The sequence below is a fragment of the Caulobacter sp. BP25 genome (genome assembly GCF_002737755.1).
Lineage (GTDB): Bacteria > Pseudomonadota > Alphaproteobacteria > Caulobacterales > Caulobacteraceae > Caulobacter.
In genome coordinates, this window is record NZ_PEGH01000018.1 from 665,637 (window position 1) to 722,874 (window position 57,238).

Below are 57,238 nucleotides of genomic sequence, written 5' to 3' on the forward strand. Positions count from 1 at the left end.
GCTCTCGGCCGTCTTCTCCGGGGCGTTGTGGTAGTTCACCGCCGGGCCGTTGGCGAAGTAGACGGTTCCCTCGATGCGCGGCGGCAGCGGGTCGCCGGTCTCGTCGCAGATGCGCAGCTCGCCCAGCACCGCCTGGCCGACGCTGCCCTTGTGGCTTAGCCAGTTCTGCGAGTTGATCCAGCAGAAGCCGTTGCCCTCGGTGCCGGCGTAGTACTCGTAGATCACCGGGCCCCACCAGGCGATCATCTGCTCCTTGACCGGCACGGGGCAGGGGGCGGCGGCGTGGATCGCCGACTTGATCGACGAGACGTCGTACTTGGCCCGGATCTCCTCGGGCAGCTTCAGCATCCGCACGAAGTGGGTCGGCACGAACTGGCCGCAGGTGACCTTGTACTGTTCGATCAGGGCCAGGGCCGCCTCGGGCTCGTACTTCTCCATGACGATCACCGTGCCGCCCAGCTTGTGGACGACCATGCACCAGCGCAGCGGGGCGGCGTGGTACAGCGGCGCGGGCGAGAGATAGACGCTGTCGCCGGTAAAGCCGAACAGGCCTTGGGCCATCATCTGCAACGGGTTGGGCGCGTCGATCGGGTGCTCGCTCAGCGCCGGCTTCACGCCCTTGGGGCGGCCCGTCGTGCCCGACGAATAGAGCATGTCCGAGCCCGCGCTCTGGTCGGTGATCGGCGTCGTCGGCATTGCCGCGCGGGCGGCCTCGAAGTCGGCGTAAGGGCCGTGCGCCCCGCCGACGGCGTAGAGCGTCAGGCCCGGCAGCGCCTTGGCGATCTCGTCGATCACGGAGCCCATGGCCGGCGAGGTGATGAAGACCTTGGCCCCGCAATCCTCGAGGATGTACTGGGCCTCGGCGGCCGTCAGCTTGGTCGAGACGCAGACGAAGTAGAGCCCCGCGCGCTGGGCCGCCCAGGCGATCTCGAAGTAGCGGGCGTTGTTCTCCATCATGATCGCGATCACGTCGCCGCGCTTCAGGCCCAGCGACCGGAAGAGGTGCGCGCCCTGGTTCGAGCGGGCGTCCAGCTGGCCGTAGGTCACGGTCTCGCCGGAGCCGGCCATGATGTAGGCGGCCTTGTCGGCCTGGTTCTGGGCGTGGTGGAAGGGGTGCATCGTCGTCTCCCGATCAGGCGGCGGCGGAAAGGGCGGCGCGGCCCAGGATCATGTCCGAGGCCTTCTCCGCGATCATGATGGTGGGGGCGTTGGTGTTGCCGGAGACCAGGCGCGGCATGACCGAGGCGTCGACCACGCGCAGGCCTTCCAGGCCCCGAACCCGAAGCTGGTCGTCGACGACCGCCATCGGCCCGTGGCCCATCTGGCAGGTCCCCACCGGGTGATAGATGGTCGAGCCCGCGAGGCGCGCGAACTCCAGAAGCTGGGCGTCGCTGGCGACCACCGCGCCGGGGTCCATTTCGTGGTCGATGTAGGGTGAAAGCGCCGGCGCCTGGCCGATCCTGCGCGCCCATTTCAGACCCGCGACGGCGACCTCCTGGTCCAGCGGATCGGCCAGGTAGTTGGCGAAGATGGCGGGATAGACGCTGGGATCGGGCGACTTGATCCGGATGTGGCCACGGCTTTCGGGCCGCAGCTGGCACGGCGCGATGGTCAGGCCCGGCGCGGCCTCCAGCTCCATCTTCTGCTCGTTGACCAGCTTATCCAGGTCCATGGTCGCGGGCAGGATGTGGAACTGGATGTCCGGTCCCGAGAGGTCGGGACGCGACTTACAAAAGGCGGCGATGTGGGCGGCCGACAGGGTCAGCAGGCCCTTGCGCTGGAAGAGGTACTTCAAGGCCTCGCCCGCCAGGCGGCCGCCCTTGCTCTGCTCGTTGACCGAGACCACGCCCGCTTTGAGGCGGTAGCGCACGCTCATCACGTAGTGGTCCTGCAGGTTCTCGCCGACGCCGGGCAGGTCGGCGACGACCTCGATGCCGTGACGGTTCAGAAGCTCGCCGGGACCCACGCCCGACAGCTGCAAGAGCTGGGGCGAGTTGATCGCGCCGCCGGCCAGGATCACCTCGGCGTTGGCCATGGCCACGCGCTTCTGACCGTTCTGGCGGAACTCGACGCCGACCGCGCGCTTGCCTTCGAACAGGATGCGGCCGGCCAGGGCGTTGGTCTCGACCTGGAGGTTGGGGCGGTTCATCGCCGGGTGCAGATAGGCCACCGCCGCCGAGCAGCGCTGGCCGTTCTTGACCGTCAGCTGGTAGTAGGTCGCGCCTTCCTGGGCGCCGGCGTTGACGTCGTTGTTGCGCGGGATGCCGGCCTGCTCGCAGGCGTCGATCACGGCGTCGGAGACCGGGTGCTTGGTGGTCACGTCCGAGACGTTCAGCGGCCCGCCCGTGGCGTGCCAGTCGCAGGCGCCCCGCTCCTGGTGCTCGGCCCGGCGGAAGTAGGGCGCCACGTCGTCCCAGCCCCAGCCGGCGCAGCCCAACTGCCGCCAGCCGTCATAGTCGGCGTGCTGGCCTCGGATGTAGAGCAGGCCGTTGATCGAGGATGAGCCGCCCAGCACCTTGCCGCGTGGCCAGACATGGCTGCGACCGCCGGTGCCGGGGTCCGGCTCGGTGGCGTACAGCCAGTTGACCTTGGGATCCTTCAGTGTCGACGAGTAGCCGACCGGGATGTGGATCATCAGGTTCGAGGCGAACTGGGAGAGGTTTTTGGTGGGACGGTCGTCGCCGCCGGCCTCCAGCAGCAGGACCTTGAACTTGCCGCCCTCGGACAGCCGGGCGGCCAGCACGCAGCCCGCCGATCCCGCGCCCACGATCACGTAGTCGGCCTCGATGATCCCGGTCATCGTCTCTCTCCCAAGAGCGCGCTTGGGCGCGCTCGTTTTTTGTCTGCGTCCGGGTTCTTTCGAACCTGATGGACTGTCCGCGTGTAGCCCGCGTGATCAGTGTTCAGTTTGGAGCATGCGCCCAGGTTCGCTGATCGCGCAAGTTGCCGTCGCGGCGCCGTTCCCGTGTCGCCTTTCCGCGCTATCGTCAGCGCATAACAATGTTCCAGGGAGACGCGTGATGGACCTGATCAGCCAGACGGTGGTGGACGGCATAGCCGGACCGGGGACGCCCCCGACCTATCCGACGCTGGAGGGCGTCGATCTGGCCGACATCTTCCGCTTCACCAAGGGCCAGCCCTTCGCCGACTTCGCCCGGATGCGGCGCGAGGCCCCGGTCATGTGGCACCCCGAGCCGATGGGCGGGCCGGGCTTCTGGGCCCTGACGCGCTACGAGGACGTCCATCGGGTCAACGGCGATCCGGAGACCTTCTCATCGCAACGCGGCGGCATCCTGATGTCGATGGGCGCGCCGGAGAAGCGCCACGCGCTGCTGTTCCGCGCCTCGATGGACACCATGATCAACATGGACGCGCCGCATCACCTGCAGCTGCGTCGCGAGCACATGCCGTACTTCACGCCGGCCTATCTGCGCGGTCTGACCGAGCGGGTGAAGGGCGAGGTCACCCGGCTGTTGGACGAGATGGAGCCCAAGCTGGCGGGCGGCGCGGCGATCGACATGGTCGAGCACTTCTCGTCGGTGCTGCCGCTGTTCACCCTGTGCGAGATCCTGGGCGTGCCGCCCGAAGACCGGCCCAAGTTCCTGACCTGGATGCACTATCTGGAGCGCGCCCAGGACCTGGCGGCCCAGCAGGCCAGCGCCCCGCTGCAGCCGACGCTGGAGCTGATGCAGTTCGTCATGGACTTCAACAACAACGTCGAGGAGATGTTCGAGTACGGCCGGACCATGCTGCACAAGCGGCGGCTGGATCCGAAAGAAGACCTGATGACCGCCATCGCGCGGGCCCAGGTCGATGGCGCCGTGCTGTCGGACGAATATCTGGACGGCTCGTGGCTGCTGATCGTGTTCGCCGGCAACGACACCACCCGCAACACCCTGTCGGGCGCGATGCGGCTGCTGACCGAGTTCCCGCAGCAGAAGCAGCGCCTGATCGCCGATCCCTCGTTGCTGCCCGGCGCGGTCGACGAGTTCATCCGCATGGTCAGCCCGGTGATCTACATGCGCCGCACCGCCACGCGCGACGTCGAGGTCAACGGTCAACGCATCCGCGAGGGCGAGAAGGTCATCATGTACTACGGCGCGGCCAACCGCGATCCGGCGATGTTCGAAAACCCCGACCAGTTGGACGTGACCCGCGCCAACGCCGGCAAGCACATCGCCTTCGGCTACGGACCGCACACCTGCGTGGGCAAGCGCGTGGCCCAGATCCAGCTTGAGGAGGCCTACCGCCAGATCCTGGCGCGCTTCCCGGACCTCTCCTGGACCGGGGACATCGAGATCGCGCCGAATAACTTCGTGCACGCGATCAGCAAGCTGGGCGTGAAGCGCGGCTGAAAAGGCGCGCCGGCCGCGAAGGGGGGGTTGCGGCCGGCGCTGGGACAAGCGCCCAGCGGGGGGCGCCGGGCCAGAGGACCATGACTCAGCTTGGCGCGCTCGGCGTCGCGACCGGCTGCCGCAGCAAACCCAAAACCGGGAGCGGTCGCGCGGGGGCCAGGGTCTTGTGTTTAGCTGTCGCTAGGCCATACGATCGTTTGAAAAAAGCCCGGGGAGGCCAGCGCCATGTCGAAACCGACCTTCGAGACCCTGCTGTACGACGTCGAGGACGGGATCGCGACGATCACCCTGAATCGTCCGGACCGGATGAACGCCTTCACCGCCCGGATGATGAAGGACCTGATCGAGGTGTTCGACGTCACCGACGCCGACGACGCGGTCAAGGCCGTGATCGTGACCGGCGCGGGGCGGGCCTTCTGCGCGGGCGCGGACCTGGGCGGCGGCGGCGCCACCTTCGACCGCAGCGCGCCCCAGGCCCTGGAGCGCGAAGAGGGCAAGGTCGGCGACATCTATCGCGACGGCGGCGGTCGCGTGACCCTGCGCATGTACGATAGCCTCAAGCCCATCATCGGCGCGATCAATGGCGCGGCGGTGGGCGTGGGCGTGACCATGCAGCTTCCGATGGACATCCGCATGGCCTCGACCGAGGCCAAGTTCGGCTTTGTCTTCGCCCGGCGCGGGATCAATCCGGAAGCCGCCTCGTCGTGGTTCCTGCCGCGCCTGGTGGGCCTGCAGACGGCGCTGGAGTGGTGCTACACCGGCCGGGTGTTTCTGGCGCAGGAGGCGCTTGAGCGCGGTCTCGTCCGCTCGCTGCACGCGCCGCAAGACCTGCTGCCGGCGGCCCGCGCCTTGGCCCGCGAGATCGTCGAGAACACCGCGCCCGTCTCGGTGGCGATCACCCGCCAGCTGCTCTGGCGCATGGCGGGGGCTTCGCATCCGATGGAGGCGCACAAGGCCGACAGCCGGGCCATCCAGTCGCGGGGCGCCTCGGGCGACGCCAAGGAGGGGGTGACCTCGTTCCTGGAAAAGCGCGCGCCGGTCTATCCGAACCGGGTCTCGTCGGACCTGCCCGACATCTGGCCTGAGTGGGTCGAGCCGGCGTTCAAGTAGGCGTCGTCATTAGAGGCTCCGGCGGCGGCGCGAGGTCGCTGGTTCCGGGGCTTTGGCAAAGAGCTTGAAATGGCCAAGGCGGCCTGGATCGGGCTTGAACCCTACGGGGGGGCGAGCCCTCGCCGTCGGGTGGCCGCGAGGCTGTTCAAGGGGCGATCAATCCGCCCGCTCAAGCGCGTGGGTGCATCGGATCGTGAGACGCTCTGGCGTGGTGGCCCGCCAAAAAGGCGGGGTCGCCAAGCATGACTTTTGTCCAGGGAATGGTGGCGCCCGCGTAGAGCCAGTGTCCGCTCGGCTCCCGGCGTATCAATGCGCCCATCTTCTGCGTTGAGATGATCTCGGGCCCCAACCTCAGGTCTACCTTGGTGTGCAAAATCGCCAGGTCTTTATGCGCCATGCACAGCGTGTCTTCTGCCTGAATCGAGTCGCAAATCCTAAGTATTGAGCTAAATAAATTTCGTATATTATCCTTTCCGGATAGTGAATGTCGATCGCTGTCAATTACTATGACGGCGTCGGAGGCGTAGAGCGATAAAATTATATCGACTCTCTTACTGTTAAATGCTGTAACGAATTTCTGGGTCATTGCCTCCGGTGCATGGGCCTGGCGCACGATTTCCCTCGTATTTCTTCGATAGTGATCCTCTAACCATGGCCTTGCGCTACTATCCAAATGGGAAGAATAGGCATGGCGGCGGGAGTTGACCGCCTCCGGCCCGATGCGCCGACCGTGCTCCACCCTTCGGACTATCCGGTCGAGGAGTGGCTCCACTTTCTCGGGCATCGCTGGAGCGCGGTTCTGCTCTGGCGCCTGGCGGGCGAGACGTTGCGCTACACCGAATTGGCCGAGCGCCTGCCGGGGATTTCGCCCAAGGTGCTGACCGAACGGCTCAGCGGCATGGTGAAGTACGGTCTGGTGATCCGAACCGCCGGGACGGGTTTCCCGAGGCAGGCGGACTACCGGCTCAGCGACCGAGGCTTGGCCGTGATGCTTATCCTGGATGGGTTTCGCCCGCTGGGCCGCCTGCGTGAGCCCGTGGCCAGTGGTCCGACCGATCCGAGCTGGGGCGTGTCGGACGCGAGCTCGCCTTAAGGGGCTCTCTCCGCTCATCGCGCGTTAAGCCTGAAATGGTCTGCTGGGGCCGATGAGCGAGCCGTCGCCGATTGCCATGTCGGATGAGCCGCGGACGGGGGTGTCCGCGTCGCGGACGCGCGCGACCCTGCTCAAGCGCCTGGCCGACGTGGTCTGCCTGCCCGCCAGCCGCATCAACGCCTTCGAACGGGCCATGACCAGTGATCTGCTGGTCGAGCTGCTGCGCGACGCCAGCTTGGTCGAGCGCGAGCGGGTGTCGCGGCGCCTGGCCTTGGCGGGCGACCCGCCGGGGCCGCTGGTGCGCGTGCTGCTGCGCGATGCGCTGTCGGTGGCGCGCCCTCTGCTGGAGGAGGCGACGCAGCTTGGCGACGCGGACCTGATCGCCTGCCTCTATCAGGCCGGTCCCGAGCACCGCCGCCTGATCGCCCAGCGGCGAGGCGTCAGCGAGATCGTCACCGACGCCCTGATCGACATGGACGAGGAGGCCGTCGCCGAGGCGCTGCTGCGCAACGACCTGGCCCGGCTCAGCCACCACGGGGTGGAGCACCTGGTCGCGACCAGCCGCGACGCGCCGCACCTGGCGCCGCTGCTGCTGCGGCGGGCTGAGCTGCGGCCTAGCCACGCCTATGTCCTCTTCTGGTGGGCTGACGCCGAGACGCGGCTGAGCATCCTGCAGCGCTTCGCCCTGGCCCGGGACATTCTGGAGGACGCCGTCGCCGACATGCTGGGCGGAGGCGACGAACCGGCGTCGGAAGACATGCTGACGCGCAAGGCGCTCGACTTCATCGGCCGGCGTCAGCGCAATCTCGAGGCGGCGCGCAAGAGCCCGTTCCCCAGCCTGGAGGCGGCGATCGCGGCGGGCGAGGCCGACCTGACGCCGGAGATCGGCGAGGAGATCTCCTATCTGGCGGGATTGAAGCCTGTCACCGGCGCCAAGATCTTCACCGACCCCGGCGGCGAGCCTCTGGCCGTGCTGTGCAAGGCCGCTGGCTTGCCCAGGACCGCGTTGCGCGCCCTGTGGCGAGGGCTCCATCGTCAGGAGGTTGATCGCGGCGGCGCCACGGACCACGCTCTGGAGCGAGCGCTCGCCGCCCATGACGCCATCTCGGTCGATCGCGCCCAGACCGTGCTTCGCTACTGGAACTGGTCGCTGACCTCGGGGCTCTCGTCATCGTTGTTGAAAGCTTTGCGACAAGACGATGAAAGCGCAATCGACGAATACTCGAAAATCCAGCGCGCGGCGATGTTAGCGCTGTCTCGCGATTTCAGCCGTTAACGGCCGGATATCATCGGTTTTTGATACGGCGTGTGTGTTACGTTCACGATGTCAACCTGCCTCGTACATCCTTCAATGGGTCGAGCCGCCTTTTTGAACACTGACTTTTTACAGCTGTTATCTTGAACGGTCCGTATTGCCCGGGGCGTCCATTCTTTGTATGCACGCCTCGACTGATATGTGAATCAGTCCGTATCAGCAAAACGATTGTCGACGGGCGAGGCCATATGGAAGATCAATCCGATCTGATTGAGATGACGGCGGGTATTGTTTCCGCCTATGTCGGCAACAACGTGGTTGCGACCGCTGACCTGCCCGCCTTGATCAAGCAAGTGCACCAAGCTCTGGCCACGGTGGGTTCGCCGGCCGCCGAGCCGCCCGCGCCGCCCAAGGAGCCCGCGGTTCCGATCAAGCGCTCGATCACGCCGGACTACCTGATCTGCCTGGAAGACGGTCGCAAGTTTAAGTCGCTGAAGCGCCACCTGCGCACCAAGTACGACATGACCCCCGAGGACTATCGCGCCAAGTGGGGCCTGCCCAAAGATTACCCGATGGTCGCTCCGAACTACGCCGAGGCGCGTTCGAACCTGGCCAAGCAGATGGGCCTGGGCCAGGGCGGTCGGAAGCCGGCCCGCAAGGGCAAATAACCGAGTCCGAACAGAAGCTTGGCTGGAGCGTGTCTTCCGGCCCGTCAGCGCCCGTCGTCCGAAACCGGATGGCGGGCGTTTGCGTTCCTGTTGACTCTTTAAGGGAATCTTGTCGCGGCGCCCCTTTTTCACTTGCCCGCGATTCGTTCCTTAAGCGATAGTGAATCGAAGTGATTCCAAGGGCTTGTAGGGGACTCTGAAGATGTCCGCGCAATTGAGCGCATCCGCTACTGCGGCGCGCGCTCACCAGGAGATGTTCGCCTATTGGGCGTCCCTCCGCCGGGGGGCTGGGCTCCCGGGGCGCGTGGATTTGCACCCCGCCAGCATGAAGCGCCTACTGCCCACCGTCAGCCTGATCGACGTCGTGCGCGAGCCGCGAGACTACCGCCTGCGTCTGGCCGGCACCGGTCTCTACGGCGTCTACGGCCGGGAGATCACGGGCAAGGGGTTGTCCGAGGTCTACAACACCGCCGCGGCCGAGTACTGGCGCAAGGAGCTGGACAAGGTGGTCGACGAGCGTCGGCCCAGCGTCGGCGTCCACAGCCTGGCCTGGCGCGGCGCGCCGCACATGTCGATCCTGTGGCTGCGCCTGCCGCTGGCCAGCAACGGCAAGGATGTCGACATGATCCTGGGCTACGACGCGGTGGTCGGCGCCCAGGTCGAGAGCAGCTCCGGCATCCGCGCGGCCTGAAAAGGGCTCGTGTCTACAGCCTACCCATTGAGGAAAGCCTCGACCTCGCGGCGGTTCGGCATCGACGGCGCCGCGCCGGACTTCTGCACCGACAGGGCGGCGGCGGCGTTGGCCATCTCGACCGCCTCGCGTAGGTCCATATTGGCGGCCAGAGCGGCGGCCAAGGCGCCGCAGAAGCAGTCGCCCGCGCCCACCGTGTCGATCGCCTTGACCTTGCGGCCCTCGACCAGGAAGGCTTCGTCGCGCCGCACGCCGGCCACGCCCGCCGCGCCCAGGGTGACGATGATCGTCTGGTCGGGGCGGCTCATCAGCTTGCGGGCCGCCTGCGAGACCTCCTCCAGCCGCACCGGCTCGTGGTCCAGCTTGGCGTAGGTCGCCAGCTCGGTCTGGTTCAGGATCAGGATATCGGTCAGCGGGAACAGCGCCGCGCCCTGCGGTAGGGCCGGGGCGGCGTTCAGGATGCGCAGGGCGCCCTTGGTCGCGCCCGCGCGGAACAGCGCCTCGATCGCCGTCGGCGGCGTTTCCAGCTGGCACAGCAGGACGCGCTCGCCATCCAGCGTGGCGCTGGCCGCCTGCTGCGGCGTCACCAGCGCGTTGGCGCCCGCGGTGACCACGATCATGTTCTCGCCGCTGGCGCCGACCCAGACATGGGCCTGGCCGGTCGGAGCGTCCTCAAGCTCCAGCACGTCGCCGACCTGGACGCCATAGCCCGTCAGCTTCGCTTTCAGGCCTATGCCGCTGTCGTCCTGGCCGACCGCGCCCATCAGGCGGGTGGGGGCGCCCATCCGCGCTGCGGCGACGGCCTGGTTGGCGCCCTTGCCGCCCAGGAACAGCTCTAGCGACCGTCCGGCCACGGTCTCGCCCGGACGCGGCAGGTCGTCGACCCGGGCGATCGCGTCAAGATTGATGGAGCCGAGAACAAATACCGTCATGGTCGTCTTCTGGATCGTCTTCTGGTCGTTTGGCTATAGGGGCTAGCCGCCGGCGCCGCGCTGGAAGCTTTCGACCAGGCTGCCGGCGACGAGTCGCCAACCGTCCACTAGCACGAAGAAGATCAGCTTGAACGGAAGACTGATCGCGGCCGGCGGCAACATCATCATACCCATGCTCATCAGCACGCTGGCCACGACCAGGTCGATGACCAGGAAGGGGATGAACAGCAGGAAGCCGATCTCGAAGGCGCGCTTCAGCTCAGAGATCATGAAGGCGGGCGTGACCACTTGGATCGGCGTTTCCTCGGCGGTCCTGGGCTGGGGGATCTTGGACAGGCGCACGAACAGGGCCAGATCGTCGCGATCCACCTGGCTGAGCATGAACTGCTTCACGGGGCCGCTGGCCGCGTCGAAGGCTTCCGGCAGCTCCATCTGCTTGTCCAGCAGCGGCTTGATGCCGGCGTCGTAGGAGCGCTCGAAGGTCGGGCCCATGACGATGGCGGTCAGGAACAGCGCCAGGCTGATGATCACCGGGTTGGGCGGGCTGGATTGCACGCCGATAGCGGTGCGCAAGAGGCCCAGGACCACCACGATCCGCACGAACGAGGTGGTCATGATCACGATCGACGGCGCCAGCGACAGCACCGTCATCAGGGCGACCAGCTGCACCACGCGGTCGGTCAGGCCCGCGCCCGTGCCCAGGTTGATGTTCACCGCCGACTGAGCCATGGCCGCGGCCGGCATGATCGCGCAGGCGATGGCGGCCAGGACCGAGATGATCGCGGCGCGACGCAGGTCTTCCGTTTTGGCGCCCGTCACGGATTTGAGCAGATCGCGCATCAGGCCACAGGCTCCGGAGCGGAAACGGAAGCGGAAACCGAGGGAAGCGGGGCGGGGGCGGGCGCCGGCGTCCAGTCCAGCAGCTTGCCATCGCCCAGCAGCACCAGGCGCTCCTGGCCGTCCAGGCTGACCACCAGCAGGCGGCGCGTGGGGTCCAGCGCCAGGCTTTCGACGACTCTCAGGCGGCGATCCTGGCGCGCGGCGACCATGCGGCCCACCGCGTCGGGCCCGAACTTGCGCAAAGCCCAGGCGGCCAGGCCGATCAGGCCCAGGGTGATCGCCAGCGCCGCCAGGGCGCGGATGAATTCTATGACGGGCATGATGGCCGAGCGAGACAAGATGGCGCAGGGAAAGGCCCCCGACACCCCTGATGTGCCTGAGGGTTCTTAATGTCGAATTAACCCTGTTTCTTCACCATGATCGCCATGGGTCCGGATGACATTCCTCTTTTCGGCATGCTCAAGAGCCGCCTCGGCTATCTGTCCGAGCGCCAGAAGCTTGTCGCCCAGAACGTGGCCAACGGCGACACCGCTGGCTATCGGCCCAAGGACCTCAAGCCTTTCAGCTTCCAGGCTTCGTTGATGAACCAGGCCTCGGGCGCGGTCTATCGCGGCGGGCCGGCCGCGCCGACCAACGGCGTGCGGATGATCGCCACCACGGCCTCGCACCTGGCGCCGTCCAAGGTTCCGGCCCCCTGGCGCTCGGCGGCCGGAACCGATTCGGAAGTCACCCTCGACGGCAACGCCGTGACGCTCGAGGACCAGATGATCAAGATGACCGACGCGCGCATGAACTACGACGCGGCGATCAGCTTCTACCAGAAATCCATGACCATGCTGCGCATGGCGGCGCGCAAGCCGGGCGGTTGAGGAGCTAAGCGATGCCGGAGATCAAGTCCCAGCCGATGGCGGCCATGTCCGTGGCCGCGTCCGCCCTCCGCGCTCAGCAGGGCCGGATGCGGGTCATCGCCGAGAACATCGCCAACGCCAATTCGACGGCGGTCACGCCCGGCGGCGATCCCTATCGCCGGCAGGTGCCGATCTTCCGGCCGACCAAGGTGCAGGGCGCCGAGGGCGTTCAGATGGCCCGCGTCGATCCCGACCAGAGCGCCTTCAAGACCGAGTACGACCCGGGCAACCCGGCCGCCGACGCCAACGGCTACGTCAAGCTGCCGAACGTCAACTCGCTGATCGAGTCCTTGGACATGAAGGAGGCGCAGCGCGCCTACGAAGCCAATCTCAACGTCATCGAGACGGCGCGCGTGATGGAATCGCGCACCCTCGACATCCTCAAGAAGTAGGGGCTAGGCCATGATTACCGCGCTCGCCGCCGCCAAGGCCTACGCCAGCTCCGGCGCGATGTCGGTCGGAACCGTTGGTTCGATCGGCGGCTCGCAGAACAAGGGGATCGACTTCGGCGATCTGTTGAAGTCGGCCATGACCGACGCGGCCCGCACCTCGAAGGTCGCTGAGCACAGGATCGCCGACCAGGTCGCCGGCAAGGCCGAACTGATCGACGTGGTCACCGCCATCAGCTCGGCCGAGGCCAGCCTGGAGACGGTGATGTCCGTCCGCGACCAGGTGATCTCGGCCTACCAGGAAATCATGCGGATGCCGATCTAGAGCTTCCGCATGTCCCGGCATCAGCGGCTCAGGGCCAGCGCCAGCTGGGCGTAGAGCGGGATGCCCAGCAGGATGTTGAACGGGAAGGTCACGCCCAGCGACAGCGTCAGGCAAAGGCCGACGTCCGCCTTGGGCAGGGTCAACCGGATGGCCGCCGGCGCGGCGATGTAGGACGCCGATCCGGCCAGGGCCGCCAAGGCCGCCAGCTCGCCGCCGCGCAGGCCGACCAGGGAGCCCAGCGCCAGCGCCAAGGACGCGCCGACCAGGGGCAGAACAACGCCCATCGCCACGACCGTCGGCCGAACCTCGCGCCAGGCCCGCAGCCGCTCGGCCGCCGTCACGCCCAGCTCCAGCAGGAACAGGCACAGCACGCCCTGGAACATTGGGCCCACAAAGACATCCAGCTTGGCCGCGCTGGGCGCGGGAGCCGCGAGGCCGATCGCGAAGCTGCCCAGCAGGACCACGGCGGCCGGGTTCAACAGCGCCTCGTGCAGCAGCTTGCCGGTCGAGGCCGAGCGCGCCTCGCCTGGCGACATCATCTTGGCCATGATCACGGCGACCAGGATCCCAGGGGTCTCCATCAGCGCCAAGACGGCCGACATGTAACCGGCGGGCGCGTGGCCGATCGAGCTCAGATAGCTTTGCGCCGCCGCGAAGGTCACCACCGACACCGAACCGTAGTGGGCCGCCACCGCGGCGCTGTTCAGCGTCGTCAGCCCCGCGCGGCGCAGCGCGGCATAGGCCAGGACTGGCATCAGCAGGGCCAGGGCCAGACCCGCCAGGCCGGCGCTGATGAAGGTCGGGTCCAGGCCGTGGGCGCGCGCCTCGGCCCCGCCTTTGAAGCCAATGCACAGCATCAGATAGATCGACAGGAGGCTCATGGCCCCCTTGGGCAGCCGAAGCGGCGAACCGGCCAAGGCCGCGCCCGCCCCCAGCACGAAGAACAGCACCGCCGGTTGGGTGAGGTTGCCGGCAGCCTGCGCCAGACTCTGGGTCAAATCCATCTCATAGCGTCCTTGGCGCGCCCCCCGTCGAGGCGCGCCGGTCCTCTAGTCATGCCCGAGCAATTCGATAAGATAATTCATCGCATCGTTATCATGAAGAAATGCAATAGTTGGCCGAATGCCCAGCACCACGAATCTCGATCTCGACCTGATCCGGGCCTTCGTCATGGTCAGCGACAGCCGCAGCTTCACCCGCGCGGGCGAGCGCCTGGGTCGATCTCAGTCGGCCGTCAGCCTGCAGGTCCGCCGGCTGGAGCACTTGATCGGCGAACCTCTGTTCCAGCGTGACGCGCGCCGGGTCAGCCTGACCGACAAGGGCGAGGTGTTCCTGGCCCAGGCGCGGCGGCTTTTGCGGGTCAATGACGACATCGTCGCGGCCCTGGCGGCCGACGAGGTCGAGGGCGAGGTGCGGCTGGGTGCGCCCGAGGACTTCGCCACCGCCCACCTGCCTGAGGTGCTGGGCGCCTTCGCCCGCAGCCACCCCCGCATCGCCCTGTCGGTGACCTGCGACCTGACGCTTCGGCTGCTGGACCGGATGAGCGCCGGAGAGCTGGATCTGGCCCTGGTCAAGCGCGAGCCGCTGGGCGGCGAACTGGGCGTGCGGGTTTGGCGCGAGCCTCTGGTCTGGGTGGGGCGTGACGGCGACGACCTGGCCTCCAGCAAGGTGGTCTCGCTGATCGCGGCGCCGTCGCCCTGCGTCTATCGCCGACGGGCGACCTCGGCGCTGGACGAGGCGGGGCGGGCGTGGCGCATCGCCTATACCAGCCCCTCGGTGGCCGGGCAGCTGGCGGCGCTGCGGGCGGGGCTGGGCGTCTCGGTGTTGCCGCGCGCCATGGCCCCGGATGACCTGGCGATCCTCAGCGTTGGCGCGCCGCCTCTGGCCGACGGCGAGATCGCTCTGATCCGCAACCGCGAGGCCGGCCCCGCCGCCGACCGCCTGGCCGAGCACGTGCTGGCGGCGCTGGATCGCGCGGTCGCTCATCGGGGCTGACTGGACGAAAAAAGAGGCCGCGCCCAGGGGACGCGGCCTTCAAGTCGCTCGGGGGAGAAAAAGCAAAAACGCTACGCTCACAGACCCAGGAAGGCGCGCGTGGCCGACAACAGTCCGCCCCAGACGATCACGTTCAGCACGGCCGCGACGAACACCGCCACGCCCAGCGGCCACTGGCGTGGCTGGCGGGCGCGGGCGTCGAACGGACGGGTCTGAGACGCTAGAGGCATCGGGCGCTCCTTGAACATGCGCCCATGGTCCCGATTGACTCGGCCTTCGCGAACCGGACGACCTGTCGCGCGCCGCCTTGTCGCACCCCGGCTCTGATTTTCAGCCTGGCGCGGCGGCGACTCTCTAAGCGAGGGCGGGCCCTCAGGTCAGGCAGGGCAGGCCGCCCGCCACGGCGACCACCGCGCCCGACCGCACCAGGGCGTTGGCGGCCTCAAGGTCCGGGTGGAAATGGCGGTCGTCAGAGAGATACGGGACCTTGTCCCGCGTCAGGGCGCGGACCGCCTCCAGCACGTCGCTGGACCGCAGCGGCGCGTGGAAGTCGCAGCCCTGCGCGGCGGCCAGGAGCTCGATCCCCAGCACCGCATCGGCGTTCTCGACCATGGCCAAGAGGCGCCGCGCGCCGTGGGCGGCCATCGAGACGTGGTCCTCCTGGTTGGCCGAGGTCGGGATCGAGTCGACGCTGGCAGGATAGGCGCGCTGCTTGTTCTCCGAGACCAGCGCGGCCGCCGTCACCTGCGGGATCATGAAGCCGGAGTTGAGGCCAGGCTTGGGCGTCAGGAACGCGGGCAGGCCCGACAACGCCGGGTCGACCAGCATGGCTATGCGCCGCTCGGCGATCGAGCCGATCTCGCAAACGGCCAGGGCGATCATATCGGCGGCGAAGGCGACCGGCTCGGCGTGGAAGTTGCCGCCCGACAGCGCCTCATCGGCTTCCGGAAAGATCAGCGGGTTGTCCGAGACGCCATTGGCTTCGGTCGCCAGGGTGGCGGCGGCCTGGCGCAGCACGTCCAGCGCCGCGCCCATCACCTGGGGCTGGCAGCGCAGGCAGTAGGGGTCCTGAACCCGCTCGTCCTCCTTCAGGTGCGAGGCGCGGATCGCCGAGCCGGCCATCAGGGCGCGCAGGGCCGCGGCGGTCTCGATCTGGCCGACGTGGCGGCGCAGCTGGTGGATGCGCGGATCGAACGGCGTATCCGAGCCCTTGGCGGCTTCGGTCGACAGGGCGCCGGTGACCAGGGCGGTCTGGAACAGGCGCTCGGCCTCGAACAGGCCGGCCAGGGCGTTGGCGGTCGAGAACTGGGTGCCATTCAGCAGAGCCAGGCCTTCCTTGGGCCCTAGCGTCAGCGGCGACAGGCCCGCCGCGCTCAGCGCCTGCGCCGCCGGAACGCGCGCGCCGCCGACGAAGATCTCGCCGACGCCGATCATGGTCGCAACCATGTGGGCCAGCGGCGCCAGATCGCCCGAGGCGCCGACCGAGCCCTGGCAGGGGACCACCGGCGTCAAACCCTGGACCAGCATGGCCTCCAGGAGGCGCACGGTTTTGGTCCGCACGCCCGAGGCGCCTTGCGCCAGGCTCGCCAGCTTCAAGGCCATCATCAGGCGGATGACCGGCACAGGTGAGGGCTCGCCGACGCCGGCGGCGTGGGACAGCACGATATTGCGCTGCAGGGTCGCCAGATCCGCGTCACCGATACGGACGCTGGCCAGCTTTCCAAAGCCCGTATTGATCCCGTAGATCGGCTCGCCCTTGGCCAGGATGCGCTGGACCGCCTCGGCGCTGGCGGCGATCACCGGCCAGGCGCTGGCGGCCAGGCGCGCGCCGGCGCCGCGATAGATCGCCTTCCAGTCGGTGAGGGAAACGTCGCCAGGGTTCAGAACAAGCTCGGTCACGCGGGGCTCCAGCAGCGGCCCTTGCGGCGCGCTCGAATATGTATAGTCATATTTGCGAATGACGAGACTTGTCCAGTGACCGACGCGCGCGTTCAGGAGATCCCCGGCCTGGGGGGCGCGCCGCTGCACCAGCGCATCCGCGCCGACATCGAGGGCCGCATCCGCTCCGGCGCCTGGCCGCCCGGCCACCGCGTGCCCTTCGAGACCGAGCTGATGGGCCAGTACGGCTGCGCCCGCATGACGGTCAGCAAGGCCATGGCCGCTCTGGTCGAGGCCGGGCTGATCGTGCGCCGCAAGCGGGCGGGCTCGTTCGTGGCGCGGCCACGCGTCCACGCCCCGGTCCTGAACATCCCCGACATCCAGGCCGAGATCGAGGCGCGGGGCGAGGCCTACGCCTTCCGGCTGCTGGCGCGGGCCGTGCGCGAGGCGGATGGTGCGGCGCCCGGCGAGCTCGAACTGGCGGCGGGCGGTGGGCTGCTGGCCCTGGACGGCGTTCACGACGCCGATGGCCGCCCCTTCGCCCTGGAGCGCCGGCTGGTGTCCCTGAAGGCCGCGCCGGACATCGAGGCCGCCGACTTCAGCCAGGAGACGCCCGGCGCCTGGCTGCTGGAGCATGTCGCCTGGACCGAGGCCGAGAGCCGGATCAGCGCCATCAACGCCGACGCCGAGGTCGCCCGCCTGCTGGCCCTGGACGAGGGCGCGGCCTGCCTGGTGGTCGATCGCCGCACCTGGCGGGAAGGGCGGGGCGTTACCCGCGTTCGTCAGGTCTTCCCGGGCGAGGCCTATGACCTGGTGGCGCGGTTCGGGCCGAGGGTTTGAACGCCGCCGGTCCGGCATAGATCGTGTGGTTGTCGGTCAGGCCGTGCTCGCCAGCGCCGAGGCCGGAAAACCCATGAACGGGATGAAGCTCGAGCCCGAAGCCCCGCGGCAGTCGGCGCAACAGCACAACCCCCTGTAGGTGGGGCGCGGTCGGCCGCCCAGCGCAGGGCCCCGCCCAGGCATCCGCCTTTGAGGCTGTTGGTCATCATGAGGCCCGTAGAGCCATGGCGCGAAGCGCGGTCAAACCCTTGCCCGAAAAGCTGTTGCTCCGTGTCCAGCGCTGGGTGTGGACAAGTTGTCGCAGCAGTATCTGTAAATAATGATCCCGAAATTTACTCCGAATCCATCGCGTGTGGCAATTCGTCTCGGATATGAACAATCGTTTTCATTGGGCTCTTTCAGCGACGCGGCGCAATATACTCCTCATGGCCGTTGCGACGAGGAGTGTCGAGATGGATATGCCGGACCAACCTTCGCTGCTGCAGATTCAGACGGGTCTGTTCGCAGCGCTCGTGGGCGTGCTGTCCGCCAAGGGCGCGGCGTCGCGGCAGGAGTTCGCCGAGGCGATGGACGTCCTGGCGCGCCACGAACAGGACACCCGCATAGCGAGCTATTTCCACATGCTGGGCGAAGAGCTACGCGGCACGAACCCCTCGGCGACGCGCCCGATGCTGAAGCTGGTGGTGGGCGGCCTGGAAGACGAGCGTCCCCCGATCTCGGCCTAGAGCCTCGCGCGTCAAAAACGGGATCGTTTTGACGCGATAACGAGGCTCTACTTCAAACATTTAGAGCGTGATTGCCGCCGAAACCGCTCACACTTTCGGCTATGACGCTCTGATGTCCCGCCGGGCTTCTCGGGTCAGCGCCGCGTGAGCCTGGCGCGAGGGTTTAGGGCTTTCAGCCAGCGAAGCGCGCCGGACTGATAAACCACGCCTCCCGGCGCCTTTAGGGTGATCCGCGCGCCAGCGCCCGCCTTGCTGTCGATGCGAACGCGGCCCTCGACGCGCCTGGCCCGCTCATGCATGCCCTTCAGCCCGAAATGCCCGTCACGGCCCTCGCGCAGGATCTGGGGCGACATGCCAATTCCGTCATCAGCGATCGAAACCTCCAGGGAAAAGGGGCGGTAGACGGTGACGATCCGGATGCTCGAGGCTTGGGCGTGACGTCGCGCGTTGGAGACCGCTTCCTGGACGATCCGCACGATCTCGTCGCAGGCCGTCGGCTCCAGGGGGCGGGGCTTGCCCTCGGTGTGGCGATGAATGACGCTAGGGCTCACCGTGGAGGCGGTCGCCACCAGGGTGTCGAGCGCGGCCTCCAGGTCGCCTTGGGCGGGCGATATGCGCAGGTCCCAGACCCGGTCGCGCGCCTCGGCGACGAAGATGTCCGCCTCGTCCAGGATCCGTTCCAGCGCCACGCCGTCGCCTTGCCGCGCCTTCTCGTTGGCGATGCGCTGCAGGCGGAGGATCAGGACCTGCACGCCCTGCAGCAGCGTGTCGTGCAGTTCTCGGGCGATGCGCTCGCGCTCGGCCATCCGCTCACCCATGCGCAGGCGAATACGCTCCGAGACGGCTCTCAGGCGGAGGCTGAACGCCAAGCAGGCCAGGGCCGCCAGGGCCAGGACGCACAGCGCCAGGAACAGGCGGGTCTGGACGAAGGTCTTGGGGATGGTGAACTCCAGCGTCGCGCCGGTGTTGTTCCAGACGCCGTCCTCGTTCGCGGCGATGACCTGGAAGCGATGCTGTCCGGGCGGAAGGTTAGTGTAGATCGCTTCGCGACGGGCGCCGGGGTCGACCCAGTTGGCGTCCACGCCGTCCAGCTTGTAGCGGAACTGGGTCTGGCTGGGCGCTCTGAGCGAGAGCGCGGAATAGGCGATCGACAGGTTCTTGGCGCCCTTTGGCAGGACGATCGGCGCGCTGGCGTCATAGACGCGTCCGCCGTGGGAGATCGAGCGAATGAGCACCGGCGGGGGCGTCCGGTTCGGGGTCAGTCCGCCGGGCTGGACCATCATCGGGCCGGGTCCGGCGAGGAACCAGTAGCGACCATCGCCGCCAAACGCGGCCTGGGGTCCCCCATACCGGCGGTAGCCGGGGCTCAAGCCATCCAGGTCGGACCGCGCGGAATGAGGGATCGGGGCGTCGGGGTTATCGAACGCGCGGTCGAGGTCCTGGGCCTTGAGCCGCACAAGCCCCGCGCGCGACAGCATCAGCACATAGCCGTCCGGGGACCAGGTGATCGCCCGCGCGCCGCGCAGCCACGGATGGCGGCGCACCTGCAGGCGCTGGATCTTGTCGCCGCGAATGCGCGCAAGGCCCGCGTTGCCGGCGATGAACAGGCCCGAGGGACCGTCTTCCACCGCGTCGATGATGGCGCCCACGCCCAGCCGCTGGTTGGTCCAGATGTCGCTACGCTCGCCGTCCACGCGCGCGATAGCTCGGTTCTCAAGGAGGAAGATCGGCCGCCCCTGGCGGTCGCTGAAGGTCTCCCAGGGCTGGTCGCCGCCCTCGGGCAGAAGGCGGCTCATGTCGCGCGTCACCGCCCCGTCCTGAACCCGGATCACGCCGCCTTCGTCGACCCACCACAGCCGACCCTGCGGGTCCTCGGCGCAGTTGCCGATGGCGGTTGTCGATGACCTGACGACCTTCACGACCTTGCCGTCGACCACGCGCCGGAAGAGGTTGGGGCCCGTCAGCCAGACCGATCCGTTCTGGCCCCGGCAAACGCCCAGGAACTCGTCCTTGATGATCCGCTCTGGCGACGCGCCCGGACGGATGACGAAGGCTTCCTCGCCGGTGACCACGTAGACGCGGCCCTGGCCGTCGTCGGCCATCTGGTAGCCCTCGGGGGAGAAGGGGAAGATCGGCTCCTTGAAGAGGCCCGTGGCGACGAAGCTGTCCAGGCCGCCGGCGCCGCCGAACCAAGCCGTGCCGTCCCGGTCCACGAAGACGGCGCCGAAGTCGTCGGAGGCCCGTCCCCCCGGTATCCGATAGCGGGAGACCTCGCCGCCCTGGCCGGGCGTTTGAATCCGAAACAGCCAGTTGGTCCTGGTGGCGCCCCAGAGGCTGCCGTCGGGCGAGAACCTGATCGCGCCGCGCCGCACGCCCGTGAACGGGTAATTGGGTTGCGGCGTCTTCGCGGTCTCGCCGCCCACGATGTCGGGAACGCGCCGGACGCCCTGGCTGTCGGCCATCCATAGACGCCCCCGCGCGTCGACGGCGTAGCCCACGCCGCCCGTGGCCGGCACGCCGGTCCGCACGAAGCGTTTCGCGCCGCGCGGCAGCACGTACAGGCTGTTGTCGAGCGCCACCCACAGGGACCCGGCCTTGTCGACGATCAGGTCGCCCGGGACCGTCGTGGAGGGCGTGTTCCAGCGCTCGTCGATCGTCTCCCAGCGGCCCTGGCGGTAGCGTCGCAGAGCGCTGCCCGTGCGCGTCGTCGACGCCCAGACGTCGCCGTCGAGATCCTCGACCAGACTGGTGACCTGATAGGCCGGATTGGGCAGGCCCATGTCGACCAGGCGGCCCTGGCGCAGCGCCGCCACCCCCGCGAACCCGCCGCGTCCGACCCAGACCTCGCCCGATCGCCGCGTGAGGACGGCGGTCAAGCTGGGCGCGCTGGCCGGGTCGTCGCCCGGCGGCGCGAAGGTCTCGAAGGCCACGCCGTCAAACCGCGTCAGGCCGGTCGGCGTCGCCAGCCAGATGAAGCCGTCCGGCGACTGGGCGATGGCGTTGATCCCCCAAGGCCCGCCCTCCCGCGCCGTCCATCGCGAATGCTGGAACTGGTCGACGCTCTTCGGAGACAGCTGCGCCAGCGCCGGCGCGGCGAGCGCCCAGCACAGAACCACGGCCGACAACAGACGCTTACGCATTACCCCAAACCCCCACGCGCGTTTAGCCGGTCTTGGACCATCGGATAGCCGCCAAGGCGCGCGCCCCAGGGGATTAGCCTATTCGTCGAGTCTTGGATCGCGGCCGATCACGCCCGCGGGTTCGGCGCTTGCCGGCCGATGCGCCCCGCGAGCCTGACGCTCACGCTCTACCGTAGCTTGAGACGCAAACACCGCAAGCCGGCCAGCTGCGGCGACGATGGGGGCGAAGGGAAGGTCCTGGTGGCGGGGGGCGGGATCGAACCGCCGACCTGTGGGTTATGAATCCACCGCTCTAACCATCTGAGCTACCCAGCCAGACCAGGAGGCGCGGCTTATAGGCGAGAACCGCGCGGGATTTCAAGCCCACCGGCGCTGTGTCTCAGTCCGCCACGATCCCCGCCGCCGTCGCGCCTAGCGCCTTGACCGCGTCGGCGGGCGCCAGCTTGACCTGCAGGCCTCGCTGGCCGCCGTTGATGAAGACGTAGGGCTCCGACAGCGCGGCGGCTTCCATCACCGTCGGCAGGCGCTTCTTCTGGCCGAAGGGGCTGACGCCGCCGACCTTGTAGCCGGTGATCCGTTCGGCGTCGGGCACGGGCGCCATGGCGGCCGACTTGCCTTTCAGGGCGGCGGCCAGCTTCTTCATGCTGACCTCCTTGTCCGAGGGCAGGATGGCGCAGGCGGGCTTGCCGTCCAGCATCACCACCAGGGTCTTGAGCACCCGGCGCGGGTCCTCGCCCAGCGCCTCGGCGGCCTGAAGGCCGACACGTTCCGATCCAGGATCGTAATCGTACGTATAAAGGTCGAAGGCGACGCCGGCCTTGGTCAGTGCGATCGTGGCGGGGGTGCTCTTGGACATGGCCTTGGTGATACCCAAGTGCTCCGGACCTTGGAATACGGAACGGTGATGACGGGCTTTGATCGACGGACTCTGTTGCGCGGCGCCCTGGGTCTGGGCGCCCTGGGCCTTCTGCCGGCCTGGGCGCGGGCGGGAGAGGCTGGGCGCTCGCCCGCGGCGCTGAGCGGCGAGGACATCAAGCTGACCATCGGTCACGCCATGCCGCGCATCGACGGCCGCGCCGGCCACGGCGTGGCGATCAATGGCGCGATCCCGGGACCGCTGATCCGACTGAAGGAAGGCCAGAACGTCCGCATCGCGGTGAGCAACAATCTCGACGAGGACACCTCGATCCACTGGCACGGCCTGCTCGTTCCGTTCCAGATGGACGGCGTGCCGGGCGTCAGCTTCCCGGGGATCAGGCCCGGCGAGACCTTCACCTACGACTTCCCCATCCGGCAGTCGGGGACCTATTGGTGGCACAGCCATTCGGGGCTGCAGGAGCAGCTTGGCCACTACGCGCCGATGATCATCGACCCGGCCGGCGAGGACCCGATCGCTTTCGACCGCGAGCACGTGATCGTGCTGTCGGATTGGAGCTTCCTGCATCCGCACGAGCTGTTCCGGAAGCTGAAGGCCCAGGCCGGCTATTTCAACATGCAGAAACAGACGGTCGCGGGCCTGCTACGCGGCGAGGACCAGTCGCTGAAGGACCGGATCGAGTGGTCCAAGATGCGGATGGACCCGGCCGACGTGCTGGACGTCACCGGTTCGACCTACACCTATCTCGTCAACGGCCACGGCCCCGCCGACAACTGGACGGGCCTGTTCTCGCCCGGCGAGCGGGTGCGCCTGCGGATCATCAACGCCGCCGCCATGACGACCTTCAACCTGCGCATTCCGGGCCTGGCGATGGAGGTCGTGGAGGTCGACGGCCAGCCAGTCGTCCCGGTCCGGGTAGACGAGTTCCAGACCGCCCCGGCCGAGACCTATGACGTCATTGTCCGCCCGGTCGAGGATAAGGCCTTCACCCTGGTCGCCGAGGCCTCGGACCGTTCGGGGATGGCCCGCGCCACCCTGGCGCCGCGCCTGGGCATGACGGCGCCGGCGCCAGACCTGCGCAAGCGGCCGCTGGCGACGATGAAGGACATGGGCATGGGGAACATGGCCCACGGCATGGACATGCCCGGCATGGACATGTCCATGCGCGCCCAGAGCAACGCGCCCAGCGTGCCGCTGACGCCCGGCGTGCAGAGCATCTCGCCGATGCCGATGGACCGCATGGCCGAGCCGCCGCAAGGGCTGGAGGACGTCGGCCACAAGGTGCTGACCTATGCCGACCTGGCCAACCTCAATGAGCCTAAGGACAAGCGCCCGCCGGGGCGGACGGTCGAGATCCACCTGACTGGCAATATGGAGCGCTTCATGTGGGCGTTCGACGGCCAGCCCTATGGGCCCGATCGCAAGCCCTACGCCTTCGAGCGCGGCGAGCGGGTGCGGGTGGTGCTGATCAACGACACCATGATGTCCCACCCGATCCACCTGCACGGCCACTTCTTCGAGCTGGTCAACGGCCAGGACCGCCAGCCCTTGAAGCACACGGTCAATGTCGCGCCGGGGAGCAAGGCCGCCTTCGACCTGACCGCCGACGAGCCGGGCGACTGGGCTTTCCACTGTCACATGCTGCTGCACATGCACGCGGGCATGTTCGCGGTGGTCACCGTGCGTCCGCTGGATGGGGAGGCGGCGTGATGCTGGTCGATCTTCCGCCCGCCGTTCAGCACGAGCACCATCAGCATGCGCCGGCCGCCGCCGACCCGCACGCCGGCCACGCTATGCCAGCGCCCGCCGCGCCGGCGAGCCAGGCCAAGCCGCCGCCGATCCCGACCGACCACGCCGCCGAGCGCTTCTACAGCCCTGCGGTCATGGCCGCCGCCCGCGCGCAGCTGGCCAAGGAGCATGGCGGCGGGACCGCCTGGACGGTCCGCGCCGACGTGCTGGAGCACCGCGTCCTGAAGGGCGGCGACGGTCAGGCGTTCGAGGGCGAGGCCTGGTGGGGCGGCGACGCCTCGCGCTGGGTGGTCAAGGCGCGTGGCGAGCGCAAGGCCGGCGAGGGCTGGGAGCGCGGCGAGGCCGAGCTGCTGAAGGCCTGGCCGGTCGGCCCGTACTTCGACTTTCAGGCGGGCGTTCGCTACGACCTGGCTCCAAAGGGGCGGAGCTATGCGACCGTTGGCTTCGAGGGGCTCGCGCCCTACTGGTTCGAGGTCCAGGGCGCGGCCTATCTGTCCGACCAGGGCGATGTCTCGGCCCGGGCCGAGGCCTCCTACGACCTGCGCCTGACCCAGAAGCTGATCCTGCAGCCCCGGCTTGAAGGCGACCTCGCCGAGGCCGGCGCCGCGCGGCTCGAGGGCGGCGTGCGCCTGCGCTACGAGATCACCCGCGAGTTCGCCCCCTATGTCGGTCTGGTGCGCGAGCGGGCCTTTGGTCCGGCCGTCGAAACCGGCGAGCGGGCGGGGAGCACAGCGGTGGTGATCGGGGTACGCGCCTGGCGCTGAACGTCTGGCGCTCTACCTATCGTTACGGATAGCTTGCCGCGCGCGGAAGCCTGGCCCAACATCCGTTTGACCGGCCGCAGAGCTGGACAGCTAGGGAGCCAGGACGGATGTCGGACGCCATCGACTTCGAGCGGATGCGGACCCTGGGCGACGTCGCCCGCTATCACGCCGAGGCCCGGCCGGACGCGGTGGCGTTCAGCTTCGAGGGCCGCGATACGACCTTCGCCGACTTCGACCGCCACACCAATCAGGTCGCCAACGCCCTGCTCGCGGCGGGGCTCAAGACCGGCGACCGCGTGGCCTATGTCGGTAAGAACAGCGATGGGTACTTCGAGCTCTTGATCGGCGCGGCCAAGGCAGGCGTGGTGACGACACCGATCGGCTGGCGCCTGGCCGCGCCCGAGATCGCCTATATCGTCGCCGACAGCGACGCCAAGCTGGTGTTCGTCGGGCCCGAGCTGATCGGTCATGTCGGCGAGGTGGCCGCCCAACTCACCCATCGGCCCGTCGTGATCGCGATGGAGCCAGAGGAAGCGGGCGATAACTCGACTTTCGAGGCCTGGCGCGACGCGCAACCCGACACCGATCCGCACAAGCCGATCGCCACGTCCGACATCGCCATCCAGCTCTACACCTCGGGCACGACGGGGCGGCCGAAGGGGGCGATGTTGACCCACGACAACATCCTGGCCATGCGGCGCGAGCCGGCCGCGACCCAGCTGCCCTGGAACCGCTGGGGGCCCAGCGACGTCAGCCTGGTCGCCATGCCGGTGGCCCATATCGGCGGCACCGGCTGGGGGCTGGTCGGCCTGTTCAACGGCGCCAAGGGCGTGGTGGCGCGCGAGTTCGATCCCTTCAAGGTGCTGGACTACATCGAGAAGGACCGCGTCTCGAAGATGTTCATGGTGCCCGCCGCGCTGCAGATCGTGGTGCGGCTGCCCAGAGCGCGCGAGGTCGACTATTCGCGCCTGTACCACATCCTGTACGGCGCCGCGCCGATCCCGCTGGATCTGCTGCGCGAGTGCATGGAGGTGTTCGGCTGTGGCTTTGTCCAGCAGTACGGCATGACCGAGACGACCGGCACGGTGGTCTATCTGCCGCCCGAGGACCACGACCCGGCTGGCAACACGCGCATGCGCGCGGCGGGCCTGCCGATGCCGGGCGTCGAGCTGAAGGTGATCGACGAGGCGGGGAGCAGCCTGCCGCCCAATACGGTGGGCGAGGTCGCCGTGCGCTCGGCCTCGACCATGAAGGGCTACTGGAAGCTGGACGAGGCGACCGCCAAGACCATCGACGCCGAGGGCTGGCTGCGCACCGGCGACGCCGGCTACCTGGACGAGGACGGCTATCTGTTCATCCACGACCGGGTAAAGGACATGATCATCTCGGGCGGCGAGAACATCTATCCAGCCGAGGTCGAAAGCGCCGTCTACGGCCACCCGCACGTGGCCGAGGTGGCGGTGATCGGCGTGCCGGACGACAAATGGGGCGAGGCCGTCAAGGCGGTGGTCGCGCCCAAGCCCGGCGTCACGCCCGACGCCGACGACATCATCGCCTTCGCCCGCACCAGGATCGCCCACTTCAAGGCGCCCAAGAGCGTGGACTTCGTGGCGGCGCTGCCCAGGAACGCGTCCGGCAAGATCCTGCGGCGCGAGCTGCGCGCGCCGTACTGGGAAGGGCGCGAGCGGCAGGTGAACTAGGCGGCTAGCTCTGCGGGCCCCCACCTGACCTCGCCTTGCGAGGTCGTCCGCCCCGGAGGGGGCGGAAGGAACTTCTTCCCCCTCCGGGGGAGGAGGGCCGAAGGCCCGGAGGGGGCGAGTATGGCTACTCCACAAACGCCTCGACCACTTCCCGCGTGCCGATCATGAACGCGTCGGCCACCAGGGCCAGGGGCCGCACGTCGACCTCGGAGCGGCCCTCGGCGATCAGGGTCGCGAAGCGGTCGTAGAGGCCCGGATATTCGCGGTTCTCGCCAAGCTCGACGGCCTGGCCGTCGATGGTCAGTTCGGCGCCGCCCAGCGACAGCTTCAGCTCGCCGGCGTCGCTCCAGGCGGTGATGTCCCAGGTCTGGGGGCCGGTCTGCAGGAAGTCGAGATCGGCGGTGATCGCCGCGCCCTTCAGGGTGGTCATGTCGACATGGCCGGCGATCGGCGACTGGACGTTTTCGGGCACCTGCAGCTTGGCGTCGGTGACGAACACCTCGTCAGGCATGATCTCGGTCAGGATCGACAGGGCGTTGATGGCCGGGTCGAAGACGCCCATGCCGCCGGCCTGCCAGATCCAGGTCTGGCCGGGGTGCCAGCGGCGCACGTCCTCGCGCCACTCGATGGAGAGGGTGCGGACGGGGTTCTTGGCCAGCCAGGCCTTGGCCAGGGGCACGCCGGCGGCGAAGCGCGAGTGCCAGCTGGTGAACAAAACGACGCCCTGCTCGCGGGCGACGGCGGCCAGCTCGGCCACTTCGCTGACCGTGGCGCCAGGCGGCTTTTCCAGGAAGACGTGCTTGCCGGCGCGCAGGGCGGCCAGCGCCGTCTCGCGGCGCGCCTGGGGCGGGGTGCAGAGGGCGACGGCGTCCAGGTCCGGGCCTTCGGCCAGCATCTGCGCGATATCGTGGAAAACCGGCAGGTCGCCGAGGTTGGGCTGGCTGCGGCTGGCGGCGGCGACCAGGTCAAAGCGCGGGTCCGCGGCGATCGCGGGGATATGCTGGTCATGGGCGATCTTGCCCACGCCGACGAGGCCGATGCGGATCACTTTAGTCTCCTCCCGCGCGATGTTCGTCGCTGGCGTTTATATTATAAATGAGGCGACGCAAGGCGGTGGCCGAAAAAAGGAGCGCCGCCCGACAGCATGCCGACGTCGGCATCGCCGCCCCAGCTAGAGCTCATCTCCCCCACGGGGACGTCCGTCGCCGGAATGGGCCGGCTTCAAGGGGTCAGGGAGACCGACAAGGTGTGCTCACCCGCCCCGAGGGACCGCGCCAGCGTCGGCAGGACGACTTCGGCGCGACTGTTCGCCGGTACGCGAACCTTCAGAACCGCCCGATCGCCGGACACCTGCCAGTTGGTCTCAATGCGGCCCCGTGCGCTGTCAACGGTCGCGCCCGCGGACTGGAGGCGACGATCTATGAGCGGGGCCACCCGGAACGCGCCAAAGCCTGGGGTGATGGGCTCGATACCGGTCACCCGCCTGTACAGAAAGCCGCAAACGGCCCCCAGGGCGTAATGGTTGAAGGAATTCATCGACACATCGCCCGTGTCGCCGTTCCAACGCTCCCAGGTCGTGGTTGCTCCCCGACGGACCATGTAGCCCCAGGACGGATACTCGGTGCGGAGAAGCAGGTCGAAAGCCAGGCTGGTATGGCCATGATCGACCAAGGTGTCCAAGGCCAGTGGTGTTCCCAGAAAGCCCGTCGACAGCAGTGTCCCACGGCGGCGAATGTCGGCGGCCAGTTTCTCGCCAGCGGCTTTCCGCAGGCCCTGGGGTAGCGGTCCCAGGCGCAGAGCCAGAATGTACCCGGTGTGGCTGCCGTTGCCGACCGTTCCGTCGGCGCGGGCGAAGGCCGAGGCGAAAGTGGCCTTGATCCTGTCGCCTTGGGCGCGCCAGGTCTTTGCCTCGGCGCTTCTGCCGGTCCAGGCCGCCATCTGGGCGAGCTGGTCGACCGACCTGGCCAGCATCGCTGTCGCGATAAGGTCCTTGGGCGTGGTCGCGTCCCCGGGCGATTTGCCGTCCAGCGCCAGCCAGTCCCCGAAGTCCGCGCCGCGACCGCGCCGCCACAAGCCATCAGGGTTCTCGGCCAGCACGCCCGAGGCGTAGGCGCTCATGGCCTCCCAGTTCTCGTCGACGATGGAGCGGTCGCCCGAATGCAGATAGGCCACGTAGGGGAGCATGACGCCCCCGTCCGCCCAGCCGGGCGTAGGGCTCGTGGTCCCCCAGCCCAGGCCCCGAGGCGAGGGCGACCACATCGGATAGGCGCCGTTGGGGGCCTGGTCGTCGCGCAGGGTGCGCGTGAAGCCTCGGGTGAAGCCGCCCACGTCCATGTTGAAGGCGGCGGTCTCCCAAAAGACCTGCGCGTCGCCCGTCCATCCCAGCCGTTCGTCGCGTTGGGGGCAGTCGGTGGGGATTCCCATGAAGTTGGATCTCTGGCTCCACAGCGAATTGAGCCAAAGGTTCTGAACCACGGGTTCGGCGGTGCGGAACACCCCGATCTCGGGCAGGTCGCTGGACAGCACGACGCCGTCGATCATGTTCTGGCCGAGGGTGGCGACGCCCTGAATCTCGGCGTAGCGGAAGCCCTGATAGGTGAAGATCGGCTGCAGGGTTTCGGGGGCGTCGTCGCCGTTCAGGATGTACCGATCCTCAGCCCGGGCCACCCGAAGGTTGCGCCGATCCAGCCCGCCCTGGCCATCCAGGATTTCGGCGTGACGAACAATGACCAGGGCGCCCTTGGCCCCCTTGACCCGCAGACGGACGCGTCCCGCGAAGTTCTGGCCAAAATCGACGATGTGACGGTCAGGCCCCACGGCGCGGATGGAGACGGCCTTCAGGATGCGCGTTTCGCGAATGGGCTCGGACAGCAGCGCGCAAGGTCCGCCTTCCGGCGGCGGCGCCGTCCAGACCTTGCTCCACCCGCTGTCGTCAAACCCCGGCTCGGCCCATCCATGCGGCCAGAGGCGCAGGTCATGGTCTTCGCCTGCATAGATCTCGGACATCAGGACCGGTGAAATCGCATGCCGCCAGGCGGCGTCGGTGGCGATACGCTCGACCCGATCCTCAGCGTCACGACTCTCGATAAACAGCCGGACCCGGCGCGGCGCGGGACCATAGGCGTATCGACCATCGGGGGCTTGGTAGCTGGCGAACGTTCCGTCCCCGACCATCAGACCCACGACGTTCTCGCCGTCGCGCAAGAGGTCGGTCACGTCGTAGGCGCGATAGGGAACGTGGCGGCGATACTGCGCGGGTTCCGATTGCAGCTCATCGTCCCCGACGCGTCGCCCATTGAGCCAGATGCGATAGCCGCCCAGCGCCGACACATAGAGCCTGGCCTGGGTCGGCGGCTTCGAAAGGGTGAAGGCGCGCCTCAGCAACCGCGCGGGCGTGGGCGGCCAGGGGAAATGCGGCTGGGTCGTCCGGACGACAGCGGGTTTCCACGCGTCCGCCGCCTCGCTTTCCCAGCCGTCCACGACACGCCGCGCCGCGCCTTCGGCGTCGAGCATCCGGACTTGGGCGCCCAGCACCGCGCGCCCAGGACCGCCGTCTGGCCCCGTCGCGGTCACTTCGACGATCAGCTCGTGAGCGCCGGCCTCCAGACGGAGCGGGAAGGCGAGGGCGGGGGGATCGCCGTAGCCATTGGGGTTGCGCCAAGGCAGCTCGACGACGCGTCCGTCCAGGACGAGCTTGGACAGCTTGCCCTCGGTCAGGATCACCAGCCGCCCCTCGCCCATCCCAGACCGAAAGGACAGTCGAAAGCGACAGGTCTCGTGAGGCTTGGGCGTCTGGGCCTCGACCCAGCGCACGCCGGCCGCTCGATCATCGCGCTCGTCGGCCGCCTCGACGGCCAGCCAGTCGCCGATCCATTCGGTCTGGTCGATGAGGCCCATCTCCCAGGTCGCTGGAGGGCTCCATTCGGAGGCTCGCCCAGCGGCGTCCCAGGTCTTCACCCGCCAGAAGCAGCGCTGGCGCGCCTTCAGCGGCGCGCCGCCGTAGCGCACGCCGACGGACTCCGAGCTCTTGACCCGGCCGCTGTCCCAGAGATCGGCGACACCAGCCCGAAGCTTCTCGGGGGTCGATGCGACCATGATCTGGTAGGCGGACTGGACGGCGCCCGCTGGTCCCTCAAGCCGCCAGGACAGCATCGGTCGCGGGTCGTCGATCCCCAGGGGCTGAAGCCGCATCGCGGTCTGCAAGCTCACCGCTCGCAACCCAGGGGCCTGACGCGTCCCTTCGGCCAGGGGGGCGCTCGCGACGGGCAAGCCCAGCAGGAGCGCCCGTCTATCGAGTTCGAACATGGTTTTGCTCCCTAAAGACCATTTCGCGCGATCTGCACGTCGCGCTGAAATCTCTCGACCAGCCTTCCTACACCCGCTTCATGCTGATGATCTTCACCGGCGGGTTCAGAATCTGGCCCTTCATTGATGGCACATCGGTCGGGCCATCCGTTCGCCCGGCGAGGATCTTTTTGACGACGTCCATGCCCTGCACGACATAGCCGAACACCGCATAGCCCTGGGCGGCGTCGGACTTGCCCGGCTTGGCGTCCAGATAGGGCTGGGCGCTGGCGCAGATGAAGAAGTCGGCGGTGGCCGAGCCGGGGGCGTTGCGGCCCATCGAGATGGCGCCGGCCTTGTGCTTGAGGCCCGTTTTCAGCGTGCTTTCGTGGGCGATCGGCGGGGCGCGGCGAGCGTAGGGCTTGGGCTGGCCCTGGATCGAGCCGGCGCCCGGCGCGCCCTTGGCCCGGTTGGCGCGGAAGAACTGGCCGCCGTCGAAGCGGCGCTTATCGACATAGTAGAGGAAGTTCTCGGCCGTGATCGGGGCCTTCTGGTCCTCCAGCTCGACGACGATGACGCCCTTGTCGGTCTGGATCGCCACGCGCGGCTTGCCGGCGGCGAGGGCGGGCGAGGCGGCCAGCATGGCCACGGCGCCGATCACGGCGCGGCGGGCGATCTTCGAAACGGTCATGGCGGCTCCTCTTGGCTATCGGGGTGATGCCATATCGCACTTATCGCCGTCATGCCTGCCCTCTTGGCCCGTCCTATGGCCACATTGTGGGAGCGCGTTCCGGAAAAGTGACCGCTACCAGATTTCCTGCATCGCAAGAGTCACGATCGCTGGTTAGGGTCGCGCCTGACCGCGGGGAAACGCGGCGATCAGGGAAGGGAATTCATTCATGGGGGCTGATAGCCAAGCCGCGCCTGCTCAGGGGAAACCAGGGAAGGGGCGCGACGCGCTGGTGATCGGAGCGTCCTCGCTCGGCACCGTGTTCGAGTGGTACGACTTCTACCTCTACGGCGCTCTGGCCGTGATCATCACCGGCCACTTTTTCTCGGGCGTCAACGAGACCACAGGCTTCATCCTGGCCCTGCTGGCCTTCGCGGCCGGCTTCGCCATTCGTCCCCTGGGCGCGGTGATCTTTGGGCGGCTGGGCGACATCTGGGGCCGCAAGAACACCTTCCTGATCACCATGCTGCTGATGGGCGTGTCGACCTTCGTCGTCGGCCTCTTGCCCTCCTACGAGCAGATCGGCGTCGCCGCGCCGATCGCCCTGATCGCCATGCGCCTGGTGCAAGGCCTGGCCCTGGGCGGCGAGTATGGCGGGGCGGCGACCTATGTGGCCGAGCACGCGCCTGACGGCCGTCGCGGCTTCTACACCAGCTGGATCCAGACCACGGCGACCGTGGGCCTGTTCCTGTCGCTGCTGGTCATTCTGGCGACCCGCACCTGGCTGGGCGAGGAAGCGTTCAAGACTTGGGGCTGGCGCATCCCGTTCCTGGTCTCGCTGCTGCTGCTGGGCGTGTCGCTGTGGATCCGCCTGAAGCTGCACGAGAGCCCGACCTTCCAGCGCATGATCGCCGAAGGGAAGGGGACCAAGAAGCCGCTGGCCGAGGCCTTCGGCCAATGGCCCAACCTCAAGGTCGTGCTGCTGGCGCTGTTCGGCCTGACCATGGGCCAGGCGGTGGTCTGGTACACTGGCCAGTTCTACGCCCAGTTCTTCCTGGAGAAGACGCTGAAGGTGGATGGGGCGCTGGCCAACATGTTGATCGCCACCAGCCTGCTGATCGGCACGCCGTTCTTCGTGTTCTTCGGCTGGCTGTCGGACAAGATCGGCCGCAAGTGGATCATCATCGTCGGCTGCGTGCTGGCGGCGGCGACCTATTTCCCGATCTTCAAGGCCATCACGACCTACGCCAATCCTGTGCTGGCGCGCGCCGAGATCTCGGCCCCGGTCGTGGTGGTGGCCGATCCGGCCACCTGCGCCTTCCAGTTCGACCCCGTCGGCAAGGCCAAGTTCAACACCCCCTGCGACGTGGCCAAGGGATATCTGGCCAAGGCTGGCGTGACCTACACGACCCGCGACGCCCCGGCCGGCGCGGCCACGACCGTGCAGGTCGGCGGCGTCACGCTGGACGGCTTTGATCCCCAGGGCGCCACGGGCAAGGCGTTCGCCGACGCGCGCAAGGCCTGGGAGGCCGACCTGGGCGCCCAGCTGAAGGTCGCCGGCTATCCGGCCAAGGCTGATCCGGCCCTGGTCGACAAGCCCAAGGTCGTGGCCCTGCTGGCGATCCTGGTGATCTACGTGACCATGGTCTACGGCCCGATCGCGGCCATGCTGGTCGAGCTGTTCCCGACGCGGATCCGCTACACGGCCATGTCGCTGCCCTATCACCTGGGCAACGGCTGGTTCGGCGGCTTCCTGCCCACCACCGCGTTCGCGATCGTGGCGGCGACCGGGGATATCTATTCGGGCCTGTGGTACCCGGTGATCATCGCCTCGGTGACCGCCGTTATCGGTGGTCTGTTCCTGAAGGATACGCGGCATAATCCGATCGACGATTAGGCATTAGACCCTCCGCGACCCGGTGACGATGGCGTCGCCGGGTTGCCTTCCCTGCGCTAATCCGATTGGTTGCGCGCCGAGAGGGGCGTTGATGGCTCAAGACGACGAAGACAGGCGCGCCTGGTTTCGGCGGGAAATCCTGCCGCTGGAACCGGAGCTGCTGGCCTATGCGCGGCGGTTTTGCCGCGACGGGCAGACTGATCCGGAGGACCTTGTCCACGACGCCTTCGCCCGGGCCATCGCCTGCAAGACCTGGCGCGAGATCGGCAATCCGGCGGCCTTCGCCACGCGGGTGCTGCGCAACTGCGCGCTGGACGCCCTGCGCCGCCGCAAGGTGCTGACGATCACCGCCGTCGCCGACTTCGACCGGATCGAGCCGATCGACGAGGCGCCGGGCGCCCAGGCGATCATGGAATCGCGCGAGGCGCTGCAGGCCCTGGCCGACGCGATCGCCGAACTTCCGACGCAATGCCGACGCGTCTTCACGTTGAGAAAAGTTTATAATCTCTCACCAGACGAGATAGCGGGTCGGATGGGCTTGTCCGTCTCTACTGTTGAGAAGCACCTGGTGAAGGGGCTGCGCTACTGTTCCGACAAGCTGGGACGGCGTAGCGAACGCAAGAGCAAGGTCGACGAAAGGCGCTCATGGAGCGGGACACGGGATCAAGACGCGAAGCGGTGAGGCAGGCCGCCGCCCTCTGGGTGGTTCGGCTTGACGATCCTTCGTGCTCTGAAGCCGACCGCGCCGCCTTCGAGGCCTGGCGCGGCGAGAGCTTCGAGCACGAGGCCGCCTATGAGCGCGAGGCCGTCGCCTGGGCGCGGCTGGACCGCGCGCGCGCCCTGCGGCCCGGGCTGCAGCGGCCCGACGCGGACCTCTTGGCGCCGGCGCCCAAGCCTCGCCTGACCGCCCTGGCGCGATCGCCCTGGGCCCGGGGCTTGGCGGCCTCTGCGGCCATGGCGCTGATCGTGGCGGGCAGCCTGTCGTTCGGAACCTCGACCGCCTACGCCACCGCGATCGGCGAGCGCCGGGTCGTGGTGCTGGACGACAACAGCCGTATCGAGCTGAACACCAACAGCAAGGTCGTGGTCCGCTTCAAGCGCGGCGTGCGCGAGGTCAAGCTGATCAAGGGCGAGGCCCTGTTCGACGCGGCCCCCGACGCCCGGCCCTTCGTGGTCAAGGCGGCGAACGCCGTGATCGCGGCCGACGGCTCGGCGCAGTTGGCGGTCCGCCTGGGCTCGGACGGCGCGGCGGTAACGGTCAGGAAGGGCGCGGTGGATGTTGATCCCGTGCGCGCCGAGGCCAAGGACGACATGCGCCTGACCGCCGGCGTCGCGGCGATCTACGACTCGCGCGGGACCCGGTCGCGCGCGGTCTCCGAGGCCGAGATCGACCGCAGCCTGGCTTGGCGCCAGGGGGCGATCGCCCTGAACGGCCAGTCCCTGGCGCAGGCGGCGGCCGAGTTCAACCGCTACAACCACCGCCAGATCCGCATCGCCGACCCGTCGATCGCGAGCCTGCGCCTGGCCGGCTATTTCCAGACGACCGAGCCCACCAGCTTCGTCTCGGCCGTGACCAGCGCCTTCCCGGTTCGCGCCTCGCAGGGCGAGGACGGCGCGATCCGCCTGTCGCGACGCAGCTAGCGACGGGGCTCGAACGCGGGCGCGAAAGCGACGGTTTTAGGGTTTTGTTGACCAAACCGCCGAAAAAAGTTCCGGCGATCACTAGCGGAAAACCGGCGTAACCCCGTCGATCCTGCGAACGCGCTCTCCGGTCGGGGCTGGAGGCGTCGAGAGGGGTATACAAAAGCAATGTCTAACGACACGCGTCGCCGCACGGTTCGCGGCTTCCTGATGGCGTCCGCCGCCGTGCTGGTTCTGGCCGGTCCGGCCCTGGCCCAAGAGGCCCGCCACACCTTCAACATTCCGGCCGGCGACGCCGTGACCGCGCTGCAGGCCTTCGCTCAGCAGTCGGGCAAGCAGGTGCTGTTCCCGTTCGAGGCCGCCACCGGCAAGCGCACGCCCGCCGTGGCCGGCGACATCGCCGACGCCGAGGCGCTGGCGCGCCTGGCCAAGGCCGCCGGCCTGGTCGTCCAGTCGGACGACGGCAAGACCATTACGCTGCGCCCGGCGCCGGCCGAACGCCCCCAGCCCGTGAGCGCGGGGGCCGGCGCGGCGACTGACGAGGCCCAAATCGTTGAAGCCATCGTGGTCGTCGGCTCGCAGATCGAAGGCGCGCGGACCACGGACGCCCTGCCGGTGACGGTGGTTGGCGAAAAGGAAATCATCGCCACGGGCGCCGTCTCGGGCGATGAGCTGTTCCGCTCGATCCCGCAGGCTGGCGACGTCCAGTTCCAGGAAGCCCGCACCACCGGCAACCTGAACGACGCGCGCGGCGACGTCTCGTCGCTGAACCTGCGCAACCTGGGCACTGGCAACACCCTGGTGCTGCTGAACGGCCGTCGCGCCGTCCTGGCGCCCGGCACCCAGACCGAGAACCTGGTGCCGGTCCAGACCGTCAACACCAACTCGTTCCCCGTCTCGGGCGTGAAGCGGGTGGAAGTGCTGCGCGACGGCGCGGCCGCCATCTACGGCGCCGACGCCGTGGCCGGCGTGGTCAACATGGTGCTGGACACCAAGTTCCAGGGCCTGCGCGCCGAGGCCCAGGTCGGCGGCTCGGAAGGCACCACCTATCGTGAGGGGACCTTCAACCTGAAGGCCGGCACGCGCCTGGAAGACGGCACCCGCCTGACCTTCTTTGGCTCCTACACCGCCCGCAGCCGTCTGATGGCCAGCGAGCGCGACTACTCGGCCAGCGAGGATCACCGCGCCGCCATGGCCGGCACCGCCTGGGCCAGCGACACCGCGTTCGACAACCGCTCGACCTCCAGCCCCTGGGGCGCCTTCACCCTGATCCCGTCCTCGACCGCGCCGCGTCAGAACGGCGTGGCCCTGACGACCTCGGGCGTGTTCCACATCGAGCCGGTGTCCAACACCGCCGCGGGCTGCTCGTCGGCGACCCTGGCCGGGAACCTCTGCATCCGCGCCGGCACGATCACGGGCGCCAACGACCGCGTGCTGCGCTATGACGAAAATTCCCAGCGCAGCCTGAAGGGCGGCCTGGAGCGCACCAACCTGTTCTCGACCGTCGAGCACGATTTTGGCGACATCACCGCCTATGGCGAGGCCGGCTACTACCACGCGCTGTTCACGGGCAACCGCGAGCAGTCCGCGCCGCTCAGCTCGTCGCCGATCAGCATCGCGGCCAACGCCTACTGGAACCCCTTCGGTCCGACGACCCTGGCCAATGGCGCGGTCAATCCCAACCGCCTGTCGGGCCTGACCGGCGTGGGCGCTTCGGGCGTGGCGATGAACATCACCAACTATCGCCCGGTCGACGCCGGCGGCCGCACCTATACGGTGACGGACGACAGCGTCCGCCTGCTGGGCGGCCTGAAGGGCGACTGGAACGGCTGGAAGTGGGACAGCGCGCTGCTCTACTCGGAAGCCCGCACCAAGGACATGACCCACAACGCGATCAGCAACACGCTCTTCCAGGCGGCGCTGAACCGCACCGACTCGTCGGCCTACAACCCGTTCAACGGCGGTTCGCTGACCAACTATTCGGGCGAGGACGCCACGCCCAACAGCCAGGACACGATCAACTCGTTCCTGATCAACGTCTACCGGATCAGCAAGACGTCGCTGGCCATGGGCGACTTCAAGGTGTCGAAGAAGGACCTGTTCCAGCTGCCCGGCGGCGACGTCGGCTTCGCGGCCGGGGTCGAGCTGCGCCGCGAGACCTACAAGGACAACCGCGACGACCGCCTGGACGGCACGATCACCTACACCAACAGCGTCACCGGCGTGACCTATGGCAGCGACGTGATGGGCGCCTCGGGCGCGCCGGACGTCTCGGCCGACCGCACGATCGCCTCGGCCTTCTTCGAGCTGGCCGTGCCGGTGATCTCGCCCGAGATGAACATCCCGTTCGTCGAGGAGATCAGCCTGCAGATCGCCGCCCGCGACGAGCACTATTCGGACTTCGGCAACGTGCTGAAGCCCAAGGGCGCGATCCTGTGGAAGGTCGGTCAGGGCCTGTCGCTGCGCGGCTCGGTCTCGCAAAGCTTCCGCGCGCCGAACCTGCCGCAGTTCTACAGCGAAGGCGCGTCGGTCTCGAACACCCGCACCGACTGGGCGGCCTGCCGGATCAACACCCCGACGGCGACCACCTGCACGAGCGCCAGCACGCTGGAGATCCGCAGCGGCAACGACAACCTCAAGCCCGAAGAGGCCGACAACGCCAGCGTCGGCTTTGTCTATCAGCCGCGCTTCATTCCGTTCGAGTACGGCAAGCTGACCCTGACCACCGACTTCTGGTCGATCCGCGAAAAGGGGGTGATCGGCATCCTGGGCGGCGCCAACCAGATCGCGCTGGACTGGCTGCTGCGCCAGCAGGGCTCGTCCAACCCGAACGTGGTGCGCGAGGCTCCGACGGGGTCGAATACGGTCGGGACCATCATCTCGATCAACGACACCTACATGAACCTGCAGCCGCGCATGGTGCAGGGCGTCGACTTCTCGCTGGACTACGATCTGGACGACACCCCCTGGGGCGACTTCGGTCTGAACGTCAACGTCGCCAAGCTGCTGAAGTTCGACCAGCAGCCTAGCGCGACCGAGGCCCTGCTGCAGCAGGCCGTCGCGGCCGGCCAGCTGCCGGGCGTGACGATCACCACCGCCGGCAACCAGATCGGCATGGGCGGCTTCCCCGAGTTCCGCGGCAGCGCCAGCCTGACCTGGCGCAAGAACGGCTGGGGCGCGGGCGCCTTCGTCAACTATGTGAGCGAGGTGTACGACACCGGCTCGACCCTGACGGGCGGCGAGTACTACCAGATGCCGGCCTGGACCACGGTCAGCCTGTATGGCCAGTACGCGTTCGACGAAGGCCGCTTCGACGGCTCCACGATCCGTGTCGGCGTGCGCAACGTCGGCGACAAGGACCCGCCGGTCTCGTCCAGCAACTTCGGCTACTACGGCTCGCTGTACAACGCGACCGGCCGCTACTGGTACATGAACGTCTCCAAGCGGTTCTAGAGCTCGCTTCGAGGCGGGCTGGGCCCGCCTCGAACGCAAGCCGTCGCGGCTTCGGGGGCCGTCCTACCCCTTTGAAAAGTCCCCGAGGACGTGACGATCGGCGCCGGAGCTGCCCCTCCGGCGCCGAATTCGTTTTCGGATTTGAGGTCGATCAAGGCCGGCGGCGGCGCGGGGGCGCAGCCTGGGGGCAGGCTCTTCTGTTTGCGGTCCAGACAGAGGCCTACCGCCGGTCGGCGTCATCGCCAGTTCGACGCCGGACGGCGGCGCTTCGGGGCCGTACCCCCTAGGGTCTCGAAGCTATATCGGCGCCGGAGTCGCATCCGGCGCCGATCTTGTTTTTGGGGGGGCAGTTGTTCTGAAGGCGGGCTTTCATGCGCGAGCGCCCAAAAGCAGATATGCCGAAGGGCTGATCGGGGTGGATTGCGGGCCTTCAGTTAGGCACGAAGAGGCCGACTTGGCGGACAATCTTCTCCACTTCCGCCCTTGCACCGATGTCGCGGAAGAACGCCCAATCGGTCAGGTCCCAATTCTGGATCAGCCTCACATCGTGCTCTTCGTAGTAAATCTCTAGGAAGCGATGCTTGGGTCGGAATTCTCGGCGGCTGGCCCGCCAAAGATCGAAGAAGCGGCGGCTATCTCCATTAATTCGAACAAGATCACCGCCATGCCGGACCCGCCAAAATCCTCGCTGGCTAAGGCGCAAGTGCAATTCCCAAAAGGCCCGCTCAAACTCCCGATACTGAGCTAATTCGGTGGCGTTTTTGATCTCCCTGAAGTTTAGGGGCCTCGGAAGCTCTTCGTCTTGGCGGAGAAAACGAGGGAAGGCCGATATCGGCAATGACCTGTAACCCAGCCGGATATCCTCATCTTCATGGCCGTACGAATGAATGAGCGGGAACTGGGTCGGCAAAGGGCATCTCGCGGTGCGTTTAGAAGCACAGGGTGGCGGTTAGGCCTTCAGCCGACAAGGTCCGACTTGGGTCGAAGCAAGACCTAAACCCCTACCTCTTGATGGGGGAGGGCAGGGTGGGTGCGCTGCGGTTGAAGCCGTGCGCGGACAAACCTCGGCGGATCACCTCTATCCCGGCCCTTCCCCCATCAAGGGGGCAGGGGGCGCTAACCCATAAACCCGACCTTCCCGGCGAATGCCGGGACCCAGATCGAACCCGCTCACGTCCGATGGTCGGTCGAGGTCGTGGGCGCGCCCACTCAAGCCGTTCCGGATGAATCTGGGCCCCGGCATTCGCCGGGGAGGTCGGGTGTTGAGGGGACACAACTCGGGAACCTCGCGGGCGCTAGCCCAGGAATTCTAGGCCTAGATCTCGCCAGTCGGGATTACTTTCCTCGATCAGCATGAGCTTCCAAGACCGGCGCCATTCCTTCAGCCGCCGCTCTCGGATCAGCGCGCTCTCGCGAGAGGCGTGTTGCTCTAACCACACCAGCATTGTGCAGCCGTACTTCGCAGTGAAGCCGCGTACTCGGCTCTGGTGCTCGAAGACCCGGCGGGCCAGGTCGTCGGTCGAACCGATATAGAGCGTGCCGTTACGCTGGCTGGCCATGATGTAGACGTAGAATGCCATGGCTTAGCGTGCGGCAATGGTCGGAATAATATCAATCTAAAATTGTATTCCGTCCGACCTTCCCGGCCAATGCCGGGACCCAGATCGAACCTGCTCACGTCCGATGGTCGGTCGAGGTCGTGGGCGCGCCCATTGAAGCCGTTCCGGATGAATCTGGGCCCCGGCGTTCGCCGGGGAGGTCGGGTGTGGTGAGGATCCTTCCCCTACTTCCCGCTCACCGCCGGCCCGTACAGCAGCCCGTTGAACAGGAACTTGAACGTGCCCCACGACTGGGCGCGCTGGGTGATCTCGGGGCCGAAGACGAAGAGCTTGCCCTTGCCCAGGTCGATATCGAGCATGGCCGCCCCGCCGTTCAGCTTCTCCTGGCCGACGGCCCAGCCGCTGCGCAGCGGCTTGTCGGTGTCGAACCAGGCCACGCGCGAGACGCCCTTGACGTCGGGCTTCACGGTGAAGGCCGGGCTGCGGTCGAAGAAGACGTCGACCTGCTCGCCCGCGCCGTAGGCCAGCGGCTGCTTGGGATCGACCTTGGCCCGCAGGACCGAGCCGGGGATGTAGAGCTCGCGGTTGGAGAAGGCCTTCAGCTGGCCGTTCTCGGTCTTGGCGGTGGCCACCTCGACCGGCGCGCCTAGGGCCGTGGCCAGGCGGGTCGAGGCGCCGATCGCCACGACCGAGCCGCCGCCCTTCACGAATTCGGCGATCTTGGGCAGGGTCTTGTCGTCGGTGACGCGGCCCAGCCAGGCGCGGTACTCGGCCGGGATCTCTTCCGGCTTGGGCTGGGCGCCGCCGCGGCTGGCCCGGAACGGACCGCCCTGCGGCGCGGGCACGACGCCATCGGGGAAGACCAGGACGTCGAAGTCCTTCTTGATGTTCCCCGCGTCGAGGCGCTGGGGATAGACCACCTGGAACGGGGCCTCGAACTGCTCGAGCATCCAGCGGTTCCAGCCGGACGGCATCGAGCCGCCATAGACGTCCACCAGGCCAATGCGGATCGGCTTCAGGGCGATGGTCGCGCCGGACGGCTTGCCGGCGACCGCGTAGGCGTCGATTCCCAGCTCCTTCACGCCCTTCTCGATCACCGCCTTGGCGGCGGGCGAGGCGGGAACCCAGATCGCGCCGGGGCCAAACGCGGTCTCGCCGGCCTTGGCGCCGTCCTTGACCCACTGGACCTTGGCGCCGGCCTTCAAGAGGCGGTTGGTCAGGGTGAAGCTGGCGTTGGTCTCATGGCTGACCAGCCAACCCGCGCCGCCAGAGCCCTTCACCGAACCCGGCGCGACCTTGATCAGGTCGGGCACGCGCGCGGTCGGGGCCTCGAAGGCGTCGAGGATGCGGTCAAACTTGATCCCCATCTGATAGGCCAGGGTGTAGCCGGTGACGTCATAGGGCGCCTTGGGCGGGCCGCCCGGATACTCCAGGTCGTGTGGGTGGTCCTGCGGCTCGAACATGTCCAGCACGTGCGGGCGATAGGCCTGGGCGGTGCGCACGACGTACGAGCCGGCCGGATAGGTCTTGCCCGCGATCGTGAAGGCCTTGTCGGCCTTGTCGACATCGACGCCGGTCTTGATCAGGGCGTTGAGGAAGGCGACCACGGTGGGCATGTCGGCCTGGTCGGCCGGGATCACATAGCCGCGCGGATCGCGCCCTTGCGGCGTCTGCAGCACGGTCTTGTAGAGGCTGGGGTCGACCGCCGCGCCGAACGGGCCGGGCTTGTCCTTGCCGGCGGCGGCCAGGGCCTCGACGCGGGTCGGGGTGATGGTCCAGCTATCGGTCGAGCCGCGCTTGATGCTGTTGTCGCCCATCTTCCAGATGTTGAAGAGCAGGCGCTCGCGGTTGCGGGCGGCGTAGTCGATGACCGCCAGGTTCATGGTCATCTGGTAGTCCAGCGAGTCCTGCAGGCGCCAGACGCGCGGGGCGATCGGCGCGGGGCGGTCGTTATTGGGCAGCTGCAGGTCGGGAACCAGATTGACCGTGGTCGGGGTCGGGCCGCCGATGATCTCGGTCAGCAGGCCGATCGAATTGTGGAAGTAGGCGACCGACCGCACCATGCCGTTGTGCCAGGTGGAGTAGGGGGCGGCGCTGCGGGTCCCCGAGCCTGGCTTGTCCTCGGCCACCAGCCGGCTGTGCATGGCCATGCCGACTTCTTGCAGCTGGGTCATGACCAGCGGGTCGTAGTTGAAGTTGAACGGGTCGCGGAACGGCGGAACGAACACCACCATGCCGTTGGGGCCGGTCTGGTGCTGGTTGAAGATGATTTGCGGATACCACTCGCGGAACAGCTGGCGATTGATGTTGGTGGTCTCAGCCATGGCCGACATGAAGCTGTCGCGGTTGTTATCGTGGCCGACGTACTTCTGGTACAGGCGCGGCAGCGAGTTGAACTCGCGCTTTTTCGGATCGGCGTTGCGCATGTACCAGTCGCTGACCAGCTCCATGCCGTCGGGATTGTCGTGAGCGAACAGGATCACGCAGTCGTCCAGCAGGCGCAGGGTCTCGGGATCCTTGGCCGTCAGCATCCGGTAGAGCACCTGGATCTGGCCCTGCGAGGTGATGGTCTCGGTGGCGTGCAGGCCCGCGTCGATCCAGACGACCGCCTTGCCCTCGGCCGCCAGCTTTTCGGCCTCTTCCTTGGAGACGCCTTCGGCCTTGGCCAGCTTGCGCGAGATTTCCTTCAGGCGGTCCAGCTTGGCCAGGTTGGCGGGCGAGGAGACCACCGCCATCCACTGGGTGCGGCCTTCCTCGGTCTTGCCGATGTCGACCAGCTTCATGCGGTCGGACTGGGCCGCCAGGGTCTTCAGATAGGCCTCGTAGGCGGTGTAGTCGGCCAGGAAGTAGTCGCTGCCGATCGGCTGGGCGAAGGCCTTCTCCGGCGGGGTGATATCGGCCGCGATCGCGCCGCCGCCATGGGCCAACGCGCCGAAAGCCAAAACCACGCCCAGGGCCGCACCGGCCATCGCTCCGCCACGCGTCATTGCATCACCCCTAACCCGCGGCTCGACAGCAGAGACCGCTCTCCAAGATCAGACGAAGCTGGATCGGATTTCCGCATGCCGGGCAACGGGGCGAGCCGCCCATTTTTTCGCGCTGGACGCCGCGCGGGCGATTTCGAAGCGGGGAGGGGGTCAGATCGCCGAGCGGCGGGCCAGTTCGACGCGGCGGGCGGCGACTTCGCTGCGGGCGCGCTCCAGGGCGTCGATCTCGGTGGCGGTCAGCAGGTTGTCGATGACACGGCCCAGATGCTCGCGCATGGCGTTGCGGGCGGCGGACGGGTCGCGGGCCTGCAGCGCCAACAGGATCTCCTGATGGTCGTCGATCCGAGGCCGGACGCCGACCTGGCGCGCGCGCTCCAGCATGGCCCGGCACAGCGGCGACTTGTAGCGCTGGTCCCACAGGGTCTCGACGACGGTCACCAGGGCGCTGTTGCGGCTGGCGCGGGCGATGGCCACGTGAAAGCGGCGGTCGGCGCCTTCGCCCTTCACGTCCTGGTCGTTCTCCACGACCATGTCGTCCATGATCGCCGCCAGCTCGACCAGCTCCTCCTCGGTGATCGTGGCGGCGGCCAGGGCGGCGACCTCGCCCTCGATCAGCCGGCGGGCTTCGGTCAGCTCGAAGGCGCCGATGTCCAGTTCGGGCGCGGAGCCCTGGGCGCGCGACGCGTCGGTGACATAGACGCCCGAGCCGTGGCGGGCCTCGACCAGGCCCTGGATTTCCAGCGCGATCATCGCTTCGCGCACGGTGGGGCGGCTGACCTTGTAGTCCTCGGCTAGGTCCCGCTCGGAGGGCAGGCGCTGGCCCGGCTTGTGGACGCCGTCGCGGATCGACTCGGCGATCGCGCCGGCCACCTGCTGATAGAGCTTGCGGGGTTCCGCCGTCGAAGTGGTCATGTGTCTTTAAAATCCCGTCCGTTGCGCGCCGGACACCGCAGACTATTGCATGGAGTGGGGGCGCGCTACCCGACCTTGGTCGAAGGCCCTAGAGCGTGACGCCGAAAGTGGGAACCGGTTTCGGCGCGAGCCACGCTCTAAGCGTTTGATTTAGAGCCTTGTTGTCGCGCCAAAACGATTCCGTTTTGACGCGCAAGGCTCTAGCGGTTCGTCAGATAAGTCGCTAAAACTGGTCAGGCCAATTTTGCTCATGCTCAACGACTAAGGTCCATGCTGAAGATTATCGACGCCAAGGTCATCGTCACCTGCCCCGGCCGCAACTTCGTCACCCTCAAGATCACCACCGAGGACGGAATCACCGGCGTCGGCGACGCCACCCTGAACGGCCGCGAACTGTCGGTGGTCAGCTTCCTGCGTGATCACATGATCCCCAGCCTGATCGGCCGCGACGCCCATCAGATCGAGGACATCTGGCAGTTCTTCTATCGCGGCTCGTACTGGCGCGGCGGCCCGGTGGCCATGACCGCCCTGGCGGCCGTCGACATGGCGCTGTGGGACATCAAGGGCAAGGTCGCCGGCCTGCCGGTCTACCAGCTGCTGGGCGGCGCCTGCCGCACGGGCGTGATGGTCTATGGCCACGCCAACGGCGAGACCATCGAGGACACTATCGCCGAGGCCGTCAAGTACAAGGCCATGGGTTACAAGGCCATCCGCCTGCAGACGGGCGTGCCCGGCCTGGCCAGCACCTACGGGGTCTCGGGCGACAAGATGTTCTACGAGCCGGCCGACGGGAACCTGCCGACCGAAAACGTCTGGTCGACGGCGGCCTATCTGAAACATACGCCCAAGCTATTCGAGAAGGCGCGTGAGGTCCTGGGTTGGGACGTCCACCTGCTGCATGACGTCCACCACCGCCTGACCCCGATCGAGGCCGCGCGCCTGGGCAAGGATCTGGAGCCCTATCGCCTGTTCTGGCTGGAGGACTCGGTCCCCGCCGAGAACCAGGCTGGCTTCCGCCTGATCCGTCAGCACACGACGACGCCGCTGGCCGTCGGCGAGATCTTCGCCCACGTCTGGGACGCCAAGCAGCTGATCGAAGAGCAGCTGATCGACTATCTGCGCGCCACCGTGCTGCACGCGGGCGGCATCACCAACCTGAAGAAGATCGCCGCCTTCGCCGACCTGCACCACGTCAAGACCGGCTGTCACGGCGCCACCGACCTGTCGCCGGTGACCATGGCCGCGGCCCTGCACTTCGACATGTCGATCACCAACTTCGGCCTGCAGGAGTACATGCGCCACACCCCGGAGACGGATGCGGTCTTCCCGCACGCCTACACGTTCAATGACGGCATGCTGCATCCGGGCGACAAGCCGGGCCTGGGCGTCGACATCGACGAGGAACTGGCGTCCAAGTACGAGTACAAGCGCGCCTACCTGCCGGTGAACCGCCTGCAGGACGGCACGATGTTCAACTGGTAGGGCCTTAAGCCCTGCAGGAAGACGGCCGCCGGAGGGCTCCTCCGGCGGCCGTTTTTGTTTCGGCTGTCCGCAGCGGGCTCTAGGCGGGTCCGACGCTGAACGCGCACAGCTTGTTGCCGTCCAGGTCGCGGAAATAGGCCGCGTAGAAGGCCTGAGGGCCGTCCTCGCCGCGCACGCCCGGCTTGCCCTCGCACTGGCCGCCCAGGGCCACGGCCTTGTCGTGCAGGGTGTCGACCTTGGCGCGCTCGTCCACGGCCAGGGCGATCATCGTCCCGTTGCCGAAGGTGGCGGCCTGGCCGTCATAGGGCTTGCCGACGCCGAACATGGGCTTGCTCCAGTCTAAGCCCCACGCGCAGCCGCCGGTCGGGAACTCCATCAGGCGCTTGACGCCGATGGTTTCGAACAGCGCGTCATAGAAGGCCTTGGATCTGGCAAGGTCGTTGCTGCCCACCAGGGTGTAACCGATCATCGAAATCCTCCCCTTTGCGATTTGTCCCGAGGTTGACGAACAGCGGCTGGCGGCGCCAACGAAAAATCACGCTTTCAATGAAGATAGCGCTGAAGCTTGAGTGGGAAATAATCTTTTGAATCACGAGCTATCCGTAGCGGCGATGCGCATCGGACGTCATGTATATGTATGATTATATAAGACAAGAATTGGGCTAATGTCGGATTGTCGACTTATAATTCCCGCGTAGGTGGAATTATTTACTCGTGAGTTCGGCTCTTTTCTGCTAGCTTGGGCTCATTGCTAGCACGTCCCGTCGAGCGCTGGTGACTGAGAGACGAGGCTTAAAAGGCCTTCGCTCCCGCTCGAACGGCTGGAGCTATGAATGCCTGCTTATCTGTTCTACCCGCGACGCGCGAACGGCGTGTCGCTGACCTTTATCGCCGAGACCGCCCGGAGCGACGCCCAGGCGATGGAGCTGGCTGCGGAGATCGCGGCCGACCATGATTGCGTCGGCGTCTTCGTCTGGGAGCCGGCGTCCACCCCAGGAGGGCGGGACCGCTTCGTCGGCGAATTCGCCGGCCTGGGAGAAGAGTCGCGCGCCGAGATGTCCGGTGAGCCTGGAGCCTCCGCCACGGCTTAAGCGTTGCCGCGAGACTTTGCCTCGGCCAAGGCTCTGAAGGCGGGCCGCGCCAGCGGAGAGAGGGGGTCCAGATCTACGACCTCGACAGGCTGGACGCCGATAATCTTAGACGGTAGCGCTACCAAAAGGGGTGAGCGCGTCGGCATGAACGCGCGCCCGATGGGGAAACGCCGCCTTGCCCAAGCTGTCCTTTCCGAAACTTCGGGCCCTGCGCTGGTGGATCATCGGCCTGGTCATGCTGGGCGCGATCATCAACTACCTGACGCGCTCGACCATGGGCGTGGCCGCCCCCACGGTGCTGAAGGACCTGGGCATCTCGATCACGGAATATTCCTGGATCACCGGCGCCTTTCAGCTTGGGATCATGATGCAACCGGTGTGCGGCTATGTGCTGGACACCCTGGGGCTGCGCACGGGCTTTGCGGTGTTCGCCGCGTCCTGGTCCTTGTTCGCCATGGCCCACGGCCTGGCCTCCAACTGGCAGAGCTTCGCGGTCCTGCGCGGGCTTCTGGGGTTCGCCGAGGGCTCGGCCCAGCCGGCGGGCATGAAGACGGTCGCCACCTGGTTCCCGGCCAAGGAGCGCGGCTTCGCGGGCGGGGTGTTCAATATCGGCGCCTCGGTCGGCTCGATGCTGGCGCCGCCACTGGTGGTGTGGGCGGTGCTGACCTGGAACTGGCGCGCGGCCTTCGTGCTGACCGGGGCTCTGGGCCTGGTGTGGCTGGTGCTGTGGCTGCTGCTCTACCGCTCGCCCGACCAGCACCCGTCGATGACGCCGGACGAGCGCGCGCGCATCGCCGCTGGCCAGGAAACGCACCTGGCCGAGGCCGGGGCCAAGCCGTCGGTGATCTCCATCCTCAAGCAGCGCAAGTTCTGGGGCATCGCCCTGCCGCGCTTCCTGGCCGATCCCACCTGGGGGACCCTGTCGTTCTGGGCGCCGCTCTATTTGACCCAGACCCGAGGCTTCGATCTCAAGCAGATCGCCATGTTCGCCTGGCTGCCGTTCGTGGCCGCCGACCTTGGCTGCCTGTTTGGGCCCACGGTCGCGAGCTTCCTGCAGGCGCGCGGCGTGTCGCTGATCAACGCCCGCCGCTGGGCCGTCACCCTGGGGGCGGCGATGATGACCGGCATGATCTTTGTCGGTCGGGTCGAGAGCCCCTACGCCGCCATCGCCCTGCTGTGCCTGGGCGGCTTCGCCCACCAGACCCTGTCGGTGACCGTGATCACCATGGCCTCGGACCTCTTCCGCCGCGATGAGGTCGCCACCGTCGCGGGCCTGGCCGGCATGATGGGCAATCTGGGCGTCTTGCTGTTCTCGCTGCTGATCGGCGGCCTGGTGGCCAAGATCGGCTATGATCCGTTCTTCGTCGCCCTGGGCGTGCTCGACATTCTCGGCGCCATCATCCTGTGGACCTTCGTCAAGGATCGTATCGCGCCCAAGGCCGAGCCGGTCAGCCAGACCCCCAATCCGTGAGCTTGCCTGTGATCCGCAATCCTATCCTGCGCGGCTTCAACCCCGATCCCTCGATCGTGCGGGTGGGGGACGACTACTACATCGCCGTCTCGACCTTCGAGTGGTTCCCCGGCGTGCAGATCCACCACTCGCGCGACCTGAAAAACTGGCGGCTACTGAGCCGGCCGCTGCAGCGCGCCAGTCAGCTGAACATGCTGGGCGACCCGGACGGCTGCGGGCTCTGGGCGCCGTGCCTGTCCTATGCCGACGGGCGGTTCTGGCTGATCTACACCGACGTCAAGCGCTATGGCCGCACGACCGTTGGCGGGGCTTCGGGCGCCAGCTTGCGCGACTTCCACAACTACGGGGTCACCTGCGAGACGATCGACGGCGAATGGTCCGAGCCGATCCACCTGAACAGCTCGGGCTTTGACCCCTCGCTGTTTCACGACGACGACGGCCGCAAGTGGCTGCTCAACCAACTATGGGACCACCGGCCGGGCCAGAACCGCTTTGCCGGCATCGTGTTGCAAGAGTTCTCGCCCGCGCAGGGCCGCCTGGTGGGCGAGCGCAAGGTGATCTTCGAGGGCGCCTCGATCGGCCTGACCGAGGCCCCGCACCTCTACAAGCGCGACGGCTGGTACTATCTGATCACGGCCGAGGGCGGCACGGGCTTTGGCCACGCGGTGACCATGGCCCGCTCGCGGACCATCGACGGTCCCTATGAGCTGCACCCCGATACCTACCTACTGACCTCGCGGGATCGCCCGCACGCGCCGCTGCAACGCGCCGGCCACGCCGACCTGGTCGATACCGCCGACGGCGAGACCTACGCGGTCTATCTGGTGGGCCGTCCGATCCCCAACCGGGGCCGCTGCACCCTGGGCCGCGAGACGGCGATCCAGAAGCTGGTCTGGGGCCAGGATGGCTGGCCGCGCACCCTGGACGGCTCAGGCGATCCGACGCTGGAGACGCCCGCCCCGAACCTGCCCGAGCACGCCTGGCCCGCCGCGCCCGTTCGCGAGGACTTCGACGCGCCGACCCTGCCGATCGACTTCCAGTGGCTGCGCACGCCCTATCCCGACGAGATCTTCAGCCTGACCGCCAGGCCGGGGTCCTTGCGCCTGTACGGCCGCGAGACGGTCGGCAGCCTGTTCCGCCAGGCGCTGGTCGCCCGCCGCCAGCAGGCTCATTGCTATTCGGCCGCCACGACGCTGGACTTCGAGCCCGCCCATTTCCAGCAGGCTGCGGGCCTCATCTGCTACTACAACGGCGCCAAGCTGCACTATCTGCACGTCACCCACGACGCGGACATCGGCAAGCACCTGCGGGTCATGACTTGCATACCCGACAGCCCCCAGGCCGACAGCTTCACCGCGCCCATCCCGCTGGCCGCCGGCCCGGTCGAGTTGCGCGTCGAGGTGGACTTCGAGCGTCTGCGCTTTGGCTTCCGCCAGGGCGGTGGCGGCTGGACCTGGCTGACGGAGGTGTTCGACGCCTCGATCCTGTCCGACGAAGCCACCGCGCCTGGCGCGCCGAACTTCACCGGCGCCTTCGTCGGCATGGCCTGCCAGGACATGTCGGGGCAGGGCGCCCCGGCCGACTTCGACTGGTTCGACTACGAGGAACGGGAATATCGGGCTGGGCGTCCGGCCATCTAGCCCCTAGGCTCGGCGATCAGCCGCGCGGGCAAGAAAAAAGCCGGCCGACACATCCAGAGGACGCGCCGGCCGGCCGAAACAAAAAGGTGTCGGCGCGGTGGGGTGCGCCGAGTGCCAGATCAATTAACGAATCTTGGCGGAATGGCAACGCTCCTTGTGGTTGCGTCGCTGCGACAATCCGGCGCGAAACCCCTATTTTGCCTGGGTTTTAGGCAGATCTTGCGGTTGAGTAGCCCCGTGGCCCGTCCTCAATACGCGGAAAGCCACGAAGACGAGGGCGCTGGTCAGGGTCAGGCAGGCCGCCAGGAACAGCATCGGGGCCAGATTGCTGCCGGTTGAGTCGCGGATGATCGGCACGACGTTCTGGGCGATGAAGCCGCCGAGATTGCCCACGGCGTTGATAGCCGCGATGCCGGCGGCGGCGCGCGCTCCCTTCAGGAAGCTGGGCGGCAGGCTCCAGAAGCCCGGCTGGCCGGCGAAGATGGCGGGGGCGGCGACGCAGAGCAGGGCGAACTTGGCCCAGGTTCCGGGAACCACCACGCTGCCCACCAGGGCGACGGCGGCCAGCAGGGGCGGGCCGGCCACGTGCCAGACCGTGAAGCCGCGCTTGGCCGCGTGCTGGGGAACCCACCACAGGGCGGCGGCCACCAGGATCCACGGGATGATGTTGATCAGGCCGTTGACGGTGTTGGAGACGCCGAACGCCTTGACGATAGTCGGCAGCCAGTAGCTGAGGCCATAGGCTCCCAGGGGCATGCCGATATAGAGGCCCGCCAGCAGCAGGACACGCGGGTCCAGGATCGCCTTCCAGGCGCCGGCGTGGCCGGTGTCGTGGCCGACGTCCTCGCTGGCCAGAGTCTTGGCCAGCCAGGCCTTCTGCTCGGGCGCCAGCCAGGGCGCCTGTTCGGGGCCGTTGGGCAGCTTCCACAGCACATAGGGGGCCAGCAGGACGGCGGGAGCCCCGGTGACCAGGAACACCCATTGCCAGCCCTCCAGCCCCAGCAGGCCGTGCAGGTCCAGGAGGGCGCCGCCGATCATCGCCCCCACGGCGTTGGCCAGGGCCGAGGCGATCATGAACAGGCCCACCATCCGGGCGCGGTGCGCGTGCGGGAACCACAGGGTCAGGACGTACAGCACGCCCGGGAAGAACCCGGCCTCGGCCACGCCCAGCAGGAACCGCAGGATGTAGAACATCGTCGCGTTCTGGGTGAAGCCCAGCGCCAAGGTGACAAGGCCCCAGGTGAACATGATCCGCGCGAACCAGACGCGCGCGCCCACCTTGGCCAGGATCAGGTTGGCCGGCGCCTCGAACAGGAAGTAGCCGATGAAGAACAGGCTGGCGCCCAGGCCATAGGCGGCCTCGCTCAGCCCCAGGGCCTGCACCATCTCCAGCTTGGCGTAAGAGACATTCTGCCGGTCGATGTAGGCGATCAGGTACATGACGCAGAACAGCGGCATCAGCCGCGCGGTGATCCGGCGGACGGTCGAGACTTCCAGGCTCATGCGATGGCCGCCGTCAGCTTCGCGCGTGTCGTCATGCCGTCCTCGTCTTTCGTGGGCCCATACGCCTGCCCGGTTAGCGACGTCGGGGAGGCCGCGCCACCCCGACCAAGGTCTAGGGTCGCGGCGGGCCAGCCTCTCAAAAGCCAGTCTCTCAAGAGAAAGGGCGGCCCCGCAATGCGAGGCCGCCCTCCGTCGTCATGGTGACTGAGACTAGAAGCTCTTGCGGACTGTCACGCCGTAGGTGCGCGGGGCGTTCGGATAGCCGCTGTAGCTGCCGTCCTGGGCCACGGTCGGGAAGGTCGAGATCAGGCTGTTGTCCTTGGTCAGGTTACGCGCCCAGAGCATGACCTCGATCTGCTTGGCCGTGTTGGTGACGCCCACGCTGGCGTTGACCACCTTCTGGCCCCAGGTCGACAGGTCCGGCGGAGTCGTCTCGGTCAGCTGGGTCTTGCTGACAAAGTCGTACTCCACCCGGGCGTAGCCCTGGTAGTCGCCGCCGAAGTCGTGGTTGACCGTGGCCGAGGTCGAGAACGACCACTTCGGAATGCCGGCCGGACGGTCGCCCGTCAGGTCGCGGAAGTTCGGACGGCGGCCGGTCGTCGGGTCGACCGGGCAGCGCACGGTGTCGTAGTTCACGCAGGCCGCGCCGGTGAAGCGGTCGAAGACCGGGTCAAGATAGGTGACCGCAGCGGCCAGGTTCAGCCAGCTGACCGGGCGCCAGGCGCTGTCGACCTCGAAGCCCTTGACCGACTGCTCGCCGGCGTTGACCAGGCTGTAGCCCAGGCCCGTGAAGGCGTTGGACTGGAAGCCCTTGATGGTCTGCTTGAACACCGCGACGTTGGCGTAGCCGCCCGGGAAGTTGGCCTTCACGCCCAGTTCGTAGACGTCGACGCTCTCGGGATTGGCGGTGCGGCCCACGCCGTTGGCGTTCGGCGGACGGCTGTCGGACGACAGGTTGTAGGCGCCGGCCTTCCAGCCCGTGGAGTAGCTGACATAGGCGTTGATGGCGCCGAAGTCATAGGCCGCCCGCACCGCGTAGGTGATCTTGTCGGCCTTCAGCTCGCCGGACTCGCTGGCGTTCGGGAAGTTGACCGGAGCGTGGTTGGTGGTGTTGCCGTAGAAGAACTGCAGGGCGCCCAGAGCGCTATACAGGTTGCCCGGCAGGCCGAGCGCCGTGAACTGCGGCACCGCGCCCAGGTTCAGCGCCGAGAACGGGTCGTTCATGACCACGTTCGAGCGGGCCTTCTTCTCGTCGTTCAGATAGGCCAGACCGCCGGTCAGGGTCAGCTTGTCGGTGACGGCGTAGTCGACCTGGCCGAACAGCGAGTACGACGTCTGCTTCATGCTGTAGTAGTCGTCGATGCCCTGGCCGGGCTGGAAGTAGGTCAGGCCAGGCCGCACCAGGGTCGGCGTCGCCAGGCTCTGCAGGAACTCCAGCGCATAGAGGTTCGAGCGACCGGTCAGGGCCGGGCGCAGGGTCGCGGGCAGGGCGCCGAGCAGGGTGGCCGGGACCGCGCCCGAGAGGGCCTCGGCGAAGCCGCGGATGTCCGTGCCGTAGGTGATCGTGCGGCCGGTATCGAGCTTCTCGTGCTGGAAGAAGCCGCCCGCCAGCCAGCTGATCGGACCATCGCCGCTGGAGGCCAGACGGATTTCCTGGGTGAAGGTCTTGATGCTGTTGGAGGTGCGGTTGTTGGAGATATCCGCGCCGGTGAAGTCGATATCCTGGAACGAGGCGTTCTTCTGGTTCCGGTAGGCGGTGATCGCCGTCAGCTTGGCGAAGTTCAGGTCATGGTCGATCTGGGCCGAGACACCCTTGCCCGACAGGTCGTTGCTGGGGTCGGTATTGAAGATGACGTTGCGGTCGAAGACCTTGGTGGTGTCGCTGATCGGCTTTTGCAGCACCGCGCCGATCGCCAGGGTGGCGGGGCCATTCAGGATCGAGCTGACCGCGCAGCAGGTTTCCTTGATCTTGTTGTAGTCGGCGATGAAGCGGACCGAGGTCTTGTCGGTCGGCTCCCACAGCACGTCGCCGCGGATCGACCAACGATCGCGGTCGTTGACGTCGCTGCCGGTGGTCAGGTTGGTGAAGAAGCCGTCGCGCTTGTTGACGCTGCCCGACAGGCGCACCGCCAGGGTGTCGCTGAGCGGGCCGGTGAAGGTGCCTCGGATCTGGCGGGTGTTGTAGTTGCCGATCGTGGCTTCCAGCTTGCCGCCAGCTTCGTACTGCGGGCGCTTGGTCACGATGCTGATCGCGCCGGCCGACACGTTCTTGCCGAACAGGGTCGATTGCGGACCGCGCAGCACTTCGATGCGCTCGACCTCGGGCAGGTCGTCCAGCGCGGCGGCCGAGCGGCTGCGGTAGACGCCGTCGATGAAGACGCCGACCGAGCTTTCGATGCCGTCATTGCCGTTGCCGTTGCCAAAGCCCCGGATAATGAAGTTCGTTTGGCCTGTGGCGTTGAATTGCGAGACTTTCAGCGACGGAACGACCGATTGCAGGTCGATCAGGTCGCGGACCTGGGCGCGTTCGATGGTCTGCTGACCGGTGACGGCCACCGAGATCGGCACGTCCTGGAGGGTTTGCTCCCGCTTGGTGGCGGTGACGACGATCTCTTCGACGGCGGTGATGTCAGCGGGTTTGGTTTGTTGGGCGAAGGCGGGGGCGGCGATGGCGAGCGCCAGGGCCGAAACCCCCAGCATCTGGACGTTTCTCATTGGTAACTCCCTGATTTGTTTTATTTTTATCCGCACGTCTTCCCGCTTCGGCTCGAGCTTGGCCGAAGTTCCTGGAGGGAAGGGCGGTTTTCTTGACGTTGGGTAAGGGCGGCCTCAGCCGGCCGTCCGGGCCGCGCGTGGCGGTCGGAAGAGCCGGACCGTGGATGCGGACATTGTCCGTCATTTTTTGCCCCAAGCCTGCACGGTCTTGCATCCCGTGCTGAGCTAAGGGGAAATCTAACATGCTCTCGATATTCTAGCGCAAGTTAGAAATTATCCGATTGATCCCGTCATCGTTCGGGGAGAGCTTTGAGAACTGGCGATTTTCGACACAGAATCGAACGGCCGGGCGGAGGGAGCGACCATTGTCGAGGGCGGGGGAACCCCTGGCGCCGGCGGACGACGCCCGGCCTTTGGCCCAGAGCCAGAAGTCCTTGAAGAAGCGCGAGGCGATCCTGCGCGCCGCCATCAAGATCATCAACGTCAGGGGCTTCGCGGCCGCCACCATGACCGACATCGCCGCGGCGCTGAATCTGCGTGACGCGGCGCTCTACTATTATTTCCCGAACAAGCAGGCCCTGGCCTTCGCGGGCCATCACCAGTCTCTGGACCGGTTCGAGGCCATCCTGCTGGCCGTCGACGCAGCCGGCGGGACGGGCCTGAGCAAGCTGCGCCGCCTGTTCCGGGCGGTGCTGGACGACGCGGTCGATAACGGCCCGCAGCTCTATTTCGGCGACAATTCCTATCTCGACGCCGCCCAGCGCGAGGCGATCGAGACCCGCACCGCCGAGCTGCGCAAGACCCTGGAGCGGTTCCTGGAAGAAGGTGTGGCCGATGGCACCATCGCGCCCTGCGAGCCGCCGTTGGTGGTTCAGCTTCTGGTCGGCATGCTGATCTGGCTGGTCAAGTGGACGCCGCAGACGCCGGGCCTGACCAACGAGCGCCTGCTGGAAGCCATCGAGGCCACCGCGCTCAAGGGGCTGGCGCGGGCTTAGATCAGGCCCAGCTCAGCCCGCGCCTTGCGCGTCAGCTTGGCCGCGATCAGGCCGTGAGCCGTCCGGACCCAGTCGGCGACCTCGTCGGCGCCCAGCGTCGAAAGGTCGCGGAAATGCACCCACTTGGCGCGGGCCAGATAGGGCGCCGGCGCGGCCTGGCCCGACTCGGTCAGGACCTCGAACGCCACGTCCGAGGCCTTGAACGAGATTCCGCCCTGACCCACGCCCTGGCCCCGGACGGCGAACATCTTGCCGCCGACCTTGAAGACGTGATCGTCGCCCCACTGGATCGACACGGTCGCGCCCGGCAGGGCCAGGCACGCCGCGTCGAAGGCCTCAGGGCTCATCAGGCCCCGACGCCCCCGGGGACGCCCCCGGGGACGCCCCCAGGGACGCCCAAGCCGATTGGGCAGACGACGCCCGTGCCGCCGATGCCGCAATAGCCGTTCGGGTTCTTGGCCAGGTACTGCTGGTGATAGTCCTCGGCGAAGTAGAACGGGCCGGCCGCTTGGATCTCGGTGGTGATGTCGCCCAGGCCCTTGGCCGACAGCGCCTGCTGGTAAGCTTCCTTCGACGCCACGGCCGCGGAGCCTTGCGCGTCGTTCGTCACATAGATTCCCGAGCGGTACTGGGTGCCGATATCGCCGCCCTGGCGCATGCCCTGGGTCGGGTCGTGGTTTTCCCAGAAGGTCTTCAGCAGCGCCTCGTAGGTGACGACCTTGGGGTCGAACACCACCAGCACCACCTCGGTATGGCCGGTGCGGCCGGTGCAGGTCTCTTCATAGGTCGGGTTGGGCGTGATCCCGCCCGCATAGCCGGCGGCGGTCACGTAGACGCCGGGAACCTTCCAGAACACGCGCTCGACGCCCCAGAAGCAGCCCATGGCGAAGATCGCCGTCTCCAGGCCGTCCGGATAGGGGCCTTTCAGCGCATGGCCGTTGATGAAGTGCGTCTGCGCCGTCGGGATCGCCTCGGCGCGGCCGGGCAGGGCCGTGTCGACGGTCGGCATCTCGAGGGTTTTCTTCATGGTCAGCATGGCGGGGGCCTCTCGAAGGCAGGAAGGTCTTGAGCCCCGATATAGGCGTTCGCGCGGCCGGTTTCACCCCGAGATGAAGAGCCGTACTTTGTTGGCTTGCCCTGCGGCGGTCCCTGAGTATATTGCGCGCCTTCCCGCGCCGGGGGTCTCAACCACCCCCGACTCGATTGCGCTGGTGAGGTGGCCGAGTGGTTGAAGGCGCACGCCTGGAACGCGTGTATAGGGGAAACTCTATCGAGGGTTCGAATCCCTCTCTCACCGCCACGCACCTTCAATGAAATCAGAGGCTTGCTGGGCGTCTTGGTGCCATCGCGCACCCCATCCGCGTACCCCTTCACGTCGCTGTGACCTGACTGCATGCAACCGCCACGAGGTTCGTAGTGAGTTCGGCCGGTCCCTCGCCAAGAGGCGGCGTGAGGACGCTCGGGCGGGCAAGGGGAGCGAGACCTTCTCGCCCAAGGGGCAGCGACTCTCGGTCCCGCCTATCTTAACTACGGCTCTTACGCTGGGCGCACCGCAGTCACTTCACATCGTCGGATCGGAACTCGGAGGCTATCTTCATCAGTTTTTCGACCTCCGCGTCGGTCCTGCCCTCGGCTTCAATATCGCCTACCTTCAACCTCGTTCTGCGCCCATTGCGACCCTGGATCCAAGCTACCAAGACTTCTTTTAGCGCAGGTATTGCGACAGCTCCCAACGTCGCTGATGCCATAATGATCTCGGGTAGCGCATACCCATGGCCCTCGGCCGCATCCATGGTGAAGATCGTCTGGGTGAACGGGACCCCTGCGTCACGCAAGGCCTTCGTCACCGCTCCCAGTTCGGCTTGAAAGGCGGCATCACTCACTGGCGGGTCGCCTTCCGCACGCAAGAGTTCAATGGAGAACTCCCCACGTTCAGCACGTCCTTGGCGGTCCAGGGCTTCCTGCCGCTCAAGGTTCTCCACAAAAGCCGCGTAAGCGCGCTCCTTCCAGTCGTCTGTTTCGGACGTCATGCTTTGAACCTCGGAACGGAGCCTACCCTGCGCTGACCATGCCACAGGGATGCTACCCATATGAGCACATGGGCGTGACCGCCGTCTTGGGTGATCAAAGGACGGATTCTATGGAGACGTTCCTGAGTTGGTTGGCCGAACGCGGCAAAGACGCCGGTCCCAACAAGATGTCGATACTCCAAGCCCCAACGATCGGACTCGACGTCAAGGCCTGACGCGACAGGGCTGCACAGCCAGGTCGGAACATTCTGCAACTAAGGCGATAACTGCCTATCGCACGGCGGTGCGGTCGTAGGTCGGTCTGCCGATGTCGTCCGGCGGCCCGTCCTGCGACGCCGGCGACAGGCGGATCAACCGGCGAGGCCCGGCAGGGTCAGGGTCAGGGCCGGAACGAAGGTGATCGCCATCAGGGCTAGGAACAGGGCGAGGTAGAAGGGCCAGATGGTGCGGACCGCCTGCTCGACCTTGATCTTGCCGACCGCGCATCCCACGAACAGCACCGACCCTACGGGCGGGGTGACCAGACCGATCCCAAGGTTCAGCATCATCATGATCCCGAACTGGACCGGGTCCATCCCTGTCGCCATGGCGACCGGAAGGAAGATCGGGCTGGTGATGACGATCAGCGGCGCCATGTCCATGAAGGTTCCGAGGACCAGCAGGATCAGGTTGAT

48 protein-coding genes, 2 tRNA genes and 1 pseudogene (2 of these 51 only partly in view) are annotated in these 57,238 nt (G+C 67.4%); 25 read left to right on the plus strand and 26 right to left on the minus strand.

Translation table 11 applies throughout. The features are described from left to right. Nucleotides 1–1,119, minus strand: partial view of an acyl-CoA synthetase gene (locus CSW59_RS17080; RefSeq protein ID WP_099445154.1) — the 5' portion only. Its footprint begins 420 nt before the window's first position; only the first 1,119 of its 1,539 coding nucleotides appear in the window; the start codon lies at nt 1,117–1,119; the stop codon falls past the left edge of the window. A 13-nt stretch (nt 1,120–1,132) separates the two neighbouring features. Further along, the gene (locus CSW59_RS17085) at nt 1,133–2,800 is read right to left on the minus strand and encodes a GMC family oxidoreductase (RefSeq protein WP_099445155.1); all 1,668 of its coding nucleotides are present in this window, start codon (nt 2,798–2,800) and stop codon (nt 1,133–1,135) included. 220 nt (nt 2,801–3,020) lie between these two features. Here CSW59_RS17085 and CSW59_RS17090 point away from each other — a divergent pair, with 220 nt between their 5' ends. Together CSW59_RS17090 and CSW59_RS17095 are read left to right on the plus strand one after the other, a co-directional pair. Continuing rightward, complete coding sequence (locus tag CSW59_RS17090) at nt 3,021–4,355, plus strand: cytochrome P450 (RefSeq protein ID WP_099445156.1); 1,335 nt, start codon at nt 3,021–3,023, stop codon at nt 4,353–4,355. A gap of 225 nt (nt 4,356–4,580) precedes the next feature. After that, entirely contained in the window at nt 4,581–5,465 is an 885-nt protein-coding gene (locus tag CSW59_RS17095; protein WP_099445157.1) for a crotonase/enoyl-CoA hydratase family protein, read from the plus strand. Between the two features lie 169 nt (nt 5,466–5,634). On the opposite strand, the gene CSW59_RS20650 is transcribed toward CSW59_RS17095, so the two are convergent. Next, nucleotides 5,635–6,078 (minus strand): nuclear transport factor 2 family protein, encoded by a 444-nt coding sequence (locus tag CSW59_RS20650; protein ID WP_143755011.1) that lies wholly within the window; start codon nt 6,076–6,078, stop codon nt 5,635–5,637. Nucleotides 6,079–6,153: 75 nt separating this feature from the next. Between CSW59_RS20650 and CSW59_RS17105 the strand changes: the two genes are divergently transcribed. The 4 genes from CSW59_RS17105 to CSW59_RS17120 all read left to right on the plus strand — a co-directional run bounded on the left by CSW59_RS17105 (nt 6,154) and on the right by CSW59_RS17120 (nt 9,172). After that, a complete protein-coding gene (locus CSW59_RS17105) occupies nt 6,154–6,558 on the plus strand; it encodes a helix-turn-helix domain-containing protein (RefSeq protein ID WP_161495066.1) in 405 nt (134 codons plus the stop codon). Between the two features lie 52 nt (nt 6,559–6,610). After that, a complete protein-coding gene (locus CSW59_RS17110; protein ID WP_099445160.1) occupies nt 6,611–7,834 on the plus strand; it encodes a DUF2336 domain-containing protein in 1,224 nt (407 codons plus the stop codon). A gap of 227 nt (nt 7,835–8,061) precedes the next feature. Further along, entirely contained in the window at nt 8,062–8,481 is a 420-nt protein-coding gene (locus CSW59_RS17115) for a MucR family transcriptional regulator (RefSeq protein ID WP_013080426.1), read from the plus strand. Nucleotides 8,482–8,677: 196 nt separating this feature from the next. After that, nucleotides 8,678–9,172, plus strand: coding sequence for a PAS domain-containing protein (locus tag CSW59_RS17120; RefSeq protein ID WP_099445161.1), 495 nt, complete (start codon nt 8,678–8,680; stop codon nt 9,170–9,172). A gap of 20 nt (nt 9,173–9,192) precedes the next feature. Here the strand turns inward: CSW59_RS17120 and CSW59_RS17125 are convergent, their stop codons facing one another. From CSW59_RS17125 to CSW59_RS17135, 3 genes are read right to left on the minus strand one after another with little or no spacing between them, the layout of a single operon-like run. Continuing rightward, complete coding sequence (locus CSW59_RS17125) at nt 9,193–10,104, minus strand: ribokinase (protein WP_099445162.1); 912 nt, start codon at nt 10,102–10,104, stop codon at nt 9,193–9,195. A 42-nt stretch (nt 10,105–10,146) separates the two neighbouring features. Then, on the minus strand, nt 10,147–10,947 hold the full coding sequence (fliP, locus tag CSW59_RS17130) for a flagellar type III secretion system pore protein FliP (RefSeq protein ID WP_099445163.1): 801 nt from the start codon (nt 10,945–10,947) through the stop codon (nt 10,147–10,149). Next, the gene (locus CSW59_RS17135; protein ID WP_099445292.1) at nt 10,944–11,264 is read right to left on the minus strand and encodes a flagellar biosynthetic protein FliO; all 321 of its coding nucleotides are present in this window, start codon (nt 11,262–11,264) and stop codon (nt 10,944–10,946) included. Before CSW59_RS17135 ends, fliP begins: the two co-directional genes overlap by 4 nt. Before the next feature lie 105 nt (nt 11,265–11,369). Here CSW59_RS17135 and flgB point away from each other — a divergent pair, with 105 nt between their 5' ends. Genes flgB through fliE form a run of 3 tightly spaced genes read left to right on the plus strand, consistent with a single transcriptional unit; the run spans nt 11,370 to nt 12,566 of the window. Next, complete coding sequence (gene flgB, locus CSW59_RS17140; RefSeq protein ID WP_099445293.1) at nt 11,370–11,813, plus strand: flagellar basal body rod protein FlgB; 444 nt, start codon at nt 11,370–11,372, stop codon at nt 11,811–11,813. A gap of 11 nt (nt 11,814–11,824) precedes the next feature. Next, a complete protein-coding gene (gene flgC / locus CSW59_RS17145) occupies nt 11,825–12,244 on the plus strand; it encodes a flagellar basal body rod protein FlgC (protein ID WP_099445164.1) in 420 nt (139 codons plus the stop codon). Nucleotides 12,245–12,254: 10 nt separating this feature from the next. Beyond that, nucleotides 12,255–12,566 (plus strand): flagellar hook-basal body complex protein FliE, encoded by a 312-nt coding sequence (gene fliE, locus CSW59_RS17150; RefSeq protein ID WP_099445165.1) that lies wholly within the window; start codon nt 12,255–12,257, stop codon nt 12,564–12,566. A gap of 20 nt (nt 12,567–12,586) precedes the next feature. Here fliE and CSW59_RS17155 read toward each other — a convergent pair whose 3' ends face one another. Next, nucleotides 12,587–13,570 (minus strand): sodium-dependent bicarbonate transport family permease, encoded by a 984-nt coding sequence (locus CSW59_RS17155; protein ID WP_099445166.1) that lies wholly within the window; start codon nt 13,568–13,570, stop codon nt 12,587–12,589. Nucleotides 13,571–13,688: 118 nt separating this feature from the next. Between CSW59_RS17155 and CSW59_RS17160 the strand changes: the two genes are divergently transcribed. Then, complete coding sequence (locus CSW59_RS17160) at nt 13,689–14,561, plus strand: LysR substrate-binding domain-containing protein (protein ID WP_099445167.1); 873 nt, start codon at nt 13,689–13,691, stop codon at nt 14,559–14,561. A 77-nt stretch (nt 14,562–14,638) separates the two neighbouring features. Here CSW59_RS17160 and CSW59_RS20985 read toward each other — a convergent pair whose 3' ends face one another. Next, nucleotides 14,639–14,791, minus strand: coding sequence for a hypothetical protein (locus tag CSW59_RS20985; protein ID WP_201722831.1), 153 nt, complete (start codon nt 14,789–14,791; stop codon nt 14,639–14,641). 142 nt (nt 14,792–14,933) lie between these two features. Beyond that, nucleotides 14,934–16,472, minus strand: coding sequence for a histidine ammonia-lyase (gene hutH / locus CSW59_RS17165; RefSeq protein ID WP_201722840.1), 1,539 nt, complete (start codon nt 16,470–16,472; stop codon nt 14,934–14,936). 96 nt (nt 16,473–16,568) lie between these two features. Between hutH and hutC the strand changes: the two genes are divergently transcribed. Both hutC and CSW59_RS17180 read left to right on the plus strand, forming a co-directional pair. Beyond that, entirely contained in the window at nt 16,569–17,279 is a 711-nt protein-coding gene (gene hutC, locus CSW59_RS17170) for a histidine utilization repressor (protein ID WP_099445294.1), read from the plus strand. 458 nt (nt 17,280–17,737) lie between these two features. Then, on the plus strand, nt 17,738–18,004 hold the full coding sequence (locus tag CSW59_RS17180; RefSeq protein WP_143755012.1) for a hypothetical protein: 267 nt from the start codon (nt 17,738–17,740) through the stop codon (nt 18,002–18,004). A 134-nt stretch (nt 18,005–18,138) separates the two neighbouring features. Here CSW59_RS17180 and CSW59_RS17185 read toward each other — a convergent pair whose 3' ends face one another. From CSW59_RS17185 to ybaK, 3 genes are all read right to left on the minus strand, one after another. Continuing rightward, nucleotides 18,139–21,144, minus strand: coding sequence for a triple tyrosine motif-containing protein (locus tag CSW59_RS17185; protein ID WP_099445170.1), 3,006 nt, complete (start codon nt 21,142–21,144; stop codon nt 18,139–18,141). Nucleotides 21,145–21,382: 238 nt separating this feature from the next. Next, nucleotides 21,383–21,459, minus strand: a tRNA-Met gene (locus tag CSW59_RS17190). Nucleotides 21,460–21,523: 64 nt separating this feature from the next. Then, nucleotides 21,524–22,000, minus strand: a complete 477-nt coding sequence (gene ybaK / locus CSW59_RS17195; RefSeq protein WP_099445295.1) for a Cys-tRNA(Pro) deacylase — start codon at nt 21,998–22,000, stop codon at nt 21,524–21,526. A gap of 45 nt (nt 22,001–22,045) precedes the next feature. Here ybaK and CSW59_RS17200 point away from each other — a divergent pair, with 45 nt between their 5' ends. The 3 genes from CSW59_RS17200 (at nt 22,046) to CSW59_RS17210 (ending at nt 26,234) form a co-directional block, all read left to right on the plus strand. After that, entirely contained in the window at nt 22,046–23,731 is a 1,686-nt protein-coding gene (locus CSW59_RS17200; protein WP_099445296.1) for a copper resistance system multicopper oxidase, read from the plus strand. Further along, complete coding sequence (locus CSW59_RS17205; RefSeq protein WP_099445171.1) at nt 23,731–24,534, plus strand: copper resistance protein B; 804 nt, start codon at nt 23,731–23,733, stop codon at nt 24,532–24,534. The genes CSW59_RS17200 and CSW59_RS17205 overlap by 1 nt, the downstream gene beginning before the upstream one ends. Before the next feature lie 107 nt (nt 24,535–24,641). Then, nucleotides 24,642–26,234, plus strand: a complete 1,593-nt coding sequence (locus CSW59_RS17210; RefSeq protein WP_099445172.1) for a fatty acid--CoA ligase — start codon at nt 24,642–24,644, stop codon at nt 26,232–26,234. A gap of 124 nt (nt 26,235–26,358) precedes the next feature. Here CSW59_RS17210 and CSW59_RS17215 read toward each other — a convergent pair whose 3' ends face one another. The 3 genes from CSW59_RS17215 to CSW59_RS17225 all read right to left on the minus strand — a co-directional run bounded on the left by CSW59_RS17215 (nt 26,359) and on the right by CSW59_RS17225 (nt 31,209). Further along, complete coding sequence (locus CSW59_RS17215; protein ID WP_099445173.1) at nt 26,359–27,282, minus strand: Gfo/Idh/MocA family protein; 924 nt, start codon at nt 27,280–27,282, stop codon at nt 26,359–26,361. A 173-nt stretch (nt 27,283–27,455) separates the two neighbouring features. After that, nucleotides 27,456–30,539 carry a glycoside hydrolase family 78 protein gene (locus tag CSW59_RS17220; protein ID WP_099445174.1) on the minus strand — a complete coding sequence of 1,028 codons (3,084 nt, stop codon included), beginning with the start codon at nt 30,537–30,539 and terminating at the stop codon, nt 27,456–27,458. Nucleotides 30,540–30,606: 67 nt separating this feature from the next. Then, on the minus strand, nt 30,607–31,209 hold the full coding sequence (locus CSW59_RS17225) for a peptidylprolyl isomerase (RefSeq protein WP_099445175.1): 603 nt from the start codon (nt 31,207–31,209) through the stop codon (nt 30,607–30,609). A 208-nt stretch (nt 31,210–31,417) separates the two neighbouring features. On the opposite strand from CSW59_RS17225, the gene CSW59_RS17230 reads away from it, so the two are divergent. The 4 genes from CSW59_RS17230 (at nt 31,418) to CSW59_RS17245 (ending at nt 38,179) form a co-directional block, all read left to right on the plus strand. After that, nucleotides 31,418–33,085, plus strand: coding sequence for an MFS transporter (locus tag CSW59_RS17230; RefSeq protein WP_099445176.1), 1,668 nt, complete (start codon nt 31,418–31,420; stop codon nt 33,083–33,085). An 88-nt stretch (nt 33,086–33,173) separates the two neighbouring features. Beyond that, the gene (locus CSW59_RS17235; protein WP_201722841.1) at nt 33,174–33,767 is read left to right on the plus strand and encodes an RNA polymerase sigma factor; all 594 of its coding nucleotides are present in this window, start codon (nt 33,174–33,176) and stop codon (nt 33,765–33,767) included. Further along, nucleotides 33,764–34,726: a FecR domain-containing protein gene (locus CSW59_RS17240; protein WP_236632249.1), complete on the plus strand. Its 963-nt coding sequence runs from the start codon at nt 33,764–33,766 to the stop codon at nt 34,724–34,726. Before CSW59_RS17235 ends, CSW59_RS17240 begins: the two co-directional genes overlap by 4 nt. A 168-nt stretch (nt 34,727–34,894) precedes the next feature. Then, nucleotides 34,895–38,179: a TonB-dependent receptor gene (locus CSW59_RS17245; protein WP_099445179.1), complete on the plus strand. Its 3,285-nt coding sequence runs from the start codon at nt 34,895–34,897 to the stop codon at nt 38,177–38,179. A 430-nt stretch (nt 38,180–38,609) separates the two neighbouring features. Here CSW59_RS17245 and CSW59_RS17250 read toward each other — a convergent pair whose 3' ends face one another. The 4 genes and pseudogenes from CSW59_RS17250 to CSW59_RS17270 all read right to left on the minus strand — a co-directional run bounded on the left by CSW59_RS17250 (nt 38,610) and on the right by CSW59_RS17270 (nt 43,637). Beyond that, the gene (locus CSW59_RS17250; RefSeq protein WP_099445180.1) at nt 38,610–39,089 is read right to left on the minus strand and encodes a hypothetical protein; all 480 of its coding nucleotides are present in this window, start codon (nt 39,087–39,089) and stop codon (nt 38,610–38,612) included. 385 nt (nt 39,090–39,474) lie between these two features. Then, entirely contained in the window at nt 39,475–39,759 is a 285-nt protein-coding gene (locus CSW59_RS17260) for a GIY-YIG nuclease family protein (protein ID WP_099445182.1), read from the minus strand. A 203-nt stretch (nt 39,760–39,962) separates the two neighbouring features. Beyond that, nucleotides 39,963–42,811 (minus strand): annotated as a pseudogene (locus CSW59_RS17265) (M14 metallopeptidase family protein). A 64-nt stretch (nt 42,812–42,875) separates the two neighbouring features. Then, on the minus strand, nt 42,876–43,637 hold the full coding sequence (locus tag CSW59_RS17270; RefSeq protein WP_099445184.1) for a FadR/GntR family transcriptional regulator: 762 nt from the start codon (nt 43,635–43,637) through the stop codon (nt 42,876–42,878). 270 nt (nt 43,638–43,907) lie between these two features. Here CSW59_RS17270 and manD point away from each other — a divergent pair, with 270 nt between their 5' ends. Continuing rightward, the gene (gene manD / locus CSW59_RS17275) at nt 43,908–45,119 is read left to right on the plus strand and encodes a D-mannonate dehydratase ManD (RefSeq protein WP_099445185.1); all 1,212 of its coding nucleotides are present in this window, start codon (nt 43,908–43,910) and stop codon (nt 45,117–45,119) included. 79 nt (nt 45,120–45,198) lie between these two features. On the opposite strand, the gene CSW59_RS17280 is transcribed toward manD, so the two are convergent. Continuing rightward, a complete protein-coding gene (locus tag CSW59_RS17280; protein ID WP_099445186.1) occupies nt 45,199–45,588 on the minus strand; it encodes a VOC family protein in 390 nt (129 codons plus the stop codon). Between the two features lie 364 nt (nt 45,589–45,952). Here CSW59_RS17280 and CSW59_RS17285 point away from each other — a divergent pair, with 364 nt between their 5' ends. From CSW59_RS17285 to CSW59_RS17295, 3 genes are all read left to right on the plus strand, one after another. Beyond that, the gene (locus tag CSW59_RS17285) at nt 45,953–46,210 is read left to right on the plus strand and encodes a hypothetical protein (RefSeq protein WP_099445187.1); all 258 of its coding nucleotides are present in this window, start codon (nt 45,953–45,955) and stop codon (nt 46,208–46,210) included. A gap of 235 nt (nt 46,211–46,445) precedes the next feature. Beyond that, on the plus strand, nt 46,446–47,681 hold the full coding sequence (locus CSW59_RS17290; protein ID WP_236632256.1) for an MFS transporter: 1,236 nt from the start codon (nt 46,446–46,448) through the stop codon (nt 47,679–47,681). Then, a complete protein-coding gene (locus tag CSW59_RS17295; RefSeq protein WP_099445189.1) occupies nt 47,678–49,321 on the plus strand; it encodes a glycoside hydrolase family 43 protein in 1,644 nt (547 codons plus the stop codon). Before CSW59_RS17290 ends, CSW59_RS17295 begins: the two co-directional genes overlap by 4 nt. Before the next feature lie 192 nt (nt 49,322–49,513). Here the strand turns inward: CSW59_RS17295 and CSW59_RS17300 are convergent, their stop codons facing one another. Together CSW59_RS17300 and CSW59_RS17305 are read right to left on the minus strand one after the other, a co-directional pair. Further along, nucleotides 49,514–50,824, minus strand: a complete 1,311-nt coding sequence (locus CSW59_RS17300) for an MFS transporter (RefSeq protein WP_099445190.1) — start codon at nt 50,822–50,824, stop codon at nt 49,514–49,516. Nucleotides 50,825–51,034: 210 nt separating this feature from the next. Beyond that, entirely contained in the window at nt 51,035–53,539 is a 2,505-nt protein-coding gene (locus tag CSW59_RS17305) for a TonB-dependent receptor (RefSeq protein ID WP_099445191.1), read from the minus strand. Between the two features lie 365 nt (nt 53,540–53,904). Here CSW59_RS17305 and CSW59_RS17310 point away from each other — a divergent pair, with 365 nt between their 5' ends. Beyond that, on the plus strand, nt 53,905–54,534 hold the full coding sequence (locus CSW59_RS17310; RefSeq protein ID WP_099445192.1) for a TetR/AcrR family transcriptional regulator: 630 nt from the start codon (nt 53,905–53,907) through the stop codon (nt 54,532–54,534). On the opposite strand, the gene CSW59_RS17315 is transcribed toward CSW59_RS17310, so the two are convergent. Then, on the minus strand, nt 54,531–54,881 hold the full coding sequence (locus CSW59_RS17315; RefSeq protein WP_099445193.1) for an MmcQ/YjbR family DNA-binding protein: 351 nt from the start codon (nt 54,879–54,881) through the stop codon (nt 54,531–54,533). The genes CSW59_RS17310 and CSW59_RS17315 overlap by 4 nt on opposite strands. Next, nucleotides 54,881–55,570: a peptide-methionine (S)-S-oxide reductase MsrA gene (msrA, locus tag CSW59_RS17320; protein WP_099445194.1), complete on the minus strand. Its 690-nt coding sequence runs from the start codon at nt 55,568–55,570 to the stop codon at nt 54,881–54,883. The genes CSW59_RS17315 and msrA overlap by 1 nt, the downstream gene beginning before the upstream one ends. A 174-nt stretch (nt 55,571–55,744) precedes the next feature. On the opposite strand from msrA, the gene CSW59_RS17325 reads away from it, so the two are divergent. Further along, nucleotides 55,745–55,834 (plus strand) — tRNA-Ser (locus tag CSW59_RS17325). A gap of 256 nt (nt 55,835–56,090) precedes the next feature. Here the strand turns inward: CSW59_RS17325 and CSW59_RS17330 are convergent. Both CSW59_RS17330 and CSW59_RS17335 read right to left on the minus strand, forming a co-directional pair. After that, nucleotides 56,091–56,564, minus strand: coding sequence for a hypothetical protein (locus tag CSW59_RS17330; RefSeq protein ID WP_099445195.1), 474 nt, complete (start codon nt 56,562–56,564; stop codon nt 56,091–56,093). A 350-nt stretch (nt 56,565–56,914) separates the two neighbouring features. Next, a protein-coding gene (locus CSW59_RS17335; RefSeq protein ID WP_099445196.1) for a TRAP transporter large permease crosses the window boundary here: on the minus strand, nt 56,915–57,238 show its final stretch. 957 nt of this gene lie beyond the right edge of the window; 324 of the gene's 1,281 nt are visible here — the last part of the coding sequence; its start codon lies beyond the right edge, outside the window; its stop codon occupies nt 56,915–56,917.

Excerpts from the sequence above, each read along its gene's own strand:
- CSW59_RS17085 (WP_099445155.1), bottom strand. The coding sequence starts at position 2,800 with ATGACCGGGATCATCGAGGCCGACTACGTGATCGTGGGCGCGGGATCG.
- CSW59_RS17090 (WP_099445156.1), top strand. The coding sequence starts at position 3,021 with ATGGACCTGATCAGCCAGACGGTGGTGGACGGCATAGCCGGACCGGGG.
- CSW59_RS17095 (WP_099445157.1), top strand. The coding sequence starts at position 4,581 with ATGTCGAAACCGACCTTCGAGACCCTGCTGTACGACGTCGAGGACGGG.
- CSW59_RS17105 (WP_161495066.1), top strand. The coding sequence starts at position 6,154 with ATGGCGGCGGGAGTTGACCGCCTCCGGCCCGATGCGCCGACCGTGCTC.
- CSW59_RS17110 (WP_099445160.1), top strand. The coding sequence starts at position 6,611 with ATGAGCGAGCCGTCGCCGATTGCCATGTCGGATGAGCCGCGGACGGGG.
- CSW59_RS17115 (WP_013080426.1), top strand. The coding sequence starts at position 8,062 with ATGGAAGATCAATCCGATCTGATTGAGATGACGGCGGGTATTGTTTCC.
- CSW59_RS17125 (WP_099445162.1), bottom strand. The coding sequence starts at position 10,104 with ATGACGGTATTTGTTCTCGGCTCCATCAATCTTGACGCGATCGCCCGG.
- CSW59_RS17135 (WP_099445292.1), bottom strand. The coding sequence starts at position 11,264 with ATGCCCGTCATAGAATTCATCCGCGCCCTGGCGGCGCTGGCGATCACC.
- flgB (WP_099445293.1), top strand. The coding sequence starts at position 11,370 with ATGGGTCCGGATGACATTCCTCTTTTCGGCATGCTCAAGAGCCGCCTC.
- flgC (WP_099445164.1), top strand. The coding sequence starts at position 11,825 with ATGCCGGAGATCAAGTCCCAGCCGATGGCGGCCATGTCCGTGGCCGCG.
- fliE (WP_099445165.1), top strand. The coding sequence starts at position 12,255 with ATGATTACCGCGCTCGCCGCCGCCAAGGCCTACGCCAGCTCCGGCGCG.
- CSW59_RS17155 (WP_099445166.1), bottom strand. The coding sequence starts at position 13,570 with ATGGATTTGACCCAGAGTCTGGCGCAGGCTGCCGGCAACCTCACCCAA.
- CSW59_RS17160 (WP_099445167.1), top strand. The coding sequence starts at position 13,689 with ATGCCCAGCACCACGAATCTCGATCTCGACCTGATCCGGGCCTTCGTC.
- CSW59_RS20985 (WP_201722831.1), bottom strand. The coding sequence starts at position 14,791 with ATGCCTCTAGCGTCTCAGACCCGTCCGTTCGACGCCCGCGCCCGCCAG.
- CSW59_RS17180 (WP_143755012.1), top strand. The coding sequence starts at position 17,738 with ATGCCGGACCAACCTTCGCTGCTGCAGATTCAGACGGGTCTGTTCGCA.
- CSW59_RS17185 (WP_099445170.1), bottom strand. The coding sequence starts at position 21,144 with ATGCGTAAGCGTCTGTTGTCGGCCGTGGTTCTGTGCTGGGCGCTCGCC.
- ybaK (WP_099445295.1), bottom strand. The coding sequence starts at position 22,000 with ATGTCCAAGAGCACCCCCGCCACGATCGCACTGACCAAGGCCGGCGTC.
- CSW59_RS17205 (WP_099445171.1), top strand. The coding sequence starts at position 23,731 with ATGCTGGTCGATCTTCCGCCCGCCGTTCAGCACGAGCACCATCAGCAT.
- CSW59_RS17210 (WP_099445172.1), top strand. The coding sequence starts at position 24,642 with ATGTCGGACGCCATCGACTTCGAGCGGATGCGGACCCTGGGCGACGTC.
- CSW59_RS17220 (WP_099445174.1), bottom strand. The coding sequence starts at position 30,539 with ATGTTCGAACTCGATAGACGGGCGCTCCTGCTGGGCTTGCCCGTCGCG.
- CSW59_RS17225 (WP_099445175.1), bottom strand. The coding sequence starts at position 31,209 with ATGACCGTTTCGAAGATCGCCCGCCGCGCCGTGATCGGCGCCGTGGCC.
- CSW59_RS17230 (WP_099445176.1), top strand. The coding sequence starts at position 31,418 with ATGGGGGCTGATAGCCAAGCCGCGCCTGCTCAGGGGAAACCAGGGAAG.
- CSW59_RS17245 (WP_099445179.1), top strand. The coding sequence starts at position 34,895 with ATGTCTAACGACACGCGTCGCCGCACGGTTCGCGGCTTCCTGATGGCG.
- CSW59_RS17260 (WP_099445182.1), bottom strand. The coding sequence starts at position 39,759 with ATGGCATTCTACGTCTACATCATGGCCAGCCAGCGTAACGGCACGCTC.
- CSW59_RS17270 (WP_099445184.1), bottom strand. The coding sequence starts at position 43,637 with ATGACCACTTCGACGGCGGAACCCCGCAAGCTCTATCAGCAGGTGGCC.
- manD (WP_099445185.1), top strand. The coding sequence starts at position 43,908 with ATGCTGAAGATTATCGACGCCAAGGTCATCGTCACCTGCCCCGGCCGC.
- CSW59_RS17280 (WP_099445186.1), bottom strand. The coding sequence starts at position 45,588 with ATGATCGGTTACACCCTGGTGGGCAGCAACGACCTTGCCAGATCCAAG.
- CSW59_RS17285 (WP_099445187.1), top strand. The coding sequence starts at position 45,953 with ATGCCTGCTTATCTGTTCTACCCGCGACGCGCGAACGGCGTGTCGCTG.
- CSW59_RS17290 (WP_236632256.1), top strand. The coding sequence starts at position 46,446 with ATGCTGGGCGCGATCATCAACTACCTGACGCGCTCGACCATGGGCGTG.
- CSW59_RS17300 (WP_099445190.1), bottom strand. The coding sequence starts at position 50,824 with ATGAGCCTGGAAGTCTCGACCGTCCGCCGGATCACCGCGCGGCTGATG.
- CSW59_RS17305 (WP_099445191.1), bottom strand. The coding sequence starts at position 53,539 with ATGAGAAACGTCCAGATGCTGGGGGTTTCGGCCCTGGCGCTCGCCATC.
- CSW59_RS17315 (WP_099445193.1), bottom strand. The coding sequence starts at position 54,881 with ATGAGCCCTGAGGCCTTCGACGCGGCGTGCCTGGCCCTGCCGGGCGCG.
- msrA (WP_099445194.1), bottom strand. The coding sequence starts at position 55,570 with ATGCTGACCATGAAGAAAACCCTCGAGATGCCGACCGTCGACACGGCC.
- CSW59_RS17330 (WP_099445195.1), bottom strand. The coding sequence starts at position 56,564 with ATGACGTCCGAAACAGACGACTGGAAGGAGCGCGCTTACGCGGCTTTT.